Here is a 56042-nt window from a genome sequence, read left to right as displayed (position 1 = left end):
TCGCCGCGCACGTTCTACCACCTCTGATCCCCTACCGGGAACCTCCGGCGGACGCCGGCGCGCAGCCGGGCCAGGAGCTCGTCCATGCGGAACCGGCCTCATGGCGGCGGGAGTCGACACATCGGGGTGCCCCCCGGTCCGCCGACTCCCGCGTGGTGCGCGTAAGGCCATCAGCTCTTCGCCACGAGTTCCTTGAGCGCGATGTTGAGCTCGAGGACGTTGACGCGGGGTTCGCCGATGAAGCCCAGCGTGCGGCCGTCGGTGTGCTCGTCGACCAGCTTCTGCACCTGGGCGACGGACCGTCCGTTCTTCTCGGCGACCCGGTGGACCTGGATGTCCGCGTAGTCCGGGGAGATGTCCGGGTCCAGACCCGAGCCGGACGACGTCACCGCGTCGGCGGGCACGTCGGAGGGCTTGACCGTGTAGCCGCCGACCGAGTTGTCCTTGACGACGGCGGCCTTGGCGGCCGTCACCCAGTCGATCAGGTCCTTGTTGTCACCGGAACGGTTCGTCGCGCCGGACAGGATCAGCTTGTACCGGGTGTTGACGCTGTTGGTGCCCAGGCCGTTCTGCGGGCGGCCCTGGAACCACTTCAGGTCGGGCTCCGGGGTCTCCTGGCCCTTCTTCAGCGGCAGGTTGTACGACTGGCCGATGAGCGACGAGCCGACGACCTTGCCGTCCGCCTTGATCTCCGAGCCGTTGGCCTTGTCGTTGAAGAGGGCCTGCGCCACACCGGTGACGGCCAGCGGATAGATCACGCCCGTCACCACCGTCAGCACCAGCAGGGCGCGCAGCCCCGCCCACAGCAACCGAGCGGTGTTCGATACCGAGTTGTTCATTGCCGATCAACCGATTCCGGGGATGAGGGAGATGAGCAGGTCGATGAGCTTGATGCCGATGAAGGGCGCGATCAGCCCGCCGATGCCGTAGATCGTGAGGTTGCGCCGCAGCATCTTGTCCGCGCTCACCGGCCGGTACTGCACACCCCGCAGGGAGAGCGGAACCAGCGCGATGATGATCAGCGCGTTGAAGATGACCGCGGACAGGATCGCGGAGTCCGGTGAGGACAGGCCCATGACGTTGAGCTTGTCCAGGCCCGGGTAGACGGCCGCGAACAGCGCCGGGATGATCGCGAAGTACTTCGCGACGTCGTTGGCGATGGAGAACGTCGTCAACGCACCCCGGGTGATGAGGAGTTGCTTGCCGATCTCGACGATCTCGATGAGCTTGGTGGGGTTGGAGTCCAGGTCCACCATGTTCCCGGCCTCCTTGGCGGCCGAGGTACCGGTGTTCATGGCCACACCCACGTCGGCCTGCGCCAGCGCCGGAGCGTCGTTGGTGCCGTCACCCGTCATCGCGACGAGCTTGCCGCCCGCCTGCTCCCGCTTGATGAGCGCCATCTTGTCCTCGGGAGTGGCCTCCGCGAGGAAGTCGTCGACGCCCGCCTCGTCCGCGATCGCCTTGGCCGTCAGCGGGTTGTCACCCGTGATCATGACGGTCTTGATGCCCATGCGGCGCAGTTCGTCGAACCGCTCCCGCATGCCCTCCTTGACGACGTCCTTGAGGTGGATGACGCCCAACACCCGGGCGCCCTCGGCATCCTCGACCGCGACGAGCAGCGGGGTGCCGCCCGCCTCGGAGATCCGGTCGGTGAGCGCGCCGGCGTCCTCGGACGCCTCGCCGCCCTGCTCCCGGACCCAGGCGACGACCGAACCGGCCGCGCCCTTGCGGATCTTGCGCCCGTCGACGTCCACGCCCGACATACGGGTCTGGGCCGTGAACGCGATCCACTCGGCGCCCTCGAGTTCTCCCTGCCGGCGCTCGCGCAGCCGGTACGTCTCCTTCGCCAGGACGACGATGGAACGGCCTTCCGGCGTCTCGTCGGCCAGGGAGGAGAGCTGGGCGGCGTCGGCCAGTTCGGCTTCGGCGGTGCCGGTGACCGGCACGAACTCGGACGCCTGACGGTTGCCGAGGGTGATGGTGCCGGTCTTGTCGAGCAGCAGGGTCGACACGTCGCCCGCCGCCTCCACCGCACGCCCCGACATGGCCAGCACGTTGCGCTGCACCAGCCGGTCCATGCCCGCGATGCCGATCGCCGACAACAGGGCGCCGATCGTGGTCGGGATGAGGCAGACCAGCAGCGCCACCAGCACGACCATCGTCAGATGCGTGCCCGCGTAGTCCGCGAACGGCGGCAGCGTGGCGACGGCCAGCAGGAAGACGATCGTCAGCGAGGCGAGGAGGATGTTGAGCGCGATCTCGTTCGGCGTCTTCTGCCGGGCCGCGCCCTCGACCAGAGCGATCATGCGGTCGATGAAGGTCTCGCCCGGCTTCGTCGTGATCTTGATGACGATCCGGTCGGAGAGGACCTTCGTGCCGCCGGTGACGGCGCTGCGGTCGCCGCCGGACTCCCGGATGACCGGAGCCGACTCACCCGTGATCGCCGACTCGTCGACCGACGCGACGCCCTCGACGACGTCACCGTCGCCGGGAATGATGTCGCCGGCCTCGCAGACGACCAGGTCGCCGATGCCCAGTTCGGTGCCGGGCACCTGCTGTTCCACGGAGCCGTCGAGCCGACGTGCGATCGTGTCGGTCTTGGCCTTGCGCAGGGTGTCGGCCTGCGCCTTGCCACGGCCCTCGGCCACCGCTTCCGCGAGGTTGGCGAAGACGACCGTCAGCCACAGCCAGGCGCTGATGGTCCAGCCGAACCAGTCGCCCGGGTCCTTGAAGGAGAAGACCGTGGTCAGCACGGACCCGATCCACACCACGAACATCACGGGGGACTTGACCATCACCCGCGGGTCGAGCTTGCGAACCGCGTCAGGCAGCGACTTCAGCAGCCGCTTGGGGTCGAACAGACCCGCGCCGACACGTCCTTCGGCGGGCTTGTGACCGGTCGGCACATCGCTGTACGGCGCCCGGGTCGGGGTGGCAGTGGACATCGAGTCCTCTTGCTTCTCTGTACGGGTGGTCATGACGCCAGCCCCTCGGCCAGCGGACCCAGCGCCAGCGCCGGGAAGTAGGTCAGACCGGTGATGATCAGGATCGCGCCCACCAGCAGACCCGTGAACAGCGGCTTCTCCGTGCGCAGGGTCCCCGCGGTCGCCGGCACCGGCTTCTGCTCGGCGAGCGAGCCGGCCAGCGCCAGCACGAACACCATCGGCAGGAACCGGCCCAGGATCATCGCCAGGCCCAGCGTGCTGTTGAACCACTGCGTGTCCGCGTTCAGACCGGCGAACGCCGAACCGTTGTTGTTCGCAGCCGAGCTGTAGGCGTAGAGGATCTCGGAGAAGCCGTGCGCCCCGGAGTTCGTCATCGAGTTGCCCGGGGTGGGCAGGGCCATCGCCGCGGCGGTGAAGACGAGCACCAGCGCCGGGGTGATGAGGATGTAGCAGGCCGCGAACTTGATCTCGCGGGTGCCGATCTTCTTGCCCAGGTACTCGGGCGTACGGCCCACCATCAGACCGGCGATGAACACCGCGATGATCGCCATGATCAGCATGCCGTAGAGGCCGGAGCCGGTACCACCCGGCGCGATCTCGCCGAGCTGCATGCCCAGCATGGTGATGCCGCCGCCGAGACCGGTGAACGAGGAGTGGAAGGAGTCCACCGCACCGGTCGAGGTCAGCGTGGTCGACACCGCGAAGATCGACGACGCGCCGACGCCGATGCGCTGCTCCTTGCCCTCCATCGCGCCGCCGGCGATGTCGAACGCCGGGCCGTGGTGCGCGAACTCGGTCCACATCATCAACGCGATGAAGCCGACCCAGATCGTGGCCATCGTCGCCAGGATCGCGTACCCCTGCTTGAGGCTGCCGACCATGCGGCCGAAGGTGCGGGTCAGCGCGAACGGGATGACCAGGAGGAGGAAGATCTCGAAGAGGTTCGTGAACGGGGTCGGGTTCTCGAACGGGTGGGCGGAGTTGGCGTTGAAGTAGCCGCCGCCGTTCGTCCCGATCTCCTTGATGGCCTCCTGCGAGGCGACCGCGCCCCCGTTCCACTCCTGCCGGCCACCCATGCTGTGCCCATTGAAAAACTGACCGACCTCGTGGATGCCGGAGAAGTTCTGGATGGCGCCGCACGCCACCAGGACGATCGCGGCGAGCACCGAGAACGGCACGAGGATGCGGACGACACCGCGGACCATGTCGGACCAGAAGTTGCCGAGCTCACCGGTGCGGGACCGGGAGAAACCGCGGACCAGCGCCACCGCGACGGCGATGCCGACGGCCGCGGAGACGAAGTTCTGCACGGCCAGCCCACCGGTCTGCACCACGTGGCCCATGGCCTGCTCGCCGTAGTACGACTGCCAGTTGGTGTTCGTCACGAAGGACGCGGCGGTGTTGAACGCCTGGTCCGGGTCGATGGCCGCGAAGCCCAGCGAACCGGGCAGATGGCCCTGCAGCCGCTGCAGCAGGTAGAGGAAGAGAACGCCGACCGCCGAGAAGGCGAGAACGCCGCGCAGGTACGCAGGCCAGCGCATCTCGATGTCGGGGTTGGCGCCGATGCCCTTGTAGATCCACTTCTCGACACGCCAGTGCCTGTCGGAGGAGTAGACCCTGGCCATGTAGTCGCCGAGCGGGATGTAGGCGAGCGCCAGCGCCCCGATCAGGGCGAGCAGCTGGAGCACACCGGCAAGTACGGGACCCATCTGTGTCTCAGAACCTCTCCGGGAAGATCAGGGCGAGGACGAGATAGCACAGCAGGGCGACGGCCACGACCAGGCCGACGATGTTCTCGGCGGTCACAGCTTCGTCACCCCCTTGGCGACGAGAGCCACCAGCGCGAACACCGCGATCGTGGTGAGGACGAAGGCCAGGTCGGCCATCGCTAGCTCCTAGAAGAGGTTCGGATGGAACGTTCGGATTGAACGGACGATTAGAGGAAACCGCCTCCGTGACCGGATTCGGCCGCCGTTGACACCTCCCTTACGGCAACGAGTCCGGCTTTGACGGAACCCATACGGCGACCCCCGCCATCTGCGGGAACGAATTCAGAGGCGGGGAAACGCGCAGAAGCCGCGATCAGGAGACCCGGAACCACAGGCGGCAGATCACCGCGTCCGTGTCCCGGCGTACGGCGTGCGCCACCACCGCACCCCGCTGGTTTGCAACAACCTCCCCCACGCTCGGCTTCGCTCGCGCGGGGGGGGGACCCCAGCCACAGCCGCTCCGGCTCGACCTCGGCGATCAGAACGGTCACTCAGGCATCCGGCTCGGCCGCGGCCGTCTCGGTGACCGACAGCCGCCGCTGCACGTAGTCCAGGACCAGCGAGGCCGCCGCGACCAGGCTCGTGCGCGCCCCCAGATGCGTCTTCGCCACGGCCTAGGACCCGCCGCCGTCCGGGAACGCGGCGATCACCTGCCGGTACGAGGCGACCAGCACCGCCGGCAGACCCGCGATGGCCGGCGTCACCGGCAGGGTGAACCCGAGGCCGTGCGCGCCCGCGGCGGCCGGGACGAGGACGGGAGGGCTCACCCGCCCTTTCCCACGCTGCGCGTGCCACTGGGGTGTCCGACCCGCTCGGCGAAGGGCAGGGACACCACCATGGTCAGGCCCCCGCCGGGCGTGTCCTCCGGGGTGAGGGTGCCGTCCATCGCCTCGGTCAGGCCGCGGGCGAGGGCCGGCCCGAGGCCGAGGCCGGTGGTGTTGTCGGTGTCGCCGAGCCGCTGGAAGGGCTCGAAGAGACGGTCGCGGTCCGTGGACGGCAGCCCTGGGCCGCGGTCGACGACCCGTACCTCGACGCGGCCCCCGTGGGCGCTGGCAGTCAGCAGCACCCTGCGGCCGGTCCTCGATGTCCTGCCGGCGCTTGGGGGTTGCGGCCGCCGCCCGGGACGTTGCTGTGGGCGAACTCGTCGACGATCGCGACCTGCGGCCGGCGCGCGAGGACCGCGGCGAGGTCCATCTCCTCGAACCGGCCGCCGCGGTGGTCGCAGGGGACACGTGCGACGACCTCGAGGCCGTCGAGCATCGCCTCGGTGCGCGCACGGCCGTGGCACTCCACGAACCCGACGACGACGTCGGGGCCGCGCGAGGCCCTGCGCCGGGCCTCGTCGAGCATGCGGTAGGTCTCGCCCACTCCGGGAGCCGCCCCGAGGTAGACCTCCAGTCGTCCGGGCACCACGTCACCCGGCCCGGGCGATACCGCGCTCATCCCGATGATCAACTCCCCTGGGGAACGGCCTGCTTCCTCCCACCGAAGCCGATCCACCGCACCCGTCGCGCCGGCCGGCACACCGACGACATCGCCCTGCTCCTGCTTCGGCCCAGCCACTGCTTCACCCGTCGAGGCCTCCGCGCTTGACGAGTTGGCTCGCGATGACGTTCCGCTGGATCTCGTTGGTGCCCTCGCCGACGATCATCAACGGGGCGTCCCGGAAGTAGCGTTCGACGTCGTACTCGGTGGAGTAGCCGTAACCCCCGTGGATGCGGACGGCGTTGAGGGCAATCTGCATGGCCGTCTCGGAGGCGAAGAGCTTCGCCATGCCGGCCTCCATGTCGACCCGGCGGCCCGCGTCCGCCTCACGGGCGGCGTACAGGGTGAGCTGGCGGGCCGCGGTGAGCGAAGTGGCCATGTCGGCCAGGTGGTTGCCGATCGACTGGTGCTGCCAGATCGGCTTGCCGAACGACTCCCGCTCCTGCGCGTAGGCGAGCGCGTCCTCCAGGGCCGCCCGGCCGACGCCGAGGGCGCGGGCGGCGACCTGGAGGCGGCCGGTCTCCAGGCCCTTCATCATCTGCGCGAACCCCTTGCCCTCGACACCGCCCAGTACGGCGTCGGCCGGAGCCCGGTAGTCGTCGAAGGACAGCTCGCAGCTCTCCACGCCCTTGTAGCCGAGCTTGGGCAGGTCGCGGGAGACCGTCAGCCCCGGCCCGTGCTCGACCAGGAGGATCGAGATGCCCCGGTGTGCGGGGTTCGCGTCCGGGTCCGTCTTGCAGAGCAGAGCGATGAGACCGGACCGCCGGGAGTTGGTGATCCATGTCTTCGCACCGTCGACCGCATAACTGTCGGCGTCCCGGCGGGCGACCGTGCGCATGGCCTGGAGGTCGGAGCCGCCGCCCGGCTCGGTCAGCGCCATCGTCGCGCGGACCTCGCCGGTGGCCAGCCTCGGCAGCCAGCGGCGCTTCTGCTCGTCGGTCCCGAAGTGCAGCAGCAGCTTGGCCACCACCGTGTGCCCGCCCATCGCGCCGGCCAGACTCATCCAGCCGCGCGCCAGCTCCTCGGTGATCAGCACGTAGCAAGGGGTGGAGACGCGTGTGCCGCCGTACTCCTCGGGGACGGCGAGGCCGAAGACGCCGAGCCGCTTCATCTGCTCGATCAGTGCCTCTGGGTAGATGTCGGCGTGTTCGAGCTCCCGGACCACCGGCTTGACCTCCTTGTCGACGAAGTCACGCACGGTCCGGACGATGAACTGTTCGTCCTCGGACAGGATGTCGAGAGTGCTCATGCTGTATCGCTCCCGGAAACACGGTCGTCGGCGTCAGAGGACTCGGTCGGCTCGTAGGGCATCGATCTCGGCCGGGCCGTAGCCCAGTTCGGCGAGGACGGTCTCGGTGTGCTCGCCCACGGCCGGGACGGCGTCCATACGGGGTGTCACACCCGCCAGATCCGCCGGCGGCAGCAGGGCCGGGACCTCCACACCCGCGGGAATCGGCACATCACGCCAACGACCCCGGGCGCTGAGCACCGGATGGGCCAGGAAGTCCTCGACGTCGTTGACCCCGGCGTTGGCGATGCCCGCCTCGTCCAGCGCCTTCGTCACCTCGCCGCTGTCCGAGCGGGCGAAGCGCTCGGCCACGATCGCGTCGAGTTCGGCGCGGTGGGCGACCCGGGCGGAGCCGGTGGCGAAGCGAGGGTCGGCGACGAGGCCGGGGGCCTGGAGGAAGCGCTCGCACAGGGCGACCCACTCGCGTTCGTTCTGGACGGAGAACAGCACGTCCTTGCCGTCGGCGCAGGGGTAGGCCCCGTACGGGGCGATGGTGGCGTGCTGGGTGCCGATGCGCGGGGGCTGGGTTCCGCCGAAGCGGGTGTAGTAGGCGGGCTGGCTCATCCACTCGGCCAGGGCCTCGAACAGCGACACCTCCACCGCCCGTGCGACACCTGTGGTCGCCCGCGTGAACAGGGCGGTGAGGACCCCGGAGTAGGCGTACATGCCGGCGGCGATGTCGGCGATGGAGACCCCCACGCGGGCGGGCCCGTCGGCGTTCCCGGTGAGCGAGACCAGGCCGGTCTGGCACTGGACCAGCAGGTCGTAGGCCTTGCGGTCGGACCAGGGGCCGCTGGAGCCGTATCCCGAGATCGAGCAGGGGATCAACGACGGGAAGCGTTCGCGCAACGCGTCGGCTCCCAGGCCCATCCTCGCGGCCGCCCCCGGCGCCAGGTTCTGTACGAACACGTCCGCCCGGGCGAGGAGTCGCTCCAGGATCTGGCGGCCGCGCACCGATTTCAGGTCCAGGGTCAGGGATTCCTTCGAGCGGTTGAGCCAGACGAAGTAACTGGACTCGCCGTGCACGGTCGTGTCGTAACGGCGGGCGAAGTCGCCGTCTCCCGGGCGCTCCACCTTGATGACCCTGGCTCCGAGGTCGGCCAGCTGGCGGGTGGCGAAGGGGGCCGCCACCGCCTGTTCGACACTCACGACGGTGATGCCGGACAGCGGCAGGGCTTCGGGTTCCTCGGTCATTGCGTTGGCCTCCAGGAGTGGGGTCGACCCTCCGGAGTAACATCATGGGTGCTCATGGCAGCATGAGAGAAATAAAAATTCCTGATGACACCATGCCCAGTGCGGATGGCGGTCGGACGGTGGGCGGATGGGGGCGGGAGAGCCGTGGACGTCAAACAGCTCAAAGCGCTCGTCACGGTCGCCGAGGTAGGGAGCGTCACCCGGGCCGCCGAGCTGCTGCATCTGGTGCAGCCGGCCGTGACCCGGCAGATCCGCACCCTCGAACAGGAGCTCGGCGTCCTGCTGTTCGAGCGGACCCGGCAGGGCATGCGGCCCACCGAGGCCGGGACGATCATGGTGGAGCGGGCCCGGCGCGCGCTGAACGAGCTGGAGCGGGCCCGCGCCGAGGTGCAGCCCACGCCGGGCGCGGTGACCGGCATCGTCACCGCCGGTCTGCTGGAGAGCACGACCGATCTGCTGGCCGAGCCTCTGGTATCGGCCCTGGCCGAACAGCATCCGGGCATCGAACTGCGCCTGATGACCGGCTACTCCGGGCACCTCCAGCGCTGGCTCGACGACGGCGACCTCGACCTGACCCTGCTGTACAACCTGGACAGCACACCGTCGCTCAACGCCCGCCCTCTGGTGCGGGAACACCTGTGGGTGGTCGCTCCGCCCTCCGCCGGACTGCGGGCCGCACGGCCCGTGTCCTTCGCCGAGGCGGCGGCCCATCCCCTGGTGATGCCCGCGTCGGGCCACGCCCTGCGTGCCCTGATCGACGCCGCCGCGGCGCGGGCCCGGGCCGCCCTGGAGGTGGTCGTCCAGACGAACTCCATGCGGGTGCAGAAACAGCTCGTGCTGGCCGGGCACGGCTGGACCATCCTGCCGGGCGTCGGCATCGCCGAGGACGTCGCGAACGGCACGCTCAGCGCCGCGCCCCTGTGCGAGCCCGAGGTCTGGCGGTCGATCGTGCTCGCCACCCCGCGCTCCGGCCGGACACCGCCCGCCGTGGAGGCCGTCGCGCGCGAACTCGTACGGCAGATCGACGCGGCCGTGCGGCAGGGCAGATGGCCCTCCGCGCAGGCATAGACGCAGACATAGACGCCAGACATAGACGCAGACACAGGCACAGGCACAGGTGTGGCCATGCAGGCAGGGCATACCGGGATCACGCTTTTTTATTGTTCAACGCCATCCATCAGCGCCCATGATGTGCGGCATGAACGAGACCTCCGCACCCGCGCCGCCCTCCTGGCAGGAGGACGTGTTCGCCGCCTTGAAGAAGCGTGGCGTCCAGCAGATCGCCTACGTCCCGGATTCCGGTCACTCCCATGCCATCCGTGCGGCCCGGCGGGACCCCGCGATCCACGACGTGGTGCTGACCACCGAGGAGGAGGGCGTCGGCGTGGTCGCCGGGGCCTGGCTCGGCGGGCAGCGCGCGGTGCTGCTGATGCAGAGCAGCGGCGTCGGCAACTGCGTCAACATGTTCTCCCTGCTGCAGATGTGCCGGTTCCCCTTCCTCACGCTGGTGACCATGCGCGGCGAGTACGCCGAGTTCAACCCGTGGCAGGGCCCCATGGGCCGCACCACGCAGCAGGCGCTGGAACTCATGGGCATCACCGTGCTGCGCGCCGACGCCCCCGAAGACGTCGAGGAGACCGTGGAGGCGGCCCTGGACTCGGTGTTCGAGGCGGGCGAGCGTGTCGCCGTGCTCCTCGGACAGAAGCTGATCGGCCGCAAGAAGTGGAAGCGCAACCGATGACCGCCGACGCCGTCGCCCGTCTCGACCGCCGCCGTTTCGTCGCCGACCTGATCGCCCGGCTCCCCGAGGACGCCCTGCTCGTCACCGGCCTCGGCTCGCCCAGCTACGACGTGTTCGCGGCCGGCGACCGCCCCGGGAACTTCTACCTCTGGGGCGCGATGGGCGCCGCCGCCCCGCTCGCCCTGGGCCTCGCCCTGGCCCGGCCCGACCGCCCGGTCGTGGCGATCACCGGCGACGGCGAACACCTCATGGGCATCGGCGCGTTGGCCACCATCGGTGCCCTACGCCCGGCGAACCTCGCCCTCGTGGTCCTGGACAACGCCCACTTCGGCGAGACCGGCATGCAGCCCAGCCACACCGGACTGGGCACCGACCTCATCGCGGTCGCCCAGGGCTTCGGCATCCGCCACACGGTACGGATCACCGACCTCGCCCAGACCGAGGCCCTCGCCACCCTCATCGAGGCGCGCACCGCGACGACCTACGCCCAGGTCCTCATCGCCGCCGATGAACCGCCGCGTGCCCTGCCGCCCCGCGACGGCGTCGCCAACAAGAACTCCTTCCGCGCCGCGCTCGGTCTGAGCACCTTCTGATCCAGCGCTACGAGTTCCCTCGGCGGCGAGAGCCGAACGGGAACTCCCCGCTGTCGCTGTCTGTCTGTCTGTCTGCCTGCCTGTCTGTCTGTCTGTCTGTCTGAAAGGCGAAACGAGCCCATGCCCGCACCCCTCGCCTCCTACGTGGAGTCATGGCGCCCCGAACCGGTCACGGACGAGGACGCCCTGCCGCCCGGTCCGGCAGCGGCCCTGTCGGCGCTGCTGGACCTCCCCGACAACGCCGCCGAGTCCGGCGACCCGCTGCCGCCGCTGTGGCAGTGGCTGTATTTCCTGCACTGGCCGCCCCAGCGGGCTCTCGGCCCCGACGGACATCTGCGGGACGCCCGCTTCCTGCCGCCCGTCCCCGACCGTCGGCGCATGTTCGCCGGAGGGCGCTGCGACATCGTCGAGCCGCTGTGCGTCGGCGAGCCGGCCGAACGCGTCAGCAGCCTGGCCGCGGTCACGCCCAAGCGGGGCCGCACCGGCGAGCTGCTCTTCGTCACCGAGCGTCAGGAGTTCCGGCAGAACGGCCGCACGTGCCTGGTCGAGGAGCAGGACATCGTCTACCGCTCCGGCGACGGCCCGACGTCCCGGCACCCGACCGCCGTCGACGACACCGCCCTGCCCGAGCCCGAGGGCGCGTGGCAGCTGCCCCTGCGGCCGGACGAGACCCTGCTGTTCCGTTTCAGCGCGCTCACCGCCAACGCTCACCGCATCCACTACGACACCCCGTACTGCCGCGAGGTGGAGGGCTATCCCGGTCTCGTCGTCCACGGCCCGCTGCTGGCCCTGCTCATGCTGGAACTGGTCCGCGCGAACGCCCCGGAACGCCAGGTGCGCTCCCTGTCCTACCGGCTGCACCGGCCCGCGTTCGTGGGTGAGCACCTCCTCGCCGACGGCACGTCCTCGGCCGGACCCGCCCGCCTGCGCATCGCGACTCACCGCGAGGCCCGGCACGCCACCGCCGAGGTGACCTTCGGATGACCCGCAGCACATCACGCGACGGTGGTTCGCCGTGACGGCCACACGTGTGTCGAGCGCATGGCTCACCTTGTCGGCTCGGTAGCCGTCCACCGAGGCGTCCCGCAGCAGCAGTTCGTAGGCCCCCGCGATGCGGGAGCGAAGCGCCTCAGCCTCTTCGCGCACGACGTCGCGTCGCTTCACGGCATCGGCGGCAGCGCCCGGCGAGCGGATGGCGTCGAGGGAGAGACCTGCCTCCTTGGCACGCAGGATGACGGCGACGCGGGTGAGGTGCGCACGGCCGTGTTCACCGGGCCGACGATGTTGCCCTTGCTCACCGGTCTGGCCGAAGCGGCCTGCTCCACCGGCGCTGTCACCGGCGAGCAGACAGCCGGCTGGATCGCGGAGCAGCTCGAGCGGACCGAGGCCGACCGCCTCTTCCTGGCGCTGCCGATGTTCTAGGCGGGCTGCCACAGCTCCACGCGATTGCCCTCGGGGTCGGTGACCCAGCCGAATCGGCCGACGCCCTCCATGTCCTGGGTGTCTGGGGCCACGTCCGCTCCCTTGGCGCGCAACTGCGCGAGCATCGCGTCCAGGTCGCGGACCCGGAAGTTGAGCATCGTCTGCTGGGCGCGGGACCCGAAGTAGTCGGTCTCGGACTCGAACGTCGCGAACACCGTCGGCCCGGCGTCCTGACGCCACAGGCCGTGCTCATCGGCATCCAGGCCCAGGCAATCGCGATACCAGGCTCTCAGGGCCGCGGGGTCGGCCGTCCGCATGAAATATCCACCGATTCCAAGCACACGTTCCATGTCGCCATCCTGCCAGGACGGCGATCGGGCGGGCCCGCACCACACCCCCATCGCCCGCGAAGCCGTCGCCGCGCTCGCCTTCTCTCTCCCCCGGGGTCACCGCCCTCTCAGGCGTCCTGGTGTCGCCCCGTGAGGGAGGCGAATCCGTCCTCCAGCCCCTGGCGGAACGCTGACCGCTGTTTCTCCGGCATGTCCCGCAGCAACTCGTCCTCGAGCTTGTGCACCGCGGGCGCGCACGCCGTCAGCAGCTCCGCCCCGGCCTCCGTCAGGCGGGCCTCCATGATCCGCCGGTTGCCCGGAGCGTGGGTGCGCTCGATCAGCCCGCGTTCCTCCAGCGAGCGCACGATCTCGTGCATCGTCTGGGGCCTGACGAAGGAGCGACGAGCCAATTGGGCGGAGGAGAGCCCGCCTCGGTGCTGAAGCACGGTCAGGGCCGTGTACTGGAACGTCGTGAGTCCGTACGGCCGCAGGGCCTCGTCCATGAAGGAACGGATGGCCAGCTCGAGCTGCTTGACGAGGTAGATCGTCAGCGGGACCTGGTGGCTCTGCGGGTCCGACTCCGGATCCGGCCCGGCTGGCTCCGTCATCGTGCGCACCTCTTGGTCGGTCGTCGTCGGGAAGGCCGGGCGAGGCCGCCGGAGAGGTCAGCCGACCGGTGTCCGCACCCGGTGACCGACCGGCAGTAGTTCAAGGTCATGTCGGCGTGCCACGGTACCCCACAGGCCACGGGGCATCCACAGCGTCATCCCGATGGCCAGCGCGCCCAGCCCGATCAGGTACCAGGTGCCTCCGATGTCACCGAACCAGTCCTGCACCAGGAAGAACACGATCGCTCCGACGATCGGCCCCTCGAAGGTGCCGAGACCGCCGATGACCACCATGAAGATCATGTAGGCGGACCACTGGACGCCGAAGATAGAGTCCGGCTGCACCCGCAGGGTGCTGGCGAGCGTGAGACCGCCGGCCGCCGCGCAGCCCACCGCCGCCAGCACGAAGACCAGCCGTTTCGTCGAGGCGACCCGTACGCCGACGGACGTCGCGCCCACCGGGTCGTCACGGATCGCCTCCAGCGCGGACCCCGGTGCGCTGCGCAGCAGGACGAAGACGGCCAGCAGGAGCAGGCTCATCAGCGCCAGGGCGAGCCAGTACACCTGGGCCTGGCGCACGGCCGGATCGGCGGCCGACAGACCGGTGAGCGAGCGGCCCGAACCGCCGCCCAGCGAAGGCGTGTTCACCACGATCAGCCGGAAGAACTCGGCGATGGCCCACATGCCGATGGCGAACTGCCCACCGGTGAGCCGGAACGCCAGCAGCGAGGTGGGTACGGCGACGGCGCCCGCGAGCAGGGCCGCCAGGACGACCGCGACGAAGGGGCTGACCCCCCGGTCGACGAGGAGGAAGACGCCGTACGCGCCCAGTCCGATGAAGCCCTGTTGGCCGACGGAGACCAGTCCGGCGTAGCCCGCCAGCGCGTTCCACATGGCCGCGATGATGACCAGGACGAACAGGCTCGTCAGTTTCGCGGTCACGTCGGGGGTGAAGGCGAAGGGGGCGAACGCCAGGGCGACCAGCAGGGCGGCGAGGGCCCCGGACGCCGTACGGGAGAGAGGCGTCCAGCGGTGGATGGTGGCGGCGCCGGGGTGCACCGGTGATGCGATGGTCATGTACGGCTCCTTCTCATGCCGAGCAGTCCCTGCGGACGGAGGGCCAGGACCGCGAGGAACACCGCGTGACCGGCCACGATGGAGAAGCGCGGGTCCGCCTCGGCGCCGACCGTCTGGGCGATGCCGAGGACCATGCCCCCGGCGAGCGTCCCCCACAGCGAACCGAGCCCTCCGATGACGACGACCTCGAAGGCGAACAGCAGCTGGGTGGGTCCCATGGACGGACTGAACGAGGACCGCATCGCGAAGAACGCGCCCGCGAGACCCGCGGTGGCGACGGCGATGGCGGCGGCCCAGGCGTAGACCCGGCGGCTGTCGATCCCGACCAGCTCGGCGGTGTCCGCGTCGGCGGCGGTGGCGCGGATGGCCCGGCCGATTCCGGTGCGGGCCAGCAGCAGTTGCAGCCCGCCGAGGAGCGTGACCGCCACCAGCACGGTGAGCACCCCGAGGTAGGGGATGCTCACCGACGACCCGAGCTGCAGACCGGAGGTGGCCAGTGAACCGACGTCCAGGGAGCGGGAGTCGGCGGAGAAGATCTCCAGGAGCACGTTCTGCAGCACGATGGCGAGACCGAAGGTGGCCAGCATCGACGACATCTCGCCGGTGCGCAGCGCCTTGCTGAGAATGCCCCGCTGCAGCGCCACTCCGACCAGGCCCATGACGGGCAGGACGAGCAGGACCGCGAAGAACGGGCTGATGCCGATCGCGGCGGCCACGACCGCGACGAGGAACGCGCCGAGGACGGCGAGGTCGCCGTGGCTCAGGTTGACGGTCCGCATGACGCCGAACATCAGGGAGAGACCGCAGGCGAAGAGCGCGTAGACGCCGCCGAGCATGACACCCTGCACGATCGCGTTGATCCAGTTCACGCCGGCTCCTCCCGGACGGTGGTGACGGTCGCCCGGCCGAGCCCGAAGTAGGCCTCGACGACCTGTTCGCGAGTGACCCTGCCCGCGGGCTCGTCCAGGACGACGCGGCCTTCGAGCATGCACAGCACGCGCCGGGCCACCCCGAGGGCGCGGCCGAGGTCCTGCTCCACGAGCAGCACGGTCGTACCGCCCGACAGGATCGTGCCGAGCGAGTCGTACAGGGTGTCGACGACGATGGGGGCGAGGCCCAGGGAGACCTCGTCGAGCAGCAGCAGCCGGGGGTTGGTCATCAGCGCCCTGCCGATGGCCACGGCCTGCTGCTCGCCGCCCGAGAGGTTGCCGGCGCGTCGCTTCAGCAGCCCGTCGAGCAGGGGGAAGGCGGCCACGACGGCGGCCAGGTCCCACGGTCCGGGGCGTCGTGCCCGGGTGGCGACCAGCAGGTTCTCCGCCACGGTGAGGTCGGCGAAGAGCCGCCGTCCCTCGGGGACCAGGGCGATCCCGGCCGCGACGCGCTCGTGCGCCCGACGGTCCGTCACATCCGTGCCGTCCAGGGCGATCCGGCCCTGGGCCGGTCGGTGTGCTCCGGCCATGGCCCGCAGGAGGGTGGACTTGCCGGCGCCGTTGGCCCCGACCACCGCCACGACCTCGCCCTCGGCCACGGAGAACGACAGGTCGCGGACCGCGCGCAGCAGTCCGTGGCGCACTTCGAGGTTCTCTACCGACAGCAGGCTCATGCCGCGCTCCCGAGATAGGCCTCGACGACCCGGGGGTCGGCCATGACGGCGTCCGGTGCGCCCTCGGCCAGGACCCGGCCCTGGGCGAGGCAGACCAGCCGGTCGATCACCCGCAGCAGCGCGTGCAGGACGTGTTCGATCCACACGACGGCGATGCCGTCGGCGCGCAACTGCTGGATGGTGGCGATGAGTTCGTCCGTCTCGGCGTCGGTGAGCCCGCCGGCGATCTCGTCGAGGAGCAGCACCTGTGGGTCGGTGGCCAGCGCGCGTGCCATTTCCAGCCGCTTGCGGTCCAGCAGGGTGAGCGCGGCGGCGGGCTTGTTGGCCTGGGCGAGCATGCCGCAGCGTTCGAGTACGTCGAGCGCGTGCCGCTGGGCCGCACGGCGCCGGTGTGAGCCGCCCTGTACCGACGCGACCAGTACGTTCTCGTACGTGGTCATGCCGGTGAAGGGGCGTGGCACCTGGTGGGAGCGGCCGATGCCGCTGCGGCAGCGGCGGTCGGCCTTCCAGCGGGTCACGTCCTGGCCCTGGAAGGTGACGCTGCCCTCGGAGGGGGTCTGGGCACCGGAGAGGATGTCGAGCAGGGTCGTCTTGCCGGCGCCGTTCGGTCCGACGATGCCCAGGGCCTCGCCGGGGGCGAGGGTGAGGTCGATGCCTTCGAGGACGACCAGGCTGCCGAAGCGGCGGTGGATGCCGCGCGCGGAGAGGACCGGCGGGGCCTGGACCGCCGGCCCCGTCATCCCCCTCCCGGCCGTCTGCGTCCTCGATGTCACCGGGTCAGCTGAGCGGCTCAAGTTCGCCTCCGACCGGGATGTCGTCGAAGGCGCCGTTGTCGACGATGACGGGCTCGACGGCGAACCCGCTGCCGCCGGTGGCCTCGCGCCACTGGGCCATGACCAGCCCCTGCGTGGACACGTTCTTCACCGGCCCGCCCCTCCAGTCCAGCGGCCCGGCGATGGTCGTCAGCCTGGCCTTGCCGAGGGCGGCCGCCAGTTCCTTGCGGTCCTTGGGGTCGGAGGTCTGCCGCAGCGCATGGACCGCGACCTCGAAGAGCGCCATGTTCGACCCGATGACCTGGTTCCACTGTTTGCCGGTCGACTTCTCGTAGTCGTCGGCCAGTTGCTGGGAGCCCTGGTGGGTGAGCGTGGAGGTGTACGGGTACTTGGGCGACCACCAGAAGCCGGCGGTGAGGCCGTGGCCGAGCGATCCGAGCGCCTCGACCTGGGAGGGCAGGAGGCCGGTCTTGGCGATGCTCGCGATGCGCGGCCGGTAGCCCTGCTGGCGGGCCTGCTTCCAGAAGGTGGCGAAGTCGGGCGGCAGGGGGAAGGTGTTGAAGATCTCGGCGTCGGCCTTCTTGAAGGCCGCGATCTGCGCCGAGTAGTCGTTCGTGCCGTCCTCGTACGCCCCCGGGTCGACGATGGTGAACCCGCTCTTCTTCAGCCCCGGCCCGAGTCCCTGCCGGATCGCCTTGCCGTCGGGGTCGTTGGGCCACATGACCCCGACCCGCTTGTTGGTCTCCACGCCGCCGTTGGTCCACAGCGAGGTGTAGGCGGCCTGGATCTCCGCGACGCCGATGAAGAAGTGGTACGTGTACGTGAACGGCTTCTCGGGGGTGGCGCCGCGGCCGAAGTACCAGGCCTCCCACGGCACGGCGGTCGACAGACAGGGGATCTTGGCGGCCTCGCACGCGTCGGCGACGGGATTGACCGTCTCCGGTGTGGAGGTGACCAGCATCAGGTCGATCCGCTCGCCGTTGATGAGATCGGTCGCGACCTCCGCGGCGGTCTGCGGGTTCGACTGGCTGTCGCGGTCGACGATCTCGACGGAGTACTTCTTGCCGCCGATCTTCAGCCCGCCCTTGAGGGCGGTGCGCATCTGCTTCAGCAGGTACGCGTTCGGTTCGCCGAAGCCCGCCGCCGCGCCCGTGCTGGGCGAGACATAGCCGATCCGGAGGACGGTGTCGGTCTGCGCGGCGGACTCCTTGATGCCGCCGCAGGCGGTCAGCAGTCCGCCCGCGGAGAACAGTCCGGCGGCTCCGGCGGTGCCCCGCAGAAGGGATCTTCGGGACAAACTGCTGTTCATGGGTGCGCTCATCAATGCCTCCGGGCATGTCGAGGGAGCGGAAGGGAGGTGGCGAAGCCGTAGGGAGATGCCGGAACCGGCGGCGGGGGACGGCGGGGTCGGCGGCGCAGAGCGGTGACGGGTCCCGCCACGGGGCCGGCTGGGTAAGCGACGGCCCTATATCAGGAACCCTGATGATGGCCATCATGATGCATACGCCGACTGCGGATGACAAGGGTGTTGCCGAGACATGTCCGGCGGGCCCGCCCGCTCACCCCCGGAGAGCGAAGCGGCCGCGACGGCCTCGACGCGGCCCGCCCGACGGGCCTGACCAGCACCGCAGGGGATTTCGTCGAGCGCGCTCGGCGGACAGCACAGGCTTCATGGACTCGACGGACTCGAAGTCGGCCCGGCGGCAGGCCCCGAGAGCCGCCGCCGTCACGCTCCGATGCCGGGTTCGGGTACCGGCTTGCCCGGCGGTGTGAAGGCGGCAAGGACCGTGGCCGTGATGTGGTCGGCGGCGCGGTCCGCGGTGAGACGGCCGGCACGGATCTCTTCCGACGCGCTGTGCATGACCGTGTGCAGGACGTTGACCAGCCACGCGATCGGCAGGTCCGTACGGAAGACGCCCTCGGCGCGGCCACGGGCGAGCAGTGCCTCGACCCGGGCGGCGGGTCCGTTGTGCAGCTCACGAATGCGCCCCGCGGAAAGCTCCCGCTCCCTCGCCCGGATGCTGCCCGATCTCCCCCGCGCGGCCACCGGTTCCCTCGACATACCCGGTGCCGCCCTGGTCGCCGTCGCGACCGGAGCCCTCATCTATGCGCTGATCCGTGCCGGTGACCACGGGTGGCTCGACGCCGTCACCCTCGTCCTGGCCGTCGCCGCGGCAGCCGTCTACGCGGCCTTCGCCGCATGGCAACGCCGGGCGGCCGCACCGCTGATGGACCTTCGTCTGCTCGGCAGGCGTCCGGTGGTCGCGGGCGCGTTCGTGATCGCCGTCACCACGGCGCTGATGGTGGGGGCCTTCTTCCTCGGCTCCTTCTACCTCCAGAACCTGCAAGGCCACGGCGCTTTGACGACCGGCGTGCTGTTCCTGCCGGTGGCGCTGCTGACCATGGCCGCCGCCACCGTCGCCGGCCGGGTGATCGGCCGCCTGGGCGCACGGCTGCTGGCCACGATCGCCCTGGCCGTCGTCGGCGCCGGGTTCCTGGTACCGGTGCTCTGGTCCGGAACCGCCGCGATGGTCACCGGCGTCAGCGTCGCCGCGGCGGGACTGGGCGCCCTGTTCGTCGCCGCCTCGGCCACCGCACTCGCCGGCGTCGCCCCCCAGGAGGCCGGGGTGACCTCCGGAATCGTCAGCACCTTCCACGAGTTCGGCGCCTCGGTCGGCGCCGCGGCCGTCTCCAGCGCCGCGGCCACGAGCATCGCCGCCCGCACCGGAACCCCGGCCGCGACCGGCTTCGACGACGCCTTCCTCGTCGCCACGGGGGTGGCCGCGGTCTCCGCCGTCATCGCCCTGTGGCTGATCCCGGCCCGCGTCATCGGCGACGGCGGCACCGCGTTCCAGATCGTCGACATCTGCGTCCACCCCGCACACCGGGGACGCGGCCTCGGCCGACGCATCATGGCCGCACTCACCGAGGAACTGGAGCGCCGGGCACCCGCCACCGCCTACGTCTCCCTCATCGCGGACGGCCCCGCCCGCCACCTCTACGAGAAGTTCGGCTTCGCCGACACCGCCACCCACGACTCGACCGGCATGTACCGCGTACTGGGCAGGGGCCCCGGGCTCGCGTGAACATCTCGCTCGGCGCTGAACGCCTCGATCACGTAGGCGACGAAGCGGCGGGAGGCCGTGAGCCGGACGGCATGCGGGAACCTGCGTACGGTCGTGCACGAAGTGCTGCCGCTCCGGGCCGGCCGTCTACAGGTCGAGGACGACTTCGGTGGTCGGCCTGCTGCAGCAGACCAGGACGGTGCCGGGCTCGGGGAGTTCGAGGGGCGGAGTGGTGTAGCTGATCTCGCCTGTCGTGAGGCGGGTGACGCAGGTGTGGCACACGCCGGTGCGACAGGACCAACGGGTGGGGATGTCACAGGCTTCGGCGAGATCGAGGAGGGAGGGATGAACGTCTGACCAGGGGGTGGTGATGCCGCTGCGGGCGAAGGTGACGCGCGGGCCGGTCGCCGTGGGACCAGATGGCTGATGCGGCCGGATCGCGGCGGTGGGGGTGACACCGGGGTTGACGGCGGACAGGACGCCGAACTGTTCCGTATGGATCCGCTCGGGCCGCAGACCGTACTCGCGGAGGAAGCCGCCGACTTCGTCCATGAAGGCGGGCGGTCCGCAGAGATAGGCGTTGGCGTCGGTGGGGATGCCCATGGCCTCGAGCGACGCAGCGGTCGGCCGGCCCTGGATGATGTGGGGCTCGTCGGGATGCGGGGCTTCGCGGGTGTAGTAGACGTACGCGTGGGCGTCGGGGAGTTGCGCGAGAAGGGTGCGGGTCTCGTCCGCGAAGACGTGGTGGGCGCGGTCGTGGGCCGTGTGGATCCACCAGACAGGGCGTGGGTCCCGCGTCGCGGCGAGCCGGTGGAGCATGGCGAGCACGGGAGTGGCGCCGATTCCTGCGGAGAGCAGGACGACCGGTCGGGCGCCGTCTTCGAGGACGAACGTTCCGCGGGGAGCGGCGACGTCCACGAGCTGCCCGGGGTGGAGCCTGGCGTGAATGTAGCTGCTGGCCTTCCCGTGGGGCTCGCGCTTGACGCTGATGCGGTAGGCGCCGGCCGTGGGCGCGGAGGACAGGGAGTAGCTCCGTACCGCGGGGTCCGCGTCGCCGACGTCGAGGCGGATGGAGAGGAACTGGCCCGGCTGGGCCTCGGGCAGGGGTGTGCCGTCGGTGGTGGCGAGGTAGACGGACGAGACGGTGGGGGTCTCGGGGGCGATACGGACGACGCGCAGGGCCCGGAAGCCCGGCCAGTCCGGCTGCCGGGCGGGCTGCTGGGCGGCGAGTTCGCGGAAGGACTGCTGCCATCCGGGGCTGAGGGCGGGGATGTTCAGTGCTCTGTGCAGCTTCGTGGGGTCACGGTCGGGGAGGTAGAGCAGCGCGTCGGCGTCGGCGACGCTGAGTCCTTCCGGGCCCTTTCGGGTGCGGGTGATCTCGTCACCGGCCTGGACCCGGCCCTCGGTGATCACACGCAGGTAGAAGCCCGGACGGTGGTGGGCGACCAGCAGGGACGCCATGGCGGGTTCGCCCAGGCGCATCCCGACCCGGTAGCAGGTGACGCGGGGCTGGGTGACTTCGAACTCGGCTTCGCCGATGCCGTACCGGTCGCCGATGCACACCTCGTCGTCGGGCAGCCCGTCTACGGTGAAGTTCTCCCCGAAGATCCCGAACGTCAGGTCGTCGCGGCCGAGCTGCTTCTGCCAGTACCGGTAGGACTGCAGCTGGTAGACGAGGACGGCTCGGATGTCGCCGCCGTGCCCGGCCAGATCTCCTTGCCCGTCCCCCTCGACATTCAGCCGCCGGACCATGCGGGGACCGTGGACGGGGGCTTTCCAGGCTCCGGTGTGGACAGTCCTGCCCTGCCAGGGCACGTCCTTGGGCACCCCAACGTTGACGGACAACAGCGTCGCCAATGCGACCTCCTCGGGGGTGGCCGGCCGGACAGCCCCTCGTGATATGACTGCCAGAAAATTCGCCGCAAATATTCACTTTGCCGAATATCGACCATATTGCTAGGTTTTGACTCGCGTGGCCTTCCCCCGACCACCGGACCGCGGTGTGATCAGGGGGGGGCAAAACCCACGAGATGTTCGGGTCGATCGGGATGGAGGCGTTCGCCGAGCGAGCCCGTCGTGAGCTGCTGGCCACCGGGGAGTCCCTCCGCAGGCGCAGGTCGGGGGCCTCGCCGAGTGACGAGCTGACACCGCAGGAGAAGCAGATCGCGCTGCTCGTGCGGGACGGCTTCTCCAACCCGGAGGTCGGATCCCGGCTGTTCCTGAGCCCACGGACGGTCGAGTGGCACCTGCGCAAGATCTTCTCCAAGCTGTCGATCACCTCCCGCAGACAGCTCCGCTACGCCCTGCCCCGCGGCGCATACGAGCCCGCGCCGGAACAGGGACTCGGGGGATGACCTGCCGGCCCGCGTCACCCGCGCCGGCCGAGCCCGCCACGGCGGGCATCCGACGACAGAAGGTCATCATGGACATCCCCGTCAAGAAGGTCGCCCTTGTCACCGGTGCGTCGCAGGGGATCGGCGCCGGCCTGGTCGCGGCGTACCGCAAGCTCGGCTACGCCGTCGTCGCGACCTCGCGCGGCATCGCCGTCTCCGAGGACCCGGACGTGCTCACCGTCCGGGGCGACATCGCCGATCCCGCCACCGCCGAGCGCCTCGCCGCCGCCGCGACCGAGCGGTTCGGACGTATCGACACCCTGGTCAACAACGCGGGCCTCTTCATCGCCAAGCCGTTCACGGAATACTCCCGGGACGAGTACGAGGCGGTCACCGGCGTCAATCTGACCGGGTTCTTCCGCATCACCCAGCTCGCCGTCGAGCAGATGCTCCGCCAGGGCGGCGGCCACGTCGTGCAGATCACCACCAGCCTGGTCGACCACGCCAGCTCCGCCAGCCCCTCGGTACTGACCTCCCTGACCAAGGGCGGACTCCAGTCCGCCACCAAGGCTCTGGCCATCGAGTACGCGGCCCGCGGCATCCGTAGCAACGCGGTCGCGCTGGGCATCGTCAAGACCCCGATGCACCCGGACGCCTACGACGAGGATCTCGCCCGGCAGCACCCGCTCGGTCGGATGGGCGAGGTCGGCGACGTCGTCGACGCGGTCGTCTACCTCGAGAGCGCGTCCTTCGTCACGGGCGAGACGCTCCACGTCGACGGAGGCCAGAGCGCCGGTCACTGACCCCTGTGCGCTGCCCGGAGGCGCTGCCTTCCAGCAGGGAGCAAACCGGTCGTGGGGACGGCCGGATGATGACGTCGGCGGGTGTCAGCACCGGTATGGCCCGCAGTGCGGGAGTCAGCGTCCGTCAGGTAACCCGGCTCTTCCACGAAGAGGTGGACACCACTCCGGGCCGGTATGGCGCCCTCGCCGTAGCCCGGGCAGGCCGGAGGCCGGGGTGTGCGCCCTTACCGTTGCCGCCGCACACCCCGAGAGGACAGCCCTGCTCTCCCGCTGATCGGCCTGCCGGGATCGTCCGAAGGCGTTGCCGAGGCGGGACGCAACTGCATCGCGTGTGCGTCGAGCGGCCTCCCGGACTGCCGCCCGTCTGCATCGGTGTCCGCCGGCAGGCCCCGAGCAGGAAGAATGCCCCCCATGACCCAGCAGATCCTTGAGCGTGTCGCCGGATACGAGCGCCGGTTCAACACGCTCTTCGCGGAGTACTTCGAGGCGGTGAGCGCCCGACTCGATGCGCCGTCCTTCAGTCGGTTCACCCCGGACTGCCTGCGGTTGCTGCGGGAGTTGTCCCTGCGGGGCGGGAAGCGGATGCGAGTCGTTCTGCTGCATGAGGCGGCGCGTCTGGCAACGGACGAGCCGGTCGACGGACTGGACGCCGCAGCGTTGAGCATCGAGCTGCTGCAGACCCATGGCCTGGTGCACGACGACCTCATCGACGACAGTCCCACCCGACGCGGCGGCCCCTCCACCTACTACGCCTACCGTGAGCGGTTCCCCGCCCATCCGCAGGCGGCCCTGGGGCTGACCGTGCTCGCGGGGGACCTGGCCCTCGCCCTGTCGCTGCAGGCGCTGCTGGAGGCGAAGGTGCCCGTGCCGGTGCGGCAGGCCATGGTCGAGGTGCAGACGCGGGCGGCCGCCGACACGTTCGTGGGGCAGATCGTCGACCTGGAGCGCGACTTCGCCGCCGCGCCGGACGAGGACGTCCTGCACTGCGTGGCCGACTACAAGTCCGCCCGCTATTCGATCCTCGCACCCCTGCAACTCGGCCTCCTGGCCGCCGGCGAGCAACCGGCGCTCTTCGAGAAGGAGTTGCGGGAGTACGCGCGGCTGGTGGGGATCTGCGGGCAGATGCGCGATGACTACCTGGACCTGTTCGGAGACGCGGCCACCATGGGCAAGCCGACCGGCACCGACCTCCGCGACGGCAAGCACAGCTACACCGTCCGTGCGCTGCTGGCGGCCGTCGACGACGCCGAGCGTCACGTCGTGGAAGCCGCGCTCGGTGACCCGTCCTGCACGCTGGAGACCATCGCTGCCGTCCGGGAGATCGGTGAGCACCGTGGTGTGCCGGGCAGGATGGAGGCGGATATGCGCCGCCATGCGCAGCAGGCGTCCGCGGTGGCCGTCGGCTGGCGGTCGCGGTGGCGGGAGGAGGCCGTCGCCTTCTTCGAGCTGCTGCCGCTGTGGAGCGTGGAGCGAGCCAGGTGAGCCGCCCGCACCACTGGCGTGCTGCGTCCGGGCGGCTCACCCCGGGAACGTGTGGAGCGGGGTGCCGGCGGCCGCGCGGATCGGCATTCCGACGGTGACTCGGCCGGCACCAGTTGTGTTCCACGGGTGCGACCGACCGCCTCGTGCGCGACCGTGGTGGTGGACAGCGGCTCCGCGGCGTCGACGCGGGCCCGGCCTCCGGACGGCAGGAGTGATCGAGATGGCGAAGGTACTTTTCGTGATGACCGGGGCGACGTACTGGGTGCTCAAGGACGGCACCCGGTACGCGACCGGTTACTGGGCCGAGGAGTTCGCGGCCCCGTACAAGGCGATCACGGAGGCAGGTCACGAGGTCGTGGTCGCGACGCCCAACGGTGTGACTCCGAACGTCGACATGATGAGCCTGCGTCCCTCCATGGCGGGCGGGGAGGAAGGGGCCCTCGAACTGGAGGCCATCATCCGGTCCGCGGAAGTGATGAGGCGGCCGCTCCAGTTGTCGGACGTCCGGCTCGAGGACTACGACGCGGTGTACCTGCCCGGCGGCCACGGTCCGATGGCGGACCTGTCGCTGGACGCCGACGTGGGGCGGATACTCACGGCGCAGCTCGCCTCGGGCAAGCCGCTCGCAATCGTGTGCCACGCGCCCGCCGCGATGCTGGCCACCAGGATCCACGGCGAGTCGCCGTTCAAGGGCTACCGGGTCACGTGCTTCACCGATGAGGAGGAAGAGGCGGTCGGGCTGGCCTCCAGGTCGACGTGGCTGCTGGAGACGGAGCTGAAGGACAAGATCGGCGTCGAGTTCAGTCGCGGCGAGATCTGGAAGCCGTACATGGTGGAGGACCGCAACCTCATCACCGGGCAGAATCCCGCTTCGGCCGCGGTCCTGGCGGAGAGGCTGCTGACGCTGCTGAAGTAGCGGCCCCCATGGGTCTCCGGCCCGCCTTCCTCCCCGTCGCGCCCCCGTGACGGGAGCGTGGAGGAGGGTTCTCGGCTACTGGTCGCCCAGGGCGGTGGCGTGCTGATCCGCCTCGATGTCCGAGCGCCCTGCGCCGGTGAACCGGGTGGGCCGGAAGGCCCGCAGGAGGTCCTGTTCCTGATCGGTGGTGATCTCGGTCGCGACCAGGCGTCCCAGGATCGGTGCCAAGGTGACCCCGCTGTGCGAGACGAGGCAGTAGACGCGGGACTGCGCGGAGGCATAGCCGGCGACGGTGTGGCCGTCCGCGGGCAGTGACCGCAGGCCGACCCGCAGGTCGATCTCCGGTGCTCGGCCCGGGTCGGGCAGCAGCGCGGAGAACCGCCGAGCGAGGGTGTTCGCGATGTCCCCGTCCGCGGACGGGGGGTCTTCGGGATCGACGTCGGCGTTCAGGTCGAGAGCCTGCAGGACGGCTTGCCCACCGGCCGCAGGGCGGAGATTCAGGCCGGGGCTGTGGATCACACAGCGCAGGTCGAGCTCCGGCGACCTGGCGTACCCGAGCAGACCGACGGTCTGCGCTCCGCGGCCGACGTCCGTCACCATGGGAACGTCGATCCCGGCCCGTGCGGCGAGCCGTTCGGTCCAGCGGCCTGCCGCCAGGACGACTCGATCGCCCCTGCGGACCTCGCCTCCGGCCAGGGTGACGGACACTCCGTCGGGTCTGTCGTCGATGGCCATGACCTCGCCGATCGCGCATGTGGCTCCGTGCTGCTCGGCGTCCGCCAGCAGGTTGCCCACGAAGAGGGCCGGCAGAACGTATCCCTCACTGGGGAAGTGCGCGATGGACGTGATGGTCGCCGGGATCCGGAGGTCGCCCGCGATCCGCGTCGCCTCGTCGGGCGTGACCCGGTGTGCGGGGTAGTCCAGGGCCTGCAGTCGTTCCACGTTGTCGGCAAGTCGCCGCTCGTTCGCGGCGTCCGCCCACTGCAGCGCGCCGCTGGGGAAGTACGACGGCGCACCGGGCAGTTGCTCGGCGAGCCTGGCGTGCTCCTCCATCCCTGCGAGGTTCAGCCGGTGGTAGTCCGGGTCGGGCTTCCGGCTGGAGTTGATCCAGGCGAAGGTGGTCGCGGTCGTGCCGGTGCCGGCTCCCGACCGGTCGAGCAGGAGAACGTCCTCGCCGGCGACGGCAAGCTGCCTCGCGACGCTCACGCCCAGCACACCGGCGCCGATGATGATGACCTTCATGGTGTACGCACTTCCTTTCCGGCAGCGACACGCTGCTCATATGACGGGGACGGGCAGCTCCAGGAAGAACTCGGCGGTGCCCGGACGGACCAGGGTCGTGACCACCTCGACGGTGCTTCCGTCGTCGGCACGCAACTCCCTGCGCCGCATCAGCGCGGGTGTTCCGATCTCGCTGTGCAGCAGTGCGGCGTCGTGCTCATCGAGGCTCACCGGGTCGAGGTAGACCCGGATCGCGTCGATCGGTACCCCTCTGCGCTGGAGATACGGGAGGGTGACGAGGTCTTCGAGGTTCTCGTTCAGCAGGTCGGGGGCGACCGCGAAGAGAACGACGTGCCGCTCGACGGACTGTGGCTCCTCGCGCACGTCGAGCTTGCGGCGGACCAGTTCCACCACGGCCGTGTCGGCCGAGGCGCCCGGGAGCGTCAGGACGGCGTCGGCGGCCCGGACGATCCGCGCGGACACGACTTCGTGTCTGCCCGGTACGCCCTTTGCTGCTACCGCGGGGGTGACGAAGTTGAGCAGGTTGATCTGCCGCGTCACGTCCGCGACAAAGGTGCCGTGGCGCCGGCGGCGGATCGCCAGTCCCGAATCCGCCAGGTCGTTGAGCACCCGTTGGGCCGTGGCACGGCTGACGCCGTACTGGGTGGAGAGGTCCTTCTCGGTCGGCAGCCGCGCGCCGGGGGGCAGGTCCCCGGCCCGGATCTTCGCTTCGATCTCTCGCCTGATCTGTACATAAAGCGGCACGGTCATGATCAGACCGTACATTCGGCCAATTGACCGGTGACAGTGAACCGACCGCCCCTGCCTGATTCGTCATGTCGGTCTCCCGCCTGACTACACGGTGAGCAGCGCCGCACAACTACACCGTACAATCGACCAATTGACCGGTCAATAGCGCGCCCCACTGTGAGCACCCTCGGTGCCGACCGCATGAGGGCCTCCGTACGGGCGGGAGAGGAGTGCTCATCCAGGGATCGGCGGTCTCTGGATAGCCGGGTGGGATGCGGCGAGAATAGGGGCATGGAGAAGAAGGAACCGGCGGAATTGCTGCGCTGTCGGCGTGAGTTGTCGCGCCCCGACAGCAAGCTGGAACTCCTCTCCAGCGGGTTCCCCGTCGAACGCCTCCAGGCCACGTGGGCGGATCTCGTACGGCGGGTGGTCCGGGCCGACGGAGCCTGAATCCTGAAGATCCGAATCGTCTAGAACCCGCACATGCGGCGGCTGCTCAGCAGGCGGTCGGGGCTGCGCTGCGGTCCGCTTCCGGGAGATGCCTCTCCGCCCAGGCGGCCAGTTCCTTGAGAGCCGGCTCAAGCGCCCGGCCCGCTTCCGTCAAGCGGTACGAGACGCGCAGCGGCGGCCCCTCGTCCACCTCGCGCACGACCAGCCCTGCCGCGCCCAGCTCGGTCAGCCGGTCCGAGAGCATGCGCTCGCTGATGCCCGGGATGGCGCGGTGCAGGTCGGCGAAGTGCACCGGGTGCTCCATCAGGGCGGCCACGATCGGGCCGGTCCAGCGCTTTCCGAGCAGCGCGAAGACGCGCGTGATCGCGCCGTCGACCGTCTTACAGGGCTCCGCGACCGGTTCCGTCATGCCTGAAGTCTACTGTGAGACCGATCGTAGGTGAAAAAAAGTAAGTCCCTGTGTTATCAATAGGAGCACACGAAACGACAGCTCGTCCTTCCCTGACGCCTCTGTCGCCCACGCTTCTTTGGAGACCCCCCATGGCAACGCTGCTGCACCTGGACTCGGCCCTGTGGCCGGAGCAGAACTCCGCCTCCCGCGCGGTCACCGCCGCCTTCCGTCAGGCATGGGAGGCGCAGCACCCCGACGGCACGGTGATCTACCGGGACCTCAACGCCGACCCGATCCCGCACCTGGACACGCTCACCGCCTCCGCGGCCTTCACGCCCCCCGCCGACCACACCCCGGAGCAGGCGGCCGCCTTCGCCGAGCAGCTCAAGCTGATCGAGGAGCTGGAGAGCGCGGACGCCGTCCTCATCGGCGCCCCGATGTACAACTTCACGATCCCCTCCACGCTCAAGGCATGGATCGACCAGGTGATCCTCGTGGGCCGTACCGCGCTCGTCGAGGAGTCCGCGGTCAAGGGCACCCCGGTGTTCATCGTGGCGAGCCGCGGCGGCTCCTACGCCCCCGGCACCCCCCGCGAGCCCCTCGAGTACGTCCAGAACTACCTGGAGGGCGTCCTCACCGAGATGATGGGCGTGAAGGTCGACTTCATCGTCCCCGAGCTCACGCTGGCCCGCTCCAACCCGGCCATGGCCGAGCTGATCCCGCTCGCCGACGCGTCCAAGGCCAAGGCCCTCGAGGACGCGACCAGCAAGGGCAAGGAAGCCGCCCTCAAGGCTTCCTGACTCGCTTCCTGACTCCCTGCGGCCGTGACGTCCCGGGGCTCCCTTTCGGGGCCCCGGTCGCACGCTGTCACGGGGCGTCGGCCCGACGATGCGCGGACAGCTACGTGCCGACCTGGTCCGGCGGGAACTCCTCGCCGAAGCGGTTCGTGCGCGTTCGCCATGACCAGGACGCTGAACGGCCTGTTCAGCTCGGCCAACGCGAAGACCGTACGGCAGCTGTTCGGTGAGCTGGACGAGCAGGTCGCGCGCGATCTGGGAGCGTTCGTCGCGGGCGGCACCGGTGCGGTGGTCAACGACTGGCTGATCGACGGCGCCGGCCTACGCCCACGGCCGACAGCCCGCCGACCGCGCGCCGGTCCGCCTGTTCGTCATGGGCGAGGAGAAATGGCGCGACTTCCCGTCCTGGCCGCCGCCCGGCTACGAACCGCGCCGTTTCCACCTCCAACCGGACGGCGGCCTCTCCACCGGGGCACCCGCCGAATCGACCCCCGACGGCTACCGCTACGACCCGGCCGACCCCACCCCGGCCGTCGGCGGCGTCCGTATGACCGTCGGGGTGAAATCGGGCCGCGCGGACAACACCGCGCTCGAAGCCCGCCCCGACGTCGTCACCTACACAACTCCCGTACTGGACAACGACGTCGAGGTGATCGGCGAGGTCGCCGCCGAGATCTACTTCCGCTCCAGCCTGCCGTACGCCGACGTCTTCGTCCGCCTGTGCGACGTCGACGAGCAGGCCTTCCACGACCCCGCACACCCCTCAGCGATCGTCCTGCCGGTACGAGAAGTGCACTGACCGGGGCCGGGTGGGAGCGCGGCGCCGCTCCCACCCGGCCCCGGTCGGCCTGTGGTCCGTCGGGCTGTCAACCGATGGGGTACGCCCGGGTGATCGTCTCGCTGAAGGTGTTGCCCGAGTGGTCCTCACCGCTGGCGCGCAGGGTCGCCCAGCCGCTGGTGGCGGAGGCCGCCGGGTGGGTCAGGACGGCCCGCCCGTTGGTGCCCTTGACCCGCGTGGGGACGGTCGTCCAGGTCGCGCCGTCGTCGTACGACACCTCGATCTTCACCGTGTCGAGGCCTCGGTGGCGGCGGGGCCCCTGCTGCTGCACCACGAACGGGATCGTGAACTCCGTGTCCGCCGGGGCGATGCCGTTCGCGTCGGTCGGCGGCTGGAAGCGCAGCACGGTCAGCGGCAGCGGGGCGGTCGCGTCGGCGCCCGCCGACCGGAACGTCCAGCTGGCCTCGATGCGCTGTGAGCGCTGGCCGTGCCAACTGGTGCTGCGGGTCCCGGTGACGTCGAGCCGGTAGTCGGCCGCTTCGGCGGGTACGGTCCAGAAGTTGTCGAAGTTGTCGAAGTTCGCCTCGTCCTCCCAGGGGCTGTCCAGCGTGCCGACCTCGGTCCCGTCCCGGTAGAGGGTTGCCTCGGCCCGGCTGAACGCGCGGTTGTTGTAGTTGTAGTGGCTCGGGTCGGAGTCCCCCCACAGAGAGAACGCCGGGGCGATCCGGTTCCCGGTACGGCTCAGGAACTGCCCGTTCGCGGCCAGCGCCGGACCGACCACCGGATGGTTCCAGGTCTCCTTCGTGACACTGCCCGGCTTGTAGGTCCGCGGGTTGGACTGCTGTCGTCCGAGGGCGTAGTAGCTGCTGCCGTCCGGGGTCATGTACTCCCCGAAGAACCCTGTCCAGGTGACATCCGGGTCCGCGCTGTAGTACTCCACCCGCTCGGTCGGGATCGGCACGTTGCGCGTCACCGAGAAGAGGTTGGTCTGGCCGCCCACGTAACCGAGGACGACTCGGGCCGCTCCGGCGCGCTGACCGGCCCGCTTGCCGTACGAGGCGTTCACCTTGGCCAGTCGGTGGAGCGGGACGGCGTAGGAGAGGCGGCTCGGGACGCCGCCCTTCGTCTCCTCCACCAGTGAGTAGACCGGACCCTCGATCAACGCGTCGGGCTCCGCCGGGACCGCCAGGATGGTGCGGTAGACGTAGCGGTAGGAGCTGTCCCGGTCCGCGGCCGGGGTCGGTACGGCGGACAGGGCCGTCGTCGAGTAGTACGGGGCCATGACGCCGAGGCTCGACAGCTCCCGATGGCCGGTGGAGTCGACGGAGGTGTGCTGGGCGTCGAACTCACGGAACCAGGGTGCGACCGTGTCGTCCGGGACACCGACGTACACCGGCTTGCTCTTGCGGGCGTCGAACTCGATCGCGGTGTTCCGGTCGACCACGACCCCCGGTCGGCTCTCCAGGGTGAGGTCGACGGACCTCTTCGTCTCCGGATCCACGGTGTTGATGAGGGCGGTGAGACCGTACCTGCCCTTGGGCAGCCTGAGGTGGGCCTCGGGCCGGACCGTGTTGATCTGCCCGAAGGACGAGGCGCTGGTCCGGTCGAGAGGATCGACGGCGATCACGGACGTGTAAGGCGACAGCGGCGTGCTTCCGTTGCGGTCGAGGGCGGTGAGGTCGAGGTCGTAGCTCTCCTCCTCGAACTTCGCCGTGACCGTGGTCTGGACGCGGGTGGAGCCGTCGGCGCTCGCCGCCACCAGCCGCCAGGCGTACGAGGCTCCGGTCGCCGGGATGCCGGTGGCCGGGTCGATCGTCACGTCCACGGTGGACTCGCCGCCAGCCGGGACGGTGACCTCGGTGGCGGAGAGGCGCAGGGTGTCCGTGGGGGGAGTCGCTCCGTCCGCCGCCGAGGGAGTGATGGTCAGGGTGAGCGGGGTGTCGGCGTCGTTGCGGTAGGTGACCGTCCTGGTCGCGGCCGGGGCCGCGGTGTGCGGCCAGGTGAACAGCCCCGCGTTCAGGCCGGCCGGGGACACGGTCACCGTCCTGCTGGTCGCCCTGGCCACGTCGACGAGACCGCTGCCCTGGACGTGGACGCTCTGGTCCGGCTGCGGACTCGCCGAGGACTTGATCCCGTCCTTGAGCTGCCGGCCGCCCCAGTCCGGGTGCGCCTGGGCGAGCAGGGCCACGGCGCCCGCCGCCGCCGGGGTCGCCATCGAAGTGCCCGACAGCGCTGTGTAGTTGTCGTCGATGGGGCCCTGCGGGCCCGCGGGGTCGATGTCGCCGATCGAGGTGCCCTTGGCCCGGGCCGAGATCACGGCCACGCCGGGGGCGGTGACGTCCGGCTTGATGGCACCGTCCCCGAGGCGCGGACCGCGGCTGGAGAACGACGCGAGCGCGCCCGTGGAGTCCACCGCGCCGACGGTGAGGGCGGCGTCGGCGGCGGCCGGCGCCCCGATGGTGGTGGTACCGGGGCCGGAGTTGCCCGCGGCGACCACGAACAGCGAATCCCCCTGCGCCGACAGGGAGTTCACCGCCTGGGACAACGGGTCCGTGCCATCGCTCGGCAGCCGTGAGCCGAGGCTCATGTTGACGACGTCGGCGCCCTGTGCCACCGCCCACTCCATGCCCTCGATGATGTCGGAGCTGAAGCCTGAGCCGCCGGCGTCCATGACCTTGCCGATCAGCAGGTCGGCGCCGGGCGCCACCCCCTCGTACCGGCCGCCCGAGGCGGCTCCGCTCCCGGCGACGATGCCGGCCACATGGGTGCCGTGGCCGTTGTCGTCCTCGGCGTTGTCGGTGCCGTTGATCAGGTTCCGTTCCGTTGTCACCCTGCCCTGGAGGTCGGGGTGGGCGTGGGCCCAGCCGGTGTCCAGGACGGCGACCTTGACGCCCTCGCCGGTGTAACCGGCGGCCCGGGCCGCCGGGACGCCGATCTGGGCGTTGCCGACGTCGTCGCGGGTCTCGACGGGAGCGTCGAGCCAGACCTTGGACAGGCCGGACTCCAGCTTCGCTGCGGACGCGGACCCCGACTCGCGGACGATGTCCGCCCAGAACTCGCCCGCCTCGTCGTGCCGTTCCTCGACCGCGGTCGCGTCGATGCTCCGCAGCGTGTTGCCGACCTGCGCACCGTCGGCACGAGTGAGCGCCGAGGGAGTGCGGTCCCCGGTGTGCCCGACGATCAGCGGCAGCGCGTCGAGTTGGGCATCGTCGTACCCGGCCCGGGTGAGGGCGGTGATGTCGAACAGCCGGGCGTCCAGGGTGCCATCGGCCACCAGGCCTACCGCGTCCGACGGGATGACGCTGAACTCTCCCGCGTCCTCCCGCTGGTAGAAGACGATGTCCGAGCGGCCCTCACCGGCTTTGACCTGCACCGAGCGCTTACCGCCGGCTACTTCGGTGACGTTGACGACATCGCCGGTGATCAGGGTGACCGACGTCTGTCCGTCGGTCGTCTCCGGCACGGTGTCCGAGGCGCCGGCGGGGGGTGAGGCGGCGAGGACGGCGGCGGTCAGGGCGGCGGCCAGGACGGCGGCGGTGAGGGCGATGGCCGGGCGGGGAGATCTGGGGCGCCGGCCGTGGCGGTGATCGGGGGTGGGGGGTGTCACGGTGTTCCTTTCCGAGTGCCGAAGGTGGGGGACGGTGGCTCAGAGGGGTTCGAACCGGCCGTCGTCGCAGCTCTCAGGGAGGGCTTCCGCCTCGTCGGAGGACTCCTGGGCGCAAGGCGGCCCGGGGTCACCCTGTCCGGCCCCTGCATGCTGCTCGCTCTGTTCCTCGGCGTGCGGTGGCTCCTGCGGGTCGACTCGCATGGCACACCAGCCTCGTACGCGACCGGCCGTACGGCGATCAGGCAGGTGACCGAATAATTAGCCGTGGGGTGCCGAGTCCCCGGACTCCAGCGGCAGTACGCCGGTCTCGACGGCGGCCCGGACCACGGCCGCCCGCGACGACACCCCCAACTTGCGCATGGCGGCGCTGAGTTGAGTAGCCACGGTCTTCGGGGAGACGAACAATGTCTGCGCCGCCTCCCTGTTGGTCATCCCCTGCGCAACCAGGGCCACGACCTGCTGTTCCCGTGGGGAGAGCCGTGGGCCGTAGCCGCGCGGCCCCCTGCGCCAGGCACGGGCCACCTCCACCCCGTGCCCGCGCAGCAGTTGGGCGACCCGGTCCGCGTCCGTGCGCGCACCCAGCGTCCACAGCCGCTCCTGCACGGCGGCGAGCTGCGCGAGCGCCTGCCCGGTGTCGCCGTGCCGGAGCAGACAGCGGCCCCGCCGTTCGAGTGCCAGCAACTCGTCGTACGGGCGCGGCAGGGCGGCCCACGCCGAGGCCGCCGTCGCGAACGCCTCGGCGGCCAGGGCCGGTTCGCTGTGGGCCTCGGCCAGGATCGCGCGGCCGAACGACAGCGCGGCGGCGGCCGCCGGCGCGTTCCGCCCCTCGATCCCGTCGGCGTACCGTCGCAACAGCTCTTCGGCCCGGTCGATCCGGCCGGCTCCGGCCAGGGCGTCGAGGTGGGCCGGGAGGATGTCGGTGGCCCACAGCCAGACGTCCTTGCGTTCGATCAACTCCAGTACGCGGCCGGTGACTTCGAGGGCCGTGACCCAGTCGCCGTCGGCCAGGTGCGACCGGGCGAGTGCCGCCGCCGAGAGCCCGGCCTCCGGCTCGCACAGGCCGCCCTCGGCGAGTTCGTCGACGACCTTCCGCAACCCGCGCCGGGCCGCCGCGCCGCCGCCCCCGGCGAGTGCCAGCACTGCCTGGATCTGCCGGGCCAGCCGCGAGCCGTAGGGGTTGACGTCCCGGTCGGCGGCCAGCGCGGCGACGGTCTCGTCCAGGCCCGCCCACTCTCCGGTGCACCAGTCCAGATAGGCGAACGGGACCCGGACGACGCTCAGCAGCCGCCGGTACCCGATGGACTCCACGAGTTCCACCGCGGCCGTCAGCCGGGACCGGGCCCCGGCATAGTCACCCCAGACGATCGCCGTCTGCCCGGCGTTGAACAGGAACCGGGCGAGCAGTCTGCGCTCGGCCGGGGGCGCGTCGGCCGCGGCCCGCTGGATCTCGTCGGCCGCCCGCCAGCCCTCCTCCTCGCCGAGCAGGAGCAGGGCCGAGGCACGGTTCGTCAGCACCCGGAGCCGGTCGGACGACGACTCGATCCTCGGCAGCAGCTCCGTCGCCCGCGCGAGCCACCTGCGGTGCCGTGCCGCCGGCCATTGCGGCACCAACGGCATCGCCAGCACGGACATCGCCGTCGCGGCCAGGTCGGGCCGGTCCTCCAGGTGGGCGACACCGTCCTCGATCTCGTCGAACGCCGCGGACTCCTGACCGGCGTCCCGCAGCAGCCGGCCGAGCAGCAGCTTGATCTCACCGCGCTCCTGACGCGGCAGATCCTCGTACGACAGGACCTTTCGTACGGCGTCCAGGACGGCCCGCGCGAGATCGCTGACGTCGCGCGCGCCGAAGACGGCCGCGCCGCCCATCTTGCGGGCGAGGCGCGACCGGTCCGCCGTCGCGAGGTCCGCCGCATTGAGCAGGCCCAGCAGGGTCACGACCGCGGCACGGTCGTCCCCGGACTCCAGCGCCACGTCGGCGCCGGCCTCCCCGTACCGGCACCACCCCGCGACGTCGCCCGCCTCACGGCAGTGCCAGGACAGCCGTGCGACGGGCTCGGGCCGCAGCCCGCGCAGGCTCGCCACAGCCCTGCCGTGCAGTCGGCGCCGGTCCGGCGCGGGGATCGCGCCGCGCACGGCCAGGCAGTCCAGGGCGTGCCGGTAGGCGTACGCACCGGGTGTGTGCTCCCGCAGCAGTCCCGACCCGAGCGCGGCCGCCAGCCCGCCCCGGCCTGCCTCGGGCTCCAGGTCCGCGACCGCGCTGAGCAGTGCCTCCTCGGACGGCGCGTCCAGCACGGCGGCGGCCTCCAGCACTGTGCGCGCCGGGGCGTCGAGCCGTTCCACCCGCTCCAGCACCGAGTCCCGCAGGGTCGCCGGGACCTGTAACTCGGTCAGCACCCGGCGGATCCAGGCGCCGTCGCGGTGGACGATGTCCCTGCGGTCCCGCAGCAGGAGGACGCACTCCTCCACGGCGAGCGGGATGCCGTCGGTGTGCCGGTGCAGGAAGGTCACGAACTCCGCGGACACCGTCGAGGTGTCGAACATGGACGCGACCAGCTCACGGGTGTCCGGCAGGTCCAGCGGCCCGAGTGTCAGCCGTACGAGCGTGACGTCCGAGGGCACCCGGGAGGTCAGCCGGGTCAGGAGCGAACCGTGCGGCACCTCGTCCGGGCGGAAGGAGACCACGATCGACAGGTCGGGCCGTCCGGCGGCGGTGAGGGTGAGCAGCCATTCCAAGGTCGCGGTGTCGGCCCAGTGGGCGTCCTCGACGACCAGCACGCCGATGTCCAGTCGGCCCAGCAGCTCGGTGAGTGCGCTGAGGATCCGGTGCCTGGTCTCGTGGGGATCGTCGAGCACGTCCAGCGGCGGCGGCAACCGGTCGGCCCAGTCGGGGAACAGCGGCCGTAACGCCCCGGCCAGCGGGCTCAGTTCCAGCCCGGCGGGTGGGGAGGGGACGCGGCGGCGGATGCCGTCGACGACCGCGCCCAGGGTGAACGGTTCGGGCAGCGGCGGGCAGGTGGCGATCACCGCCTCGCGCCCGACCGCCCGGGCGACCGCCTCCCGCACGAGCCGCGTCTTCCCGATACCGGCCTCGCCCTCCAGCACGACGAGCGCCGGCCCGTTTCCCAACGCCTCGCACACGGCGAGGAGTTCGGTCTCCCGGCCGACGAAGTCGGGGGCGGGACGGGGGGCGTACGACGGCGCCGGACGAGGCGGCGGGTCGGACGAGGGCACCCGGTGGGGCCGGAAGCCGGGCGAGGGCGCGGGCACGGGCGTGGGGTGGGACGGGGAGTCGTACGACGGCGTCTGCCGCGGCTGCGGCTCGCCGTGCGGTTCGTCCCGGCCGGCGTGACGCGGATCATCCCGACTGGGGCGACGTGCCAAACTGCCACCTCCGGCTGCCTGTCCGAGGTCAACCCCCGCACCAGTGCTCACACCGCGCCCGGGCCCACCATCTTGGCATGGCCACGCCTAGCCTGACAGTACGGGCCGGAAACCCCGCCGCAAGCCGGACCCCTGCGGCGAGCGGTCCCGAAGCGACGGATCGCCGCTCAGCGGGTCGCCCGGGCGGTGTCCGCGTGGGCGGAGCGCAGGGCGGAGAGGAAGGTGTCGGCCGACTGGGCGCCGGAGAGAGCGTAGGCCCGGTTGACGACGAAGAACGGCACGCCCGTGGCACCGTATCCGCGCGCCTCGCGGAAGTCGGCCTGTACGGCGTCCGCGTACTCGTCGCCGGTCAGCATCCGCCGGGTCTCGTCCTCGGGGACGCCCACCTCGGCGCCGAGCCGTACGAGCGTGTCGGGGTCGTCGACGATCGCGCCCTCGCACAGATGGGCGCGCAGGAGCCGCTCGTGCATCCGGTCGCCCAGCCCGTGGGCGGCGGCCAGGTGGCTGAGGCGGTGGGCGTCGATCGTGTTGACCGATACCGCCCGCTCCAGGTCGTACGTCAGCCCTTCGGCGGCGGCGAGTTCGCCGACCTGTCGGGTCATCGCCCCTATCCGGGCGAGCGGGGCTCCGGTCTTCTGCGCGAGCGTCTCGAACACGGGCCGGCGGTGGCCCTTGGGGTGGGCGGGGTCGAGCTGGAAGCTGTGCCAGTGCAGTTCGACCTCCGTACCGTGTTCGAAGCGGTCGAGCGCCGTCTCGAGGCGCCGCTTGCCGATGTAGCACCACGGGCAGACGACGTCGGACCAGATGTCCATGCGCAGCGTGTCGGGCGGTGTGCTCACAGGACGCACACCCCGTCCGTGCAGAGGGCCGCGTCGTCCGAACCGAGGTTCATGAGGGGGAAGTTGACCTCTTTCGTGTCCGGATGGCCTTCGGCCGCGTCGGCCGGTCCGTCGGACAGGGTCTCGTCGGGCACGGTCTCGACGGGCTGTCCCGCCGTGCCGTTGCGGAGAGGCTGGAGAAGGGGGTCGAGCATCAGGAGTCCAATCGTCTGAGAGGCGAGGTGAGCGGCGCCCGGGCGTTACGCGGCGGCGCCGGCCTGCGGAGCAACCGGCTCCGGGTGGATCTGCTCGACGCGGTCGCGCTTGGTGTACAGGTCCCAGTAGGCCTCGGCGAGGTCGTCCGGGTCTGCGACGGGGAGCTCGAAACCGTTGGGCATCGTGATGGGCTCGGTCCCGACCGGGGCGCCTGTCTGGGCCTCGACGGCCTCGGCGGCGGCGCTGCGGGCGATCAGGGCGGCGACGGAGAGGGTGCCGGCGTAGACGCCGGTGTCGGCCAGTTCGGCGTTGAGGGAGTAGAGGTAGTTGCGGGCGGCGGCCATCACCGGGCCGAGGCCGCTGGCGTGGGGCATCGGCTGGACGGCCGAGTAGCCGGTGCCCATCAGGACGGCGCCGTCACCGCGTTCGACCATCTCCGGCAGCACCGCGTGGAACACCTCCACCGGGGTGAACAGGAACAGCCGGGACAGCGGCTCCAGGGTGGCCGCGTCCAGTTCGGCGGCCGGCGTGAAGGCCTGGTCGCCGCCGATCGGGGCGTACTCGACGACGTCGATCCGGCCGAAGCGGTCGCGGATGGCGCCGACGAGGGCGGGGACCGCGGTGGGGTCGGACAGGTCGGCGGGGAAGGGTGCGGCCTCGATGTTCTCCTCGGCCAGCTGCGCGACCAGCGCGTCCAGCCGGTCCTTGCGGCGGGCGACCAGGGCGACACGGAAGCCCTCGCGACCGAAACGGCGGGCGACGGACACCCCGAGGCCGGTACCGGCACCGAAGACGGCGATCACTTTGGACATGGGACGGCTCCTTGCAACAGAGGCATCTTGACCCAGGGGTCAACTTCACTGCGACGGTAACATGAAACTTGACCCATGGGTCAAGTTGACTGGGCGGGGGAATGGGACCATGGAGTCCGGACACACGACCAGGAGGAACGCCGGATGCGGGCCGACGCGCAACGCAACGCGGAGAAGCTGCGCACAGCAGCCGCCGAGCTCTTCCGTGAACGTGGCCTCCAGGCGCCCCTCAAGGAGATCGCCCGCCGGGCCGGCGTGAGCCACGGCACCCTCTACAACCTCTTCGGCACCCGCGAGGCGCTCATCGACGAGGTGGTGGCCGACCTGGCGGCGGCCCGCCTCGACGAGGCCGCCGAGCAGGCCCTGGCGCGGGAAGACGCCTGGGAGGGATTCGCGTACTACATCGAGACGCTCTGCGAGCTGCAGGCCACCGACCCCGCGATCGGTGACGTGGTCGCCGGCCGCTACCCGGGCGCCGAACGCCTGATGACCGTCTGCGCACGCTCCTACGCCTCGACCGCGCGCATCATCGAGCGCGCCCAGCAGGCCGGCGCCCTGCGCCCCGACTTCACCCGCGAGGACCTGCTGTTCATCTTCGGCACCAATGCCCTGCTGGCCCGCGCGGCCAAGGACACCGCCCCCGACGCCTGGCGCCGCAGCGTCGCCTTCATGCTCGACGGCCTGCGCACCGAAGCCGCCCACCCGCTCCCGACCGGCCCGCTGACCTCTCAGCAGATGTACCAGGTGATGGGCAACCTCACCGGCACGCCCTGACGAGTCCGGCCGCGCCCGTCCCGCCTCGCCGGATCCCGCACCCTGGCGGGCGCCGGGCTATCGCGTCGACGCCAGGTCGGGCGTAGCGTTCCATGCTCGGTGGATCAGCGCACGGGCTCACGGTGGGACGCGAGCACCGTCATGGAGGGGGGGTGGCCATGGCATTGGTCATGTGTCCGTTGTGCAGCGACGACGAGGACGTCGAGTTGGTCCGTGCCCTGGAGGGCGGACGGCGGACCGTCAGACACAGGTGTGGGTACGAGTGGGACCACGGGGAGCCCACTCCCCCGAAGAAGAAGGCGTCCTATTCCTTCGACGACCTCAAGGCCCGTTTCCCGAAGCCCGAGGACGTCGAGCCCGAGGTGCTGGAGCGCGTGACCCGGCTCAAGGCGCGGTATCTCGCCGCCAAGCCGGGCGTCGATCCGCGGGTCGCGGCCTACTGGGCGAAGTACCAGGAGATCTTCTCCCCCGACGGGTTGCGGACGTGCGACCCCAGGGTCCTCAAGGACTTCGCCAACTCCGAGGTCGGGGCCCGCCCCGGCAACCAGGCCACGTTCAACTCGGCGTGGAACGCCATGGGCGACGCCGCGGCCGGGGAGGAGACCCGCAAGACGATCGAGTACCTCCTGCACGGCCCGGCCGACGTGCCGCTCGAAGACCGGCTTCAGCACTTGCTGGCCGGCACGAAACCGTTCGCCATGACCGGTTTCAAGGAGGCGCTCCTCACGAGGGTGCTCTGCGTCGTGCAGCCCGAGCGGTTCCTGTCGATCCTCAAATACACGACGGAGGCCGGCGGAAAGCGCGAGATCGCGCGGATGGTCTACGGACTGGAGCTGCCCGCGCCGGAGTCGGTGAACTGGACCCTCGGGCGGCTCATCCTGTGGAGCAACGACCTCCTCCATGCCCTCGTCGGCGAGGGTTTCGCCAACCAGCAGCACTCCGCCGCCTTCCTGTGGTGGGCCAAGGACCAACCTGGCGGATGCCGGTAGCACGACGCCGGAAGCCGGCCGGAACGAGATGCCGACATAGTGGTTGTCGAACGTCCCTCAGGCCCGAAACGACACTCTCTTTGCGATCTGCCGTTTCCGGGCGCGTCGGATGAGGGAAAAGCACGAAAATGACACACCACGGCCACTCAAGTCCCACGCCCCATAACCTGCACGGCTTTTCAGTACCAAAAAACAGCACAAAAGAAGAAACAGTCGAAATGGGACACATCTGCCAGAGCGTCCGGGAACCACGGAGATGAGGCGTATGACGAGTCTTTTACCGGCTCAGCAGTGGACCGCATTCCGCATACCGGCCTCTGAGGCCATGTCACGGGGCCGCCTGACCGAGCAGTTCGCCCACTGCTCGTTGGGCTTGGTGGTCGCGCCGCCCGGCTTCGGCAAGACCGCGCTGTTGGCGCAGGCGGCCAGGGCGCATCCGGGCCCGGTGACGTGGTACCAGGCCCGGCCCGACGCCGACCAGCGGGAGTTGCTGACCACGCTCGGGTACCCGGCTGACGCGCTGGCGGGCTCCGCGGGGCCGCCCGGCGCGGCTCAGCAGACGCCGCGGCGGCGCGATGTCAGGGACAGTGGAGCCGTCGGGCGACTCGTCGTCATTGATGACATGCACCTGCTGTCGGCGGCCGCGCGGGCGCTCGTGGTCCGGCTCGGCCAGCTGGCCCCGCCGCACCCACGGGTGCTGATCGGTACACGCCCCGCCGCCGGGTTGTCGGTGGCCGCGCTGGAAGCGTCGAGCGCGACGGTGGTCAACGCCGACGCGCTGCGGTTCCGCTCCTGGGAGGTCGAGCACCTGTTCCCGCATCTGTACGACACTGCGCTGCGCCCCGGAATCGCGCTGCCCCTGGTCCGGGCCACCGGCGGCAGGGCCGCGACGCTGAGGCTGTTCGCCAGAGCCGTGGCGGCCCGCCCCGACACGGGACAGGAACAGATCCTGGCCGACGGGATGTTCGGCCGCGAATACCTGGAGCGGGAGGTGCTCGCCCCGCTCCCCGACCGTCTCGGACGGTTCCTGACGGAGACCTCCCTGCTGAGCCGGCTCACCGCCGACACCTGCCGAGCGCTCACCGGCCGGGCCGACAGCGCCGAGATGCTGTGGTCCCTGGCCCACGAGCACGGGGTCCTGCGCGCCGACCCGGACGGACGGACGTACGTCGCCGAGCCCCTGCTCCGCGAGTGTCTGCGCGCGCGGCTCACGGGCATGTCGACCGACGTCGAACTGACACGGCTGCGCGCCCGGGCCGCCGCCTGCGCCGCCGCCGACGATCATCAGGACCCGCCGCCTTCGGCGGTGCGCCGCCGCCCCGGGTCCGCCGACTGGCCCGGCCCGCTGCGCATCGTCGTCGCGGGCGCCCCGGACACCTACCTCGACCGCTCTGTCGGGCACGTCGCCGAGGACGGTCCCGGCAGCTCCGCCGCCCTCCTCGTCCAGGGCATCGCCGCCGCCCTGACCGGCGACAGGACGGCCGGGCCCACCGTGCGCCGGGCGTTGGCGGAGGCGACGGACGACGCCCTGGTCGCGCTGTCCGGGCAGTTGGTCCGGGTGGCGCTGACCGTGCTCGCCGGGGGCCCGGCCAGTCCGGTCCCCTACCCGGAACTCCAGCGGATCGCCTACGACGCCGAACGGCTGGACCTGCCGTGGCTGAGCCGGGCCGCCCGGTGCCTGCTGGGCCTGGGACCGCACCCCGAGGACGCCGGGCAGCCGGTCGTCGTGCTGGACGAGTGCACCCGGCTCGGCGACGCCGAGGGGGCGGCGCTCGCCGCACTGGCCGGGTGCCTGCGCTCGGTACGGACGGGGCGCCCCGGCATCGGCGAGTTGGAGGAGGTCGTGCGCCGGTTCCGGGCACTGGGCTGGGGCACGCTGGAGGCGTGGGGCCGGGCCGCCCTCGCCGTCGTGGAGGTCGCGAACGACCTGCCGGACGCGGGGCAGCGCGCCGCGCAGGCGGAGGCGTTCGCCCGGTCGGCGGGGGTACCGGGGGCACGTGCACTGGCCATGGGCGCGATGGCGCTGGCCGCGCCCGATGCGGCGAACCGGGCCGAGTTGCAGGAGGCCGCCTGGTCGACGGCCCGGTCCGCGGGGCTGCCGGAGTCCGGGCTGCGCTCCTGGCTCACCGCGCTCGCGGCCCCCGCCGGCCCGGTCGGGGACGGCGCAGCGGCGGCGGGCCGGACCAAGGCCGTCGGACAGCACGCCGCCACGTCCGGACGCGGCCTCGGAGCACGGCCGGCACCGGTCCTGACGGTGCGTTGCCTCGGTGGCTTCGAGTTCACCCTGGCCGGGCGCGAGCACGACTGGGCGAAGCTGCGCCCCAGGGCACAGGCGGTACTGCGGCTCCTCGCGGTTCGCGCAGGCCAGGCGGTCCACCGTGACCATCTGGTGGTCGCGTTCTGGGACGGAGTGACGACACCGTCCACGCTGCACAACCTCCAGGTGACGGTCTCCAGTCTGCGTTCCTTCCTGGAACCGGAACGTCCCAGGGGCGGTTCGCGGCTCATCGCACGGCAGGGCGACTCCTACCGGCTGGTGCTGGCGCCCGGTGATGTGAGCGACGTCGCGTCGTTCGAGCGTGCGGTGCGCGAGGGCCGACGAGCCCGGGCGCAGAAGCGGCAGGAGGAGGCGGCGGACGCGTTCCGCATCGCTCTGGACCACTACGCGGGCGAGCTGCTGCCCGAGGACGGGCAGGCCGAGTGGGTGGCCGCCGACCGGGAACGGCTGCGCCGGGAAGCGGCCAACGCGGCCGTGGCGCTGGCCGAGATACGGCTCTCCCAGGGCCGGCCCGTGGAGGCGGTGGAGGCGGCCGAACGCTGCCTCGAGGTCGACGGGCACCGCGACGCCGCATGGCGGGTGCTGATCCGGGCCTGCGACGCCGCCGGGCTCGCGGCCGACAGTGCGCGGGCCCGCAGCGGCTACTCGGCCATGCTGGCCTCCCTGGGGATCCCACCGTCCGGCGGGCTCTCCCATCCGGTGTAGCGGCGGGCGCCGGGGCGCGCGGCCGCCGGGCCGCCTGCTCCGGAGCACGTCGCCGACCGGACGCCGTCGGCGGGGAGGAACACCCTGGCGCCGGGCGTCCGGGGCCGATGTCATCGCCGACCGAAGAACTCGACCTCCAGGATCGCCGAGTGCCGCGCCCTCCCCTCGACCCCGAAACTGGACCGGATGATGAACCGCACCGAGCTGACGTTCTTCCCCTTGAGGTCCAGCGTCTGCGGCCCCGGCTTGTCCTCCAGCTTGAGCTGCTTCTTCTCGACGGTGCCGTCCGCTTCGCCCAGCTCGACGTCGAGGACGGACGGCCTGGCCTGCTTGAGGAACTCGTCCTTGTTGATCGAGACCCCGATGTGGATGATGAGTTTCTGGAGCGTGACGGGCTGTTCGAAGCGCGCCTCCAGATCCTCACCCGCACCCGCGCCGGCCGACGCCGGCGCCCAGTAGGTGTTGCTCGCCCCGTCGAAGGCCAGGTTCGGCCCATGGTCCTGGAGGTGACTGGACGCCTCCGCGAACTTCGGGTTGACGGGGGTGGGTTTGGCCGTCCGGTTCCGGAGTGTGTCGATGAGGCTGCCCAGGTGGGGCCGGGCGAGGTAGCCGCCGCCGAGCAGGAGGACCAGCGTGAGCGGGATCGCGAGGCTCGGCCGGCGCCATGCCCGGGCCGGGGGGCGCTGCCCGGCCGCGAGCCGACGCGGCGGGCGGCGGCGGATCCGTCGCAGCAGTCGCGCCCACCACGAGAGCCGCTCCTCCGCCACCACGGGCGCGGAGAGAACGGCGCCGCAGCGCAGACACAGGGTGCGGGTACGGGGGTTGGCGTGTGCGCATGCCTGACAGACCAGGTCGTGGACCGGGGTCCGGGGGCGGGGCACGGTCACGGCGGTGTCCTCCGCCGGTGACGCGGGCAGGTCGTCCGGGTCCGCCGCCCGCTCACCGGGCCGCCGCACGGTGCCGGAGGTCCCGGGTTCCGCCGGTGTCCGGGGCCGGACCGGGCCGGTCGGCGCGGCGGGGACGGGCGGGACGGCGGGATGCGGGACAGCCTGCGCCGACGTGGATCCGGGCGGCTGGGTCCGGGGCTGCGTCGGTGCGGGCGCCGAGGTCTCCGGCCGGGGCGGGAGGGGAGCGGTCCGGGCGGTCGCCGGCTCCGGCACGGGACCGGCGGCCGCTGCTCCCTGGACGGACGGCCCGGAAACGGACGCGTCCGGTGTCACGGTGCCCGGCGCCACGGGTGCCGACGCCGCCGGGCCGGAGGCGGCGGGCCCCGCGACGGCCGCGTGGGGCGCCGTTCCCGTGCCCTGGCCGCCGTTCGCGGCGCCGGCGCCGCTCTGCTCCCAGTCCAGGAAGGCGTTGCAGGACGCGCAGAACGCCGTGCCCGGCGCGTTGTGGTGGCCGCAGTCCGGGCAGACCAGCCCGTCGGCGCCGCTCATGACGCGTCCGCGAGGGGCAGCAGTTCCGTGTGGTATCCGACGTGCGCCGGCACCTCACCGGCCACCAGCCGGCGCAGCCGCTCCGCGCCCGCCGCGTCCGGGTCGGCCACCCGGACCCGTACGGTGACCCGCGGCGGAGCCCCGGCCGGTCCGGGCAGGGGGCTGCCCGCCGTCTCGGACCACGACGTTCCGCCCGTCTCCTCGATCTCCGCCTCCGTGCCGAACTCCACCCGTACGGCTTCGGCGAGTCCGCCTCCCGTACCCCGCCTGCGGTGCCGTTCCACCGCCCCGAGGACCGCGCCCCGGCGCTGTCCGGCCGACTGTCCGTCGGCCGGGCCCGTGGCCACCCAATCGCCCATCCACGCCAGGAAGTCCTCCGGGGCGGTGCGCGGGTCGAGATGGGCGGGGAGGTTGTCGATGGTCAGCAGCACCGGCGCCAGTACGTCGTCCAGCGCCGCCAGGAACCGCTGGATGAAGTCCTCTCCCAGGTACACGGCGGGGAGCTGGTAGATGAGTGGATGAGGCGTGGGCAGTCCCTCGACTGTTCCGCGCATTCAGGCCTCCCGCATTCGGAGTTGGTGCTCGTAGGAAAAGACGAGGGCGTGCGGGTCGAGCACGATCTTGGTGACCGGGTCGGCGCGCTGCCCGGTCAGCGGGTCGGCCGGGAAGAGCCTGACGTCCTCGACGAGGTCGACGCCCGGCACCCGTTGGAGGACGGCGTACACCTCTCCGGCGTGGATCGGCCGCCCGAACGGCCAGCCCTGCCCGCTCGGTCCTCCGGTGATCGGGTTGAAATACCCGTACAGGGCGGCCAGCGCGGCGGTGCGGACCGGGTCGGCAGCCGCACCGCGGGACGCCAGGACGGACGCCACGACGGTGACACCCTGGTAGTAGGGCGGCTCGACCACCAGCCGGGTGCCGATGGTCCGGCGCTCGTCCAGGTAGTCGGCGAGGCCCCGCAGGGTCTCCCGGGGCGGCACCAGGTCGTCGAAGCGCAGCCGTCCCTGTTCGTCGCTGCGCACGGCCGGCACCAGCAGCAGCCGCACGCCGCCCTCCTCGCCCTCCCCCGCGGGTACGCAGGCGACGCGCGCCGCGTCCGGGGCGACCTCCCGGGCCAGCACCTCGTAGTCGCGCGGGACGACCGCCCGGTACAGGGTGCTCAGCGTCATGGGGCCGCGGACCTTGGCGCTCTCCACGCTCTCCCCGTCGACCCCGCCGACGGCGGCCCGCCGGTTCTCGGCCCGCGCGACGAACGGCAGCGAGGTGCGCAGCACCCGCAGCGTCCCCGTGGCGACGTTGCCCGCGCTGCCGCCTCCGGTCCGGTAGGCGCGGATCCGCACCGGGGCGCCCTTGGCCGGGACCGCGCCGTAGTAGCGGATCGTCCCGTCCGGCTCGCGAACGGCCGGGCCGAAGTCGATCCGGCCGGAGTTCGGGTCCAGCGTCAGATGCCGGTCGCCGGGTCCCGAGTGGGCGAAGTCGTCGACGCGGTGCCACTGCGACCAGTCCGAGCCGTCCGCCACCTCCACGACGAACGGCTCGTCGCCCGGGACGACGGGTGGCCGGGAGACGTGGAAGGACTGGCCGGGCACGCCCTCGGACAGGCCCAGGACCTCGTCCGTCACCGTTTCGGCGTGCACGGCCTCCACGGTCGCGCCGATGGTGAAGGCCTCGGCCTCGCGGATGGTCGGCGACTGCAGATAGGTGGGCTGGTCCGGCTCGGCGGAGACCAGCCGGCAGCGCACCCACCCCGCGGGCTGACGCGCGATCGTGGATTCCGCGTGGCCGGCCGGCAGATGCAGCACCACCTGGCCGGGGCGGTTGAAGCCGCCGGTCGTGTCCTCCTCGACGTCGCAGCGCGCCCAGGCCGCGCCGTCCCACGCCTCCCAGCGCAGCGGCGGGCGGCGCGGGTCGACGCCGACGCCGTCGACCCGGCAGTCCAGTCGCAGCACGACGACCCCGGCCGGGACGGGGTTGCTGAGGCCGACGTAGAGGGCGTCGCCGGGGACGGGCTCGTCGTCGAAGCAGGGCACGGCACGGCCGAGGGCGAGTTCCTGGGTGCGGTCCTCGGCCCCGCCGCCGGCGGGGACGGTCGCCAGCCTGGCCAGCCCGCACGGCACGATCGGCAGATCGTGGACGGTGGTGAACACCACCGCCTCCTCGGTCTCGGTGCGCACGGTGGCGACCTCGGTGCCGGCCCTGACCCGGACGGTCTCGGGCTGCGGCGCGGAGAGCCAGAACGCGACGTCCGTGCGGGCGGCGGTGGGCGGGTGCAGCCGGACGCCGATCAGATCGAGAAAGGCCAGGTAGTTCTTCTCCGGCACCCGGTTGAGGCGGTAGAGGAGCTGGTCGACCATCGTGGCGAACGCCTCGATCAGGGTCACGCCCGGATCGGAGACGTTGTGGTCGCTCCACTCGGGGCAACGCTGCTGGACGAATCGCTTGGCCTCGTCGACGAGTCCCTGGAACTTCCGGTCGTCGAGATGGGGGCTGGGCAGCGTCACGGGCCCGTTCCTTCCTCGTGTGCGGGGATCACATAGAACGGGAACACGAGGTTGCGGGGGTCGTTCGTGCCACGCACGGAGTAGCTGATGTCGATGTACAGCACGCCGTCCTCCACCGCGTCGAACCGGACGTCGATGCCCACGACCTCGATCCGCGGCTCCCAGCGGTCCAGGGCGAGCCGGATCTCGTAGGCGACCTGGCCCGCGGTGCCGGCGTCGGCGGGGGCGAACACGTAGTCGTGGATGGCGCAGCCGAACTCCGGCCGCATGGGGCGCTCCCCCGGGGAGGTGGCGAGCACGAGCCGGATCGATTCCTCGATCTCCCGCTCGCCGCGCACCAGGGCGATGCTTCCGGTGGCGTCGGTGCGCGGCGGGAACGCCCAGCCCGCGCCGACGAACTGCTGTCCCATCAGCCGCTCACCCGCCGATCAGGACGGTCGGGCAGCCCGCGATGATCGGCGCCCCGCAGGCTGCGGTGTCACCGATCCGGGCGGCGGGCTTGCCGTTGATCAGGACCGTGGGACACCCCGGCGGAATGATCACGGACGGGGGATGCACGGCGGGCGGCGGGAAGGCGCAGGCGTGGGTGGTGCCGACGGTGGCGGCGGGCATGCCCCCGATGAGGACGGTGGGCGCGCCGGGCGGGCCGACCGTCCCCGGGTGGCCGGTGGGGTCGCCGACGCGAGCGGCGGGTGGCATGGAGGTGGCTCCTTCTCGTCGTCACTTCGTCATGTCGGGGCTGGTGGCGGGTCAGTTGATCCGGACCAGGCCCGCGTTGATCGTGCAGGTCGCTCCGCCCTTGATCTCCGTGCGCGAGGTGCCGTTGACGGCGACCTGGCTGCCCTTCACCTCCACTCCCCCGCTCGTCTTGAGCCCGACCTGGCCGCTGCCGCCGTCCACCTGGACGCCTGTCTGGGCGGTCACCTTCACCGACTTGCCGGTCAGTTCGAGGGTGCCGTTGCCCGCGTCCATCAGTGCGCCGTTGCCCGCCTTGACGGTGACCTTGTCCTTGGCGTCGATCTCCACCGTGCCGTCGCTGTGCACGATGATCTTGGTGCCCTTGCGGTCGAGGTCGATGGTGAGCTTGCCGTCGCCGGTGACCATCCGTACGCCCTGCGGTCCGGAGGCGTTGTCGAGCAGTTCGAGCTGGTTGCCGCTGCGGGACGAGAACGACCGCCGGTTGACGGCGCCGCTGGTCCCGTCGATCAGCTCGCCGCTCGCCGTGGACGGTTTGTCCTGCCCGTTGAAGAGGCAGCCGAGCACGTACGGGCGGTCGAGCCGGCCCTGCTCGAACCCGACCAGCACCTCGTCGTTCACCTCCGGGGCGAACGCGGAGGTTCCCTTGCCGTCCTTGCCGCCGCCTCCGGAGGTCTGCGCGCACCGGGCCCAGTCGCTGACGTACTCCTCGGACAGCCAGGGGAACTTGACCTTGACGCGGCTGAGTTTGTCCGGGTCCTTGGTGTCGCAGACCAGACCGATGACGACGCCGTCCATCTCGGGGAGCCGGCCTCCCCGGCCCGCGGCGCCGCCGGCCAGCGCCGACAGGGAGCGTTCCTGCTGGCCCGAGACGGTCACCCAGGTCTCGTAGCCGCGCTGTGCGTCGAAGTAGTGCCGGGAGGCGGTGACGGTGTACCGGCCCTCGAACGGGGCGCCGACCCCGGACAGCGCGACCGCGCCGCCGGCCCGGACATCGGGATTGCCCTGGATGACCGCCTCCATCTCGGCGAACGACCCGGCGATCCGCTGCGCCAGCGCCTTGGCGACCTGCTCGACGCGGGCCTGCGCGCCGTAGGTGTTGTCGGTGACGAGGTAGTCGGCCTTCCCGAAGGGGCGCGCCGCGTCCGCCGGGCTGATGCCCAGTTGGACGGTGTCCGCCTTGCCCGCATCCGCAGTGGCGACCAGGGCGCGCTTGGTCTTGGTGTCCCAGCCGCGCACCTGGACCTGGGAGACCTGGTCGGCTGCGGTCACCCCGGCGCGGCAGCGCACCAGGTTCTTCCCGAGTTCCAGCACGAGCGGGTCACGGTCGGCGCGGGCCGAGGCGCCGGGCGCATCGGCCGCCTCGGTGGCCCTGGTGACATGCAGGGCGCCGTCGATCACATAGACCTGTGCTCCGGCGTCCTCGGCCAGGTCGCGGACGAACTCCCAGTCGGAGACGTTGGCCTGGGCGACGTGTTCGAGGACCGGTCCGGAGATGTCGATCGTCCCCGTCCCGAGCCCGGCGCGCTGGGCGACGCGGCGGCAGATGTCCGCGACGGTCATGTTCTGGTAGGCGGCGACCCGACGGCCCCGGAAGAGCCGGTGCGCCTTGTCCATACCGCGGACCACGGTGTATGTCCCGGTCTCGTCGAAGTCCAGCTCCAGTGCGGTCACCTCACCCTTGAGCAGCGGTTTCGGCGAGCCTCCCGCACCGGACGCGACCAGCAGCCGCGCCTCGGAGCCGATCTTGATACCGCCCTTGTCGAGCAGCACCCGGCTGGGGTCGCGGAACCGCAGGACGAACGTGTCGGGCAGGGTGCGGCTGTCGTCGACGTAGCCGTCCACCAGGGTGTTGATGAGGTCGGCGGGGAGCTTGGTCCCGCCGATCTCCACGACCAGGATCTTGGCGACGGTGTCATTGGCCATCAGAAGTCCTTCCGGCCGCCGGTCGCCGCGGACCCGTACGCGACGGGCTCCGCCGCCCCGCCCGGCACCGTGTCCAGTTCGTCGGCCGAGGGGAGCAGCAGTTCCCGCCCCTCGGCCAGTCGCATCGGATCGTCGATGCCGTTGGCCTCGGCGATGGCCCGCCAGGCCGCCGCGTCGCCGTACTCGGCCCAGGCGAGGCCCTGCAGCGTGTCGCCGGCGCGGATGCGGTGGACCCGGCGGGCGGAGAGCGCCCCCGAGGTCGGGTTCTGGCCGGCCGTCTCTCCGCTGATCTCCTCCATCGTCACCTGGCACACCGCGCGGATCGGCACCCCGGACGTGGTGAACAGCGTGTACTTGACCTGGACCTGGCTGACGTAGCCGGGGAAGCCGGTGATGCCGCCCCAGTGGAAGACCACCCAGGGCGGCGACGACCGCTGCGCCTGCCGGGTCTCGTTGGTCGGCACGCAACAGGCGAACAGGCTCTCGACGGCCTTGACGACTCTGGTGTCCTGGGTGTCGCTCGCGTCGAAGAACATCTCGACGGTGAGCTTGCTGGGCTGCGGCCCCTGGTACTCCGGCGGGCCCGCGCTCTTGGCGCCCTTGGCGGGAGTGCGTTTCCAGGAGGCCGACTTGCCCAGGCTGAGCTCCTTGGGATTGAACTGGAAGTCGATCCGGCCGCAGGGTCCACCGGGCGTGAGACTGCCGCCCGAGGGCGGGGTGCGCAGTTCGAGGTAGGCGTGCTCCAGCTTGGGCCGCGCGTTGCCGCCCCCGGCCGCCGCCGACTTGGCGCCGCCTGCCGCGCTGAACGCCACGGGCCCGCTCATGCTCCGGGCTCCATCGTGTACCCGTGGTGCGCGATCTCGATGGTCTCCATGGCGACCTTGGGCGACTCGGGATTGAACGACGGCCCGGTCCAGCGCACCGGCACCACCTCCAGCAGCCCCCAGCGGGCGACCATGATGTCGTCGCCGGTACGGGCCTCGATGTGCGCGGTCTTGCGGGCGAACCCGGTGGTCATGCTGGCGAACCACTTGGCCACCTTCTGGGTGTCCTTCGTCAGCGGCCGGGAGAGCTTGACGTTGGGGTACTTCAGGCGCGTCGGCAACTGCCAGACATGGCCGTTGTTCCCGCCCTCCTCGCGGGCTTCGAGCACCACCTCGCAGCCGAGCCCCTCACAGGTGTTGAACGACCCCAGCTCGATCCCGTCGATCGTGACGACGAAGCAGACGGTGACCGCCGGGTCCTGGGTCGTGGACATCCGATGCCCTGCCTTTCTGTTCTGTCGGTACCGCGTGCTTACCGGGGTCTCTGTCAGTGCCGGGTGTTGAGCAAGCTCCCGGCGCGTTCACGTTCGATGCGCAGCTCCGCCCTGAGCAGCCTGCTGAGGGGGGCGAGCAGGGCGCGGACCAGTTCGTCCGTGACCTTGGGGGCGCCGGCCGCGCCGGACTTCCCCGGGGCGGCGGCCGAGGTGGAGTCGCCGTCGGCGCCGACCGTCGACGCCGGTGGATCGACCGGCTCGGGCTGCGCCGGCGGGTCGGCGGGCGGCTCGGTGACCGGCAGGCCGTCCTCGGCGCGTTGCACGGCGGGCGCGATGAACTCCACGGAGCCGTCCGACGCCCACCGGGCCACCCCGGCGGCGACCGCCGCGGCCCCCGCGCTGTCGCCGGGCGGCGTGGAGACCGACGGCGCCTGTCCCCGGGGGGCCGGGGACAGGGGCGCCGTCGGGGCCGAGGGGTGTACGGGCGACGGATCGACGCCGCCGCGCTCCGTCGCCAGCCGCTGCAGCGGGACGGCGGGGCCGAGGCCGCCGGGATCGTGGAACGCCCGGGTGGACGGCTGGGTGTACGGCTGGGTGTACGGCTGACCGATGCCATCGGGGAGGACGGCGCCGACGCCTGGGCCGCCGGGGAATTCCGGGGGCCCGGGGAAACCGGGGCGGTCGGGCACGCCGTAGGACCGGGCAGGCGGGGCGCTGTCGGCCAGGGCCGCTACACCGGTGCCGACGGCAGACCGCTGCACGAAGCCACCGATGTCACCGATGTCACCGATGTCACCGGATGCGACGCCGGGGTACGCGCTCCCGCCGCCGCTCGCAGTGCGCCCACCGGGAGGGCCGCCGTAATCACCTGGGTCGCCGGGTTCGCCGAAGCCGTCGGCTCCGACGTCGGCCGACCAGGCACGGCCTCCCGATCCGCTCGCCCTTGAGCCGGACGCGCCGCCCCCGACCCGCTCCCATCGGACGGGGACCGCGGCCGGCGGCTCGGAGGCGACCGGCGGCTGGGCGGACCGGGCCGATTCCGGCACCGTGAAGAGCGGCAGCGACCGCTGCGCCACCAGCGGGAACACGGGGCCCGCGCCCCGGGCCGGCGCGCCGGCGCCGAACCCCGCCTCGGGAAGCGTGGCCTCGTCCACGGCGTCCAGCCGTCGCACCGGCATGGGCGACGAGGACGTCACCATCTCGCCGGGGCCCGGCGCCTCGGGCACCACCGTGTCGCTCACGGTGAGCGGTTCGGCGTCCCCGAGCAGCGGTGCCCGGTCGCCCTCCGCGGGCAGGGGTGTCGCATCGGTCGACGGGGTTGCGTGGGGCGAGCCGCCGGATACCTCAAGTCGCTGTACCGCGACCGGCCCCGGAGCCGCAGCGCCACCGGAACCGGCGGCGGGTCCGGAGACGGCGTCCGGGCCCGGGCCGAACCCTGGGCCTGGACCTGCGCCGAAGCCCGAGCTTGATCCGGAACCGAAGCCCGAGCTTGGTCCCGTGCCCGATCCGGAGCCGAAGCCGGCGCCAGGACCCGAACTCGGGCCTGGGCCGGTGCCCAGAGCGGGTACCGGACCGAGTTGCACCGTTTCGGTGCCGGGGCCGGTCGCCGTCTCTTGCGAGAGCCCGGTGCCGAGGTCCACCGGGTCCGTGGTCAACGGTGGCGTGTCGCCGAGCAGCGGCGCGGTGCCCTCGCCTTCGGACGACGACACTCCGGGCTCGGCCGGGCCGGCGACGAGGTCCAGCACCGTCGGCGGCTCCGGAGCGTGCGGGACGCCCGGGTCGTCAGGGGCCGCCGGTGTCTGAGGAACCTCCGCGGTTCGGGAGACGTAGACGTCGGAGGGGACGGAAGGGAACACGGCGGACCCGGTCGGCGGTGCCGCCGGGCCTGGCAACGGCAGGGCCGTGGGCGGCAGCGCGGCGAGCGGCTCGCCGAGACCCCGATGACGTGGCCGTGCCGGGGCGGCCGCGACGTCACGCTGCACGACGGGCTGTACGGCAGGCCCGACGCCCTCCATGCCACCGATGAGCGGAGCGGTGGGGGCGGCCTGCGGTGCCTGGTCGGCGGCCGGGCCGGTGCGCGGTGCGGCGAGCGGGAGCGAACCCGTGTCCCGTGACACCGTCGGCGGGGCGGTGAGCGACGCTTCGGTTCGCTGGACGACGGCGCTCTGCTCGCCCTGCCCCGCGTGCGTGTCGGGCGTGGCGAGCAGGTCGGCGACGGGCTCGTCCGGGGCTGCCGGGGCCAGGGGGCCGGCGTCCGTGTCCGGGACGGGCGGCGGAGCGACCGCCGCGAGTTCCCACGCCGGTGCGTCCGGTGACTCGGCGACGTTCAGGGGGCGGGTGGGTGCGGGGCCCGCGGGGGCTGCCGGGAGTGACCGCATGCGCATGACGGTCAGCGGAGCGAGCGGTGCCGTGTCCCGTGCCGCCGGGCGGGTCAAGGGAACGGTCGTCCGCTGGAGTGGCGTCTGGGGAAGCGGCGCCGGTTCGGCCACCCGTACGCCGTCGGGGGCCGACGAGTCACGGCCCGCGCCCCAGTCCGGGTCCAGGGTCGGGGTCGGGGTCGGGGTCGGCGCATGGTCCGGGTGGTGTGCCGTGCCGCCGGTCGGGGACACCGACCGGGAGACGACCGGGCCCGCCGGGCCGGCCGTGCCGTGCGGGGCACCGGGCCGGTCCCCGGTCCCTGAGGCGACGGGTGCTGACGCCACGTCGGTCTCGCCCGCCCACACCTGCGCGAGATCGGGATCCTGGGCGCCTCGCCATCCGTCGGACGCGTGTGCCTGTGCCTGCGCCTGCGGCCATATGCTCGTCCGCTGCACCGGCACGGAGAGTTCCGCCAGCCCGTGGCCGACGCCGGACGGCGCCTGTGCGCTGACGAGATGGCCGAGCGGTCCGGTGACGGTCGGGTCCTGCCAGGTACCCAGCCGCTGACCGAACCCACGGGGGTCGGTGAGCAGCCCCATGGGCGCGCTCAGGGTCCGTTGAACGGGTGGCGCCGACCGCCACCCGCCCGTGACCTGCGCGTCCGTCGCCGCGTCCGGTCCGGGTGACGTCGTCCCGGCGTCGGCGCCCGCTCGCGTCCCGGGCTCCGTGGCGCCCCGCGAGCGTTCACCGCTCCTCGTCAGCCAGGACAGCAGTCCCATCTCGGTGTCCTCTCACCGCCCGTTGAAACGGGCGATCTGCTCGACGTACCGCTGCCGTTCGGGGTGTTCCAGATCGAGCAGCTCTTCGAGCGGCCAGTGGAAGTGATAGGCCAGGTACGCGATCTCCTCGTAGAGACGCTCGACCGCGTACGTCACGATTCCCCCAGGCGGCCCCCGGCGAGGTCCACCGCGAAGTGTTCCTGGCAGGAAGGGCAGGTGACCGCGGCCCGGGTGTGGCCCTCCGCGTTGATCCGCCGGTAGAAGTCCTGGAGGAAGGCGAGGTCCGAGGCGAACAGGTCTTCCACGATGCCCGCGTGGACGTCCTCGATGGTGCCGATCCGGGTGATCACCCGGGCGACCAGGACCACCGACAGGTAGGCGGAGTTCTCCCGCACCCGGTCGTCCCGCAGCGGGATGAGCTCGTCCCGGGCGGTCGCCAGCCGCATCACACCGTGCCGGTGCACCGTGCCGGATTCGTCCACGTACCCCCGGGGCAGTTCGAAGGCGAACTCGGTGCGGAGCGTGTCACGCCCCGCACCGCTCGCGCCCTCGCCCTGTCCCCCGGAGTGGTCCTGCCCCGGTACGCCCGGGAGCGGCTGTGCCGCCTGCCGCGCCTGAGAGGGCATCGTCTTACGCATCACTCAACGTCCATGCTCTCGTACGTGATCGAGAGCTTCTCGGTGAGGACCGAGGTGTCGCCCGCCTTGAGCGTGCCGATCTCCAGCGACTTGGGCCAGCAGTTGATCAACTGGTAGCGCTTGATCGCCATGCCCTCGTAGTCGTACACGATGATCGCGCCGTTCTTGCGGGCGTCGCCCATCTTCCCGAACCGGGACGACTTGATCCACGCCTCGAAGCTGTTGTCCTCGGTCAGACCGCGGGTGACGGTGACCTCGCCGGCCTTGGGGCGGCCCGGCAGCTTCTTGATGGCGTACTTTCCGTCGGTGGTGTTCTGCTTGAGCTCGATGACGTCCTGTTCCATCTTCAAGCCGCTGACCTCGGTGATCTGTTTGATCACCACGCCGTCGAATTCCAGCCCGAAGGAGTGGCCGACCGAGCTGTCGAGTTCCGGGAGTGCCATCCCAGCCTCCATGGGTCATCTCGTGTGTGGAGCGGCGGGTCTTCCCCCGCCCCGGGACCGATCCGCGGGCTGCCCACTGCCGTCGGGCCGTCACCCGCCTGCCGTGCTGCTACTCGTCGACCGATCCCGTGCCGCCCGACAGCTGCGCCAGCCGGAACACCACGAACTCCGCGGGCTTGACCGGAGCGACCCCGACCTCGCAGATGACCTGGCCGGCGTCGATGCTCTCGGCGGGGTTGGTCTCCCGGTCGCACTTGACGTAGAAGGCCTCGTCCGGGGTCAGCCCGAACAGCGCGCCCTTGCGCCACTCGTTGACCAGGAACGCCGAGATGGTGCGTCGGATACGCGCCCACAGGGCGTCGTCGTTCGGTTCGAAGACGACCCACTGCGTGCCCGTCAGGATCGACTCCTCGATGTAGTTGAAGAGTCGACGTACGTTCAGGTAACGCCAGGCCGGGTCGGAGGACAGGGTGCGGGCGCCCCACACCCGGATCCCGCGGCCCGGGAAGGAGCGGACGCAGTTGACGCCGATCGGGTTCAACAGGTCGTGCTCGCCCTTGGTGATCTGCGTCTGGAGGCCGACCGCGCCCCGCAGGACCTCGTTCGCCGGCGCC

General features: G+C 71.5%; 51 protein-coding genes and 4 pseudogenes (1 of these 55 running past the window's edge). 16 read left to right on the top strand and 39 right to left on the bottom strand.

Translation table 11 applies throughout. The annotated features are described in order from the left end of the window. Positions 1-170: 170 nt before the first annotated feature. The 9 genes and pseudogenes from ABZ725_RS08135 to ABZ725_RS08095 all read right to left on the bottom strand — a co-directional run bounded on the left by ABZ725_RS08135 (position 171) and on the right by ABZ725_RS08095 (position 8681). A complete protein-coding gene (locus ABZ725_RS08135; RefSeq protein WP_358801896.1) occupies positions 171-839 on the bottom strand; it encodes a potassium-transporting ATPase subunit C in 669 nt (222 codons plus the stop codon). Between the two features lie 6 nt (positions 840-845). Continuing rightward, positions 846-2978 (bottom strand): potassium-transporting ATPase subunit KdpB, encoded by a 2133-nt coding sequence (kdpB, locus tag ABZ725_RS08130; protein WP_358801895.1) that lies wholly within the window; start codon positions 2976-2978, stop codon positions 846-848. Further along, a complete protein-coding gene (gene kdpA / locus ABZ725_RS08125; RefSeq protein WP_358801894.1) occupies positions 2975-4654 on the bottom strand; it encodes a potassium-transporting ATPase subunit KdpA in 1680 nt (559 codons plus the stop codon). The genes kdpB and kdpA overlap by 4 nt, the downstream gene beginning before the upstream one ends. A gap of 7 nt (positions 4655-4661) precedes the next feature. Continuing rightward, positions 4662-4751, bottom strand: coding sequence for a K(+)-transporting ATPase subunit F (kdpF, locus tag ABZ725_RS08120; RefSeq protein WP_358801893.1), 90 nt, complete (start codon positions 4749-4751; stop codon positions 4662-4664). A 505-nt stretch (positions 4752-5256) separates the two neighbouring features. Then, a pseudogene (locus tag ABZ725_RS08115) lies at positions 5257-5469 on the bottom strand (amino acid permease); the annotation flags it as partial. 8 nt (positions 5470-5477) lie between these two features. Then, positions 5478-5780 carry an ATP-binding protein gene (locus ABZ725_RS08110; RefSeq protein WP_358801892.1) on the bottom strand — a complete coding sequence of 101 codons (303 nt, stop codon included), beginning with the start codon at positions 5778-5780 and terminating at the stop codon, positions 5478-5480. Positions 5781-5793: 13 nt separating this feature from the next. After that, positions 5794-6157 (bottom strand): annotated as a pseudogene (locus ABZ725_RS08105) (histidine kinase); the annotation flags it as partial. Between the two features lie 124 nt (positions 6158-6281). Beyond that, the gene (locus tag ABZ725_RS08100; RefSeq protein WP_358801891.1) at positions 6282-7448 is read right to left on the bottom strand and encodes an acyl-CoA dehydrogenase family protein; all 1167 of its coding nucleotides are present in this window, start codon (positions 7446-7448) and stop codon (positions 6282-6284) included. 33 nt (positions 7449-7481) lie between these two features. Further along, complete coding sequence (locus tag ABZ725_RS08095) at positions 7482-8681, bottom strand: CaiB/BaiF CoA-transferase family protein (protein ID WP_358801890.1); 1200 nt, start codon at positions 8679-8681, stop codon at positions 7482-7484. Positions 8682-8825: 144 nt separating this feature from the next. Between ABZ725_RS08095 and ABZ725_RS08090 the strand changes: the two genes are divergently transcribed. From ABZ725_RS08090 to ABZ725_RS08070, 5 genes are all read left to right on the top strand, one after another. Beyond that, positions 8826-9749: a LysR family transcriptional regulator gene (locus ABZ725_RS08090; protein ID WP_358801889.1), complete on the top strand. Its 924-nt coding sequence runs from the start codon at positions 8826-8828 to the stop codon at positions 9747-9749. Between the two features lie 130 nt (positions 9750-9879). After that, a complete protein-coding gene (locus ABZ725_RS08085; RefSeq protein ID WP_358801888.1) occupies positions 9880-10422 on the top strand; it encodes a phosphonopyruvate decarboxylase in 543 nt (180 codons plus the stop codon). Continuing rightward, the gene (locus ABZ725_RS08080) at positions 10419-11015 is read left to right on the top strand and encodes a thiamine pyrophosphate-dependent enzyme (protein ID WP_358801887.1); all 597 of its coding nucleotides are present in this window, start codon (positions 10419-10421) and stop codon (positions 11013-11015) included. The genes ABZ725_RS08085 and ABZ725_RS08080 overlap by 4 nt, the downstream gene beginning before the upstream one ends. A gap of 120 nt (positions 11016-11135) precedes the next feature. Next, positions 11136-11999, top strand: coding sequence for a hypothetical protein (locus ABZ725_RS08075; RefSeq protein ID WP_358801886.1), 864 nt, complete (start codon positions 11136-11138; stop codon positions 11997-11999). Between the two features lie 57 nt (positions 12000-12056). Next, positions 12057-12437, top strand: coding sequence for a hypothetical protein (locus ABZ725_RS08070; RefSeq protein ID WP_358801885.1), 381 nt, complete (start codon positions 12057-12059; stop codon positions 12435-12437). Here the strand turns inward: ABZ725_RS08070 and ABZ725_RS08065 are convergent. From ABZ725_RS08065 to ABZ725_RS08030, 8 genes are all read right to left on the bottom strand, one after another. Then, the gene (locus tag ABZ725_RS08065; RefSeq protein WP_358801884.1) at positions 12434-12787 is read right to left on the bottom strand and encodes a VOC family protein; all 354 of its coding nucleotides are present in this window, start codon (positions 12785-12787) and stop codon (positions 12434-12436) included. The two genes, ABZ725_RS08070 and ABZ725_RS08065, sit on opposite strands and share 4 nt — an antisense overlap. A gap of 107 nt (positions 12788-12894) precedes the next feature. After that, on the bottom strand, positions 12895-13374 hold the full coding sequence (locus tag ABZ725_RS08060) for a MarR family transcriptional regulator (protein WP_358801883.1): 480 nt from the start codon (positions 13372-13374) through the stop codon (positions 12895-12897). A 57-nt stretch (positions 13375-13431) separates the two neighbouring features. After that, entirely contained in the window at positions 13432-14451 is a 1020-nt protein-coding gene (locus tag ABZ725_RS08055) for a branched-chain amino acid ABC transporter permease (protein ID WP_358801882.1), read from the bottom strand. Then, positions 14448-15320: a branched-chain amino acid ABC transporter permease gene (locus tag ABZ725_RS08050; protein WP_351917776.1), complete on the bottom strand. Its 873-nt coding sequence runs from the start codon at positions 15318-15320 to the stop codon at positions 14448-14450. Before ABZ725_RS08050 ends, ABZ725_RS08055 begins: the two co-directional genes overlap by 4 nt. Then, entirely contained in the window at positions 15317-16054 is a 738-nt protein-coding gene (locus ABZ725_RS08045) for an ABC transporter ATP-binding protein (protein ID WP_358801881.1), read from the bottom strand. Before ABZ725_RS08045 ends, ABZ725_RS08050 begins: the two co-directional genes overlap by 4 nt. Beyond that, complete coding sequence (locus ABZ725_RS08040; protein WP_358801880.1) at positions 16051-16794, bottom strand: ABC transporter ATP-binding protein; 744 nt, start codon at positions 16792-16794, stop codon at positions 16051-16053. The genes ABZ725_RS08045 and ABZ725_RS08040 overlap by 4 nt, the downstream gene beginning before the upstream one ends. A 37-nt stretch (positions 16795-16831) precedes the next feature. After that, entirely contained in the window at positions 16832-18136 is a 1305-nt protein-coding gene (locus tag ABZ725_RS08035; RefSeq protein WP_358801879.1) for an ABC transporter substrate-binding protein, read from the bottom strand. Between the two features lie 417 nt (positions 18137-18553). Then, complete coding sequence (locus ABZ725_RS08030; RefSeq protein WP_358801878.1) at positions 18554-18874, bottom strand: hypothetical protein; 321 nt, start codon at positions 18872-18874, stop codon at positions 18554-18556. A gap of 775 nt (positions 18875-19649) precedes the next feature. Here ABZ725_RS08030 and ABZ725_RS08025 point away from each other — a divergent pair. Then, positions 19650-19913 (top strand): annotated as a pseudogene (locus tag ABZ725_RS08025) (GNAT family N-acetyltransferase); the annotation flags it as partial. Between the two features lie 126 nt (positions 19914-20039). Here ABZ725_RS08025 and ABZ725_RS08020 read toward each other — a convergent pair. Continuing rightward, positions 20040-21749, bottom strand: coding sequence for an MOSC and FAD-binding oxidoreductase domain-containing protein (locus ABZ725_RS08020; RefSeq protein WP_358801877.1), 1710 nt, complete (start codon positions 21747-21749; stop codon positions 20040-20042). Between the two features lie 173 nt (positions 21750-21922). On the opposite strand from ABZ725_RS08020, the gene ABZ725_RS08015 reads away from it, so the two are divergent. The 4 genes from ABZ725_RS08015 (at position 21923) to ABZ725_RS08000 (ending at position 25426) form a co-directional block, all read left to right on the top strand. Next, positions 21923-22246, top strand: a complete 324-nt coding sequence (locus ABZ725_RS08015) for a helix-turn-helix transcriptional regulator (RefSeq protein WP_358801876.1) — start codon at positions 21923-21925, stop codon at positions 22244-22246. Between the two features lie 68 nt (positions 22247-22314). Continuing rightward, the gene (locus tag ABZ725_RS08010; protein WP_358801875.1) at positions 22315-23028 is read left to right on the top strand and encodes an SDR family oxidoreductase; all 714 of its coding nucleotides are present in this window, start codon (positions 22315-22317) and stop codon (positions 23026-23028) included. A 411-nt stretch (positions 23029-23439) separates the two neighbouring features. After that, a complete protein-coding gene (locus ABZ725_RS08005; RefSeq protein WP_358801874.1) occupies positions 23440-24510 on the top strand; it encodes a polyprenyl synthetase family protein in 1071 nt (356 codons plus the stop codon). A gap of 220 nt (positions 24511-24730) precedes the next feature. Further along, positions 24731-25426 carry a type 1 glutamine amidotransferase domain-containing protein gene (locus tag ABZ725_RS08000; RefSeq protein WP_358801873.1) on the top strand — a complete coding sequence of 232 codons (696 nt, stop codon included), beginning with the start codon at positions 24731-24733 and terminating at the stop codon, positions 25424-25426. Between the two features lie 75 nt (positions 25427-25501). On the opposite strand, the gene ABZ725_RS07995 is transcribed toward ABZ725_RS08000, so the two are convergent. Then, complete coding sequence (locus ABZ725_RS07995) at positions 25502-26668, bottom strand: FAD-binding oxidoreductase (RefSeq protein WP_358801872.1); 1167 nt, start codon at positions 26666-26668, stop codon at positions 25502-25504. A gap of 36 nt (positions 26669-26704) precedes the next feature. Next, complete coding sequence (locus ABZ725_RS07990) at positions 26705-27418, bottom strand: GntR family transcriptional regulator (protein ID WP_358801871.1); 714 nt, start codon at positions 27416-27418, stop codon at positions 26705-26707. 270 nt (positions 27419-27688) lie between these two features. On the opposite strand from ABZ725_RS07990, the gene ABZ725_RS07985 reads away from it, so the two are divergent. Further along, a complete protein-coding gene (locus tag ABZ725_RS07985) occupies positions 27689-27847 on the top strand; it encodes a hypothetical protein (RefSeq protein ID WP_358801870.1) in 159 nt (52 codons plus the stop codon). A gap of 46 nt (positions 27848-27893) precedes the next feature. Here ABZ725_RS07985 and ABZ725_RS07980 read toward each other — a convergent pair whose 3' ends face one another. Next, positions 27894-28256, bottom strand: a complete 363-nt coding sequence (locus ABZ725_RS07980; RefSeq protein ID WP_351917760.1) for a helix-turn-helix domain-containing protein — start codon at positions 28254-28256, stop codon at positions 27894-27896. A gap of 131 nt (positions 28257-28387) precedes the next feature. Between ABZ725_RS07980 and ABZ725_RS07975 the strand changes: the two genes are divergently transcribed. Together ABZ725_RS07975 and ABZ725_RS07970 are read left to right on the top strand one after the other, a co-directional pair. Continuing rightward, positions 28388-29038 (top strand): NAD(P)H-dependent oxidoreductase, encoded by a 651-nt coding sequence (locus ABZ725_RS07975; protein WP_358801869.1) that lies wholly within the window; start codon positions 28388-28390, stop codon positions 29036-29038. A 355-nt stretch (positions 29039-29393) separates the two neighbouring features. Beyond that, positions 29394-29834 (top strand): annotated as a pseudogene (locus tag ABZ725_RS07970) (CocE/NonD family hydrolase); the annotation flags it as partial. A gap of 67 nt (positions 29835-29901) precedes the next feature. Here ABZ725_RS07970 and ABZ725_RS07965 read toward each other — a convergent pair. The 5 genes from ABZ725_RS07965 to ABZ725_RS07945 all read right to left on the bottom strand — a co-directional run bounded on the left by ABZ725_RS07965 (position 29902) and on the right by ABZ725_RS07945 (position 38647). Continuing rightward, the gene (locus ABZ725_RS07965; RefSeq protein ID WP_358801868.1) at positions 29902-33420 is read right to left on the bottom strand and encodes a S8 family serine peptidase; all 3519 of its coding nucleotides are present in this window, start codon (positions 33418-33420) and stop codon (positions 29902-29904) included. 258 nt (positions 33421-33678) lie between these two features. After that, positions 33679-36801, bottom strand: coding sequence for a LuxR C-terminal-related transcriptional regulator (locus ABZ725_RS07960; RefSeq protein ID WP_358801867.1), 3123 nt, complete (start codon positions 36799-36801; stop codon positions 33679-33681). Positions 36802-36968: 167 nt separating this feature from the next. Next, a complete protein-coding gene (locus tag ABZ725_RS07955; protein ID WP_358801866.1) occupies positions 36969-37640 on the bottom strand; it encodes a DsbA family oxidoreductase in 672 nt (223 codons plus the stop codon). Then, on the bottom strand, positions 37637-37834 hold the full coding sequence (locus ABZ725_RS07950) for a hypothetical protein (protein ID WP_358801865.1): 198 nt from the start codon (positions 37832-37834) through the stop codon (positions 37637-37639). Before ABZ725_RS07950 ends, ABZ725_RS07955 begins: the two co-directional genes overlap by 4 nt. A gap of 45 nt (positions 37835-37879) precedes the next feature. Next, positions 37880-38647 carry an SDR family NAD(P)-dependent oxidoreductase gene (locus ABZ725_RS07945; protein WP_358801864.1) on the bottom strand — a complete coding sequence of 256 codons (768 nt, stop codon included), beginning with the start codon at positions 38645-38647 and terminating at the stop codon, positions 37880-37882. A 75-nt stretch (positions 38648-38722) separates the two neighbouring features. Here ABZ725_RS07945 and ABZ725_RS07940 point away from each other — a divergent pair, with 75 nt between their 5' ends. The 3 genes from ABZ725_RS07940 to ABZ725_RS07930 all read left to right on the top strand — a co-directional run bounded on the left by ABZ725_RS07940 (position 38723) and on the right by ABZ725_RS07930 (position 43393). Then, entirely contained in the window at positions 38723-39421 is a 699-nt protein-coding gene (locus ABZ725_RS07940; protein WP_358801863.1) for a helix-turn-helix domain-containing protein, read from the top strand. A 158-nt stretch (positions 39422-39579) separates the two neighbouring features. After that, complete coding sequence (locus tag ABZ725_RS07935) at positions 39580-40410, top strand: hypothetical protein (protein ID WP_358801862.1); 831 nt, start codon at positions 39580-39582, stop codon at positions 40408-40410. A 325-nt stretch (positions 40411-40735) separates the two neighbouring features. Next, positions 40736-43393, top strand: a complete 2658-nt coding sequence (locus tag ABZ725_RS07930; RefSeq protein ID WP_358801861.1) for a BTAD domain-containing putative transcriptional regulator — start codon at positions 40736-40738, stop codon at positions 43391-43393. A gap of 110 nt (positions 43394-43503) precedes the next feature. Here the strand turns inward: ABZ725_RS07930 and ABZ725_RS07925 are convergent, their stop codons facing one another. The 13 genes from ABZ725_RS07925 to ABZ725_RS07865 form a co-directional block, all read right to left on the bottom strand. Beyond that, positions 43504-44829: a hypothetical protein gene (locus tag ABZ725_RS07925; protein ID WP_358801860.1), complete on the bottom strand. Its 1326-nt coding sequence runs from the start codon at positions 44827-44829 to the stop codon at positions 43504-43506. Then, positions 44826-45383: a phage tail protein gene (locus ABZ725_RS07920; protein ID WP_358801859.1), complete on the bottom strand. Its 558-nt coding sequence runs from the start codon at positions 45381-45383 to the stop codon at positions 44826-44828. Before ABZ725_RS07920 ends, ABZ725_RS07925 begins: the two co-directional genes overlap by 4 nt. After that, positions 45384-47330 carry a putative baseplate assembly protein gene (locus tag ABZ725_RS07915; RefSeq protein ID WP_358801858.1) on the bottom strand — a complete coding sequence of 649 codons (1947 nt, stop codon included), beginning with the start codon at positions 47328-47330 and terminating at the stop codon, positions 45384-45386. Next, a complete protein-coding gene (locus tag ABZ725_RS07910; RefSeq protein ID WP_351917970.1) occupies positions 47327-47740 on the bottom strand; it encodes a GPW/gp25 family protein in 414 nt (137 codons plus the stop codon). Before ABZ725_RS07910 ends, ABZ725_RS07915 begins: the two co-directional genes overlap by 4 nt. A gap of 7 nt (positions 47741-47747) precedes the next feature. After that, positions 47748-48029 carry a PAAR domain-containing protein gene (locus ABZ725_RS07905; protein ID WP_351917968.1) on the bottom strand — a complete coding sequence of 94 codons (282 nt, stop codon included), beginning with the start codon at positions 48027-48029 and terminating at the stop codon, positions 47748-47750. A gap of 51 nt (positions 48030-48080) precedes the next feature. Then, a complete protein-coding gene (locus ABZ725_RS07900; RefSeq protein WP_358801857.1) occupies positions 48081-49952 on the bottom strand; it encodes a VgrG-related protein in 1872 nt (623 codons plus the stop codon). After that, positions 49952-50776 carry a peptidase M23 gene (locus ABZ725_RS07895; RefSeq protein ID WP_358801856.1) on the bottom strand — a complete coding sequence of 275 codons (825 nt, stop codon included), beginning with the start codon at positions 50774-50776 and terminating at the stop codon, positions 49952-49954. Before ABZ725_RS07895 ends, ABZ725_RS07900 begins: the two co-directional genes overlap by 1 nt. Continuing rightward, complete coding sequence (locus ABZ725_RS07890; RefSeq protein WP_351917962.1) at positions 50773-51210, bottom strand: phage tail protein; 438 nt, start codon at positions 51208-51210, stop codon at positions 50773-50775. The genes ABZ725_RS07895 and ABZ725_RS07890 overlap by 4 nt, the downstream gene beginning before the upstream one ends. Positions 51211-51263: 53 nt before the next feature. Further along, the gene (locus ABZ725_RS07885) at positions 51264-54347 is read right to left on the bottom strand and encodes a hypothetical protein (protein WP_358801855.1); all 3084 of its coding nucleotides are present in this window, start codon (positions 54345-54347) and stop codon (positions 51264-51266) included. A 12-nt stretch (positions 54348-54359) separates the two neighbouring features. Further along, entirely contained in the window at positions 54360-54503 is a 144-nt protein-coding gene (locus ABZ725_RS07880; protein WP_351917958.1) for a DUF6760 family protein, read from the bottom strand. Next, on the bottom strand, positions 54500-54985 hold the full coding sequence (locus tag ABZ725_RS07875; protein ID WP_351917956.1) for a hypothetical protein: 486 nt from the start codon (positions 54983-54985) through the stop codon (positions 54500-54502). The genes ABZ725_RS07880 and ABZ725_RS07875 overlap by 4 nt, the downstream gene beginning before the upstream one ends. Continuing rightward, positions 54985-55428, bottom strand: a complete 444-nt coding sequence (locus ABZ725_RS07870) for a phage tail protein (RefSeq protein ID WP_351917954.1) — start codon at positions 55426-55428, stop codon at positions 54985-54987. The genes ABZ725_RS07875 and ABZ725_RS07870 overlap by 1 nt, the downstream gene beginning before the upstream one ends. 109 nt (positions 55429-55537) lie before the next feature. Next, on the bottom strand, positions 55538-56042 hold the 3' portion of the coding sequence (locus tag ABZ725_RS07865; RefSeq protein ID WP_358801854.1) for a phage tail sheath subtilisin-like domain-containing protein. It continues 1070 nt past the right edge of the window; the window shows 505 of its 1575 coding nt (coding positions 1071-1575); its start codon lies beyond the right edge, outside the window; the stop codon is at positions 55538-55540.

The sequence above is a fragment of the Streptomyces sp. NPDC006872 genome (genome assembly GCF_040635845.1).
GTDB lineage: Bacteria > Actinomycetota > Actinomycetes > Streptomycetales > Streptomycetaceae > Streptomyces.
The sequence above is the reverse complement of the archived record's forward strand: the minus strand, read 5'-3'. Positions and strand labels throughout refer to the sequence as shown.

Bases quoted from the DNA above. Each gene is read 5' to 3' on its own strand.
- ABZ725_RS08135 (WP_358801896.1), bottom strand. From the start codon at position 839: ATGAACAACTCGGTATCGAACACCGCTCGGTTGCTGTGGGCGGGGCTG.
- kdpB (WP_358801895.1), bottom strand. From the start codon at position 2,978: ATGACCACCCGTACAGAGAAGCAAGAGGACTCGATGTCCACTGCCACC.
- kdpA (WP_358801894.1), bottom strand. From the start codon at position 4,654: ATGGGTCCCGTACTTGCCGGTGTGCTCCAGCTGCTCGCCCTGATCGGG.
- ABZ725_RS08100 (WP_358801891.1), bottom strand. From the start codon at position 7,448: ATGAGCACTCTCGACATCCTGTCCGAGGACGAACAGTTCATCGTCCGG.
- ABZ725_RS08095 (WP_358801890.1), bottom strand. From the start codon at position 8,681: ATGACCGAGGAACCCGAAGCCCTGCCGCTGTCCGGCATCACCGTCGTG.
- ABZ725_RS08085 (WP_358801888.1), top strand. From the start codon at position 9,880: ATGAACGAGACCTCCGCACCCGCGCCGCCCTCCTGGCAGGAGGACGTG.
- ABZ725_RS08080 (WP_358801887.1), top strand. From the start codon at position 10,419: ATGACCGCCGACGCCGTCGCCCGTCTCGACCGCCGCCGTTTCGTCGCC.
- ABZ725_RS08075 (WP_358801886.1), top strand. From the start codon at position 11,136: ATGCCCGCACCCCTCGCCTCCTACGTGGAGTCATGGCGCCCCGAACCG.
- ABZ725_RS08070 (WP_358801885.1), top strand. From the start codon at position 12,057: ATGGCTCACCTTGTCGGCTCGGTAGCCGTCCACCGAGGCGTCCCGCAG.
- ABZ725_RS08065 (WP_358801884.1), bottom strand. From the start codon at position 12,787: ATGGAACGTGTGCTTGGAATCGGTGGATATTTCATGCGGACGGCCGAC.
- ABZ725_RS08060 (WP_358801883.1), bottom strand. From the start codon at position 13,374: ATGACGGAGCCAGCCGGGCCGGATCCGGAGTCGGACCCGCAGAGCCAC.
- ABZ725_RS08055 (WP_358801882.1), bottom strand. From the start codon at position 14,451: ATGACCATCGCATCACCGGTGCACCCCGGCGCCGCCACCATCCACCGC.
- ABZ725_RS08045 (WP_358801881.1), bottom strand. From the start codon at position 16,054: ATGAGCCTGCTGTCGGTAGAGAACCTCGAAGTGCGCCACGGACTGCTG.
- ABZ725_RS08040 (WP_358801880.1), bottom strand. From the start codon at position 16,794: ATGACGGGGCCGGCGGTCCAGGCCCCGCCGGTCCTCTCCGCGCGCGGC.
- ABZ725_RS08035 (WP_358801879.1), bottom strand. From the start codon at position 18,136: ATGAACAGCAGTTTGTCCCGAAGATCCCTTCTGCGGGGCACCGCCGGA.
- ABZ725_RS08015 (WP_358801876.1), top strand. From the start codon at position 21,923: ATGTTCGGGTCGATCGGGATGGAGGCGTTCGCCGAGCGAGCCCGTCGT.
- ABZ725_RS08010 (WP_358801875.1), top strand. From the start codon at position 22,315: ATGGACATCCCCGTCAAGAAGGTCGCCCTTGTCACCGGTGCGTCGCAG.
- ABZ725_RS08005 (WP_358801874.1), top strand. From the start codon at position 23,440: ATGACCCAGCAGATCCTTGAGCGTGTCGCCGGATACGAGCGCCGGTTC.
- ABZ725_RS08000 (WP_358801873.1), top strand. From the start codon at position 24,731: ATGGCGAAGGTACTTTTCGTGATGACCGGGGCGACGTACTGGGTGCTC.
- ABZ725_RS07995 (WP_358801872.1), bottom strand. From the start codon at position 26,668: ATGAAGGTCATCATCATCGGCGCCGGTGTGCTGGGCGTGAGCGTCGCG.
- ABZ725_RS07990 (WP_358801871.1), bottom strand. From the start codon at position 27,418: ATGACCGTGCCGCTTTATGTACAGATCAGGCGAGAGATCGAAGCGAAG.
- ABZ725_RS07985 (WP_358801870.1), top strand. From the start codon at position 27,689: ATGGAGAAGAAGGAACCGGCGGAATTGCTGCGCTGTCGGCGTGAGTTG.
- ABZ725_RS07980 (WP_351917760.1), bottom strand. From the start codon at position 28,256: ATGACGGAACCGGTCGCGGAGCCCTGTAAGACGGTCGACGGCGCGATC.
- ABZ725_RS07975 (WP_358801869.1), top strand. From the start codon at position 28,388: ATGGCAACGCTGCTGCACCTGGACTCGGCCCTGTGGCCGGAGCAGAAC.
- ABZ725_RS07950 (WP_358801865.1), bottom strand. From the start codon at position 37,834: ATGCTCGACCCCCTTCTCCAGCCTCTCCGCAACGGCACGGCGGGACAG.
- ABZ725_RS07945 (WP_358801864.1), bottom strand. From the start codon at position 38,647: ATGTCCAAAGTGATCGCCGTCTTCGGTGCCGGTACCGGCCTCGGGGTG.
- ABZ725_RS07940 (WP_358801863.1), top strand. From the start codon at position 38,723: ATGGGTCAAGTTGACTGGGCGGGGGAATGGGACCATGGAGTCCGGACA.
- ABZ725_RS07935 (WP_358801862.1), top strand. From the start codon at position 39,580: ATGGCATTGGTCATGTGTCCGTTGTGCAGCGACGACGAGGACGTCGAG.
- ABZ725_RS07930 (WP_358801861.1), top strand. From the start codon at position 40,736: ATGTCACGGGGCCGCCTGACCGAGCAGTTCGCCCACTGCTCGTTGGGC.
- ABZ725_RS07925 (WP_358801860.1), bottom strand. From the start codon at position 44,829: ATGAGCGGCGCCGACGGGCTGGTCTGCCCGGACTGCGGCCACCACAAC.
- ABZ725_RS07920 (WP_358801859.1), bottom strand. From the start codon at position 45,383: ATGCGCGGAACAGTCGAGGGACTGCCCACGCCTCATCCACTCATCTAC.
- ABZ725_RS07910 (WP_351917970.1), bottom strand. From the start codon at position 47,740: ATGGGACAGCAGTTCGTCGGCGCGGGCTGGGCGTTCCCGCCGCGCACC.
- ABZ725_RS07905 (WP_351917968.1), bottom strand. From the start codon at position 48,029: ATGCCACCCGCCGCTCGCGTCGGCGACCCCACCGGCCACCCGGGGACG.
- ABZ725_RS07900 (WP_358801857.1), bottom strand. From the start codon at position 49,952: ATGGCCAATGACACCGTCGCCAAGATCCTGGTCGTGGAGATCGGCGGG.
- ABZ725_RS07895 (WP_358801856.1), bottom strand. From the start codon at position 50,776: ATGAGCGGGCCCGTGGCGTTCAGCGCGGCAGGCGGCGCCAAGTCGGCG.
- ABZ725_RS07890 (WP_351917962.1), bottom strand. From the start codon at position 51,210: ATGTCCACGACCCAGGACCCGGCGGTCACCGTCTGCTTCGTCGTCACG.
- ABZ725_RS07885 (WP_358801855.1), bottom strand. From the start codon at position 54,347: ATGGGACTGCTGTCCTGGCTGACGAGGAGCGGTGAACGCTCGCGGGGC.
- ABZ725_RS07875 (WP_351917956.1), bottom strand. From the start codon at position 54,985: ATGCGTAAGACGATGCCCTCTCAGGCGCGGCAGGCGGCACAGCCGCTC.
- ABZ725_RS07870 (WP_351917954.1), bottom strand. From the start codon at position 55,428: ATGGCACTCCCGGAACTCGACAGCTCGGTCGGCCACTCCTTCGGGCTG.